Source organism: Formosa sejongensis, from assembly GCF_033447105.1.
Classification (GTDB): Bacteria; Bacteroidota; Bacteroidia; order Flavobacteriales; family Flavobacteriaceae; genus Formosa.
Window position 1 is genome coordinate 57672 of record NZ_JAWQUN010000014.1, and the last position, 50774, is coordinate 108445.

Genomic DNA, 50774 nt, shown 5'->3' on the forward strand with positions numbered 1-50774 from the left:
CGAAAGTTATGCATACCGATCCTAATCTAGAAAATAAATAATTGTAGATAGAAGCTTGGTAAAATAGTTTTATATGTGTGATATCAAATAGAAGTTCAAGTACCGAAGATGATAGAAAAGTTAAGCACAAGCCTCCAATTATAAATGAAGAAATTGTAATGATTCTAAAATGTTTTTTTGTCTGAAAAGCATTAAACACTAAACCTAATACAGCTCCATAAGCCACATAACCAAACCAAGGGAAAACAGTAAATACCGATCCGTTTTCTATAGTGAAATAATTAGCCAAAACATCAGGAATATATGGTAAGGTCAAGTTTCTATAAAGCGGTTCAGAAATAAATATAAGTGTCCCTATAGCAGTTAAAATAAAAGTAAGCAGGTTAGGTTTCGATTTAAACAAAATGTATAATCCGTTTAAAAGGAGTAATGAAATACCAATAATTTGAAGCACATCTATAACCAAGAAATAACTATTAAAGTGTCCGGATAACCAATGAAATATAGGGATTCTTAATATGTATCCAATTAGAATTAGCGAAATACCACGTTTCAAGCTTTTCTTAATTCGGAAGTTTTCAAGTCCTTTAGCTTCTGCTTTTTTTAATAAAAACATAACGACTAAACCTGTAATGGTGAAAAATATAGGAGCTGTATTTCCTCTTAAATCAGACCAAATATTATATATAAAATATGATGTTGATTTATAAACAGGATTTAGTAAACCATCAATAAAATGACCTTGAAGCATCATTAAAATGGCATATAATCTAACGGCGTCTAAAAAGTATAATCTGTTGTCTTTCAATAGAGGTGAAAATAAAATAAATGCAAAAATACAATAAATTTAATTCTGTAAAGCATTTTGATTTTAGAATGAATTTAATTTATCATTCCTCAAAATAATTATTGAAATTGATTAATAAAGATGATGTTTTCGATGTTTTTGGTGAAGTTTTGATTCTAAAAAGGAATATATTTATAAAAATATAGCTTTTAATTTATGACCCTTCTAAATGATTTAATTTCAGAATTCGCATCTTTTGTATGGGGATTACCTTTATTAATTCTGTTAACAGGCGGTGGTTTTTTTCTCTTAATTTACTCTAAGTTTTTACCGTTTCGTTTTATTGGTCATGCTTTTCAAGTTTTAAGAGGTAAATACGACAATCCAAACGATCCTGGAGAAATTACTCATTTTCAAGCCCTCACAACGGCATTGTCGGCAACAGTTGGTATGGGGAATATTGCCGGTGTTGCTGTGGCTATTTCTATAGGTGGACCTGGAGCAATATTTTGGATGTGGGTAAGCGCAATAATAGGTATGGCAACTAAATTTTTTACTTCGTCTTTGGCTATCATGTATCGTGGAAAAGATAGTGAAGGGAATTTACAAGGTGGTCCTATGTATTTTATTACTGAAGGATTAGGGAAAAAGTGGAAACCTCTAGCCGTTATGTTTAGTGTTTGTGGCTTGGTTGGCGCGTTGCCTATTTTTAATGTGAACCAGTTAACACAGGCAATAAACGATATTTTATTGGCTCCAAACAATATTGAAGTCGGATTTAGGTCTAGCTTAATAATCGGATTTATTTTGGTTGGTCTTACGAGTGTGGTTATTTTGGGAGGTTTAGATAGAATAAGTAAAACTGCCTCAAAATTAGTTCCTGCAATGGTCGGATTGTATTTTGTGCTGGTTTTAATTATTCTCGCAGTAAATATTCAGGAGGTTCCTAAATATTTCGGAATGATTTTTTCGAATGCATTTACTGCTCAGAATTTTAAAGGTGATAATTTCTTAGGTGGAGCTTTAGGCGGATTAATACTTCTGGGGATTAGAAGAGCTGCTTTTTCTAATGAAGCAGGGATTGGAACAGCACCTATGGCACATGGCGCAGCAAAAACGGCAGAACCTATACGTGAAGGTTTAGTTGCTATGTTAGGACCTGCGATAGATACATTATTGGTTTGTACATTAACAGCTTTAGCGATATTGGTTACAGGTGTATGGCAAACATCAGATGCCAATGGCGTGAGCTTAACTGCTTCAGCTTTTGCACAAGCAATTCCTGGAGTTGGTAAATATTTATTACTAATTTGTGTTTTTGTGTTTAGTATTTCTTCCCTATTCTCGTATTCTTATTATGGTACAAAGTGTATGTCTTTTCTTTTCGGAGCTGATAAAAAACACCTGTATAACTACATTTATATTGGCAGCATCATTTTAGGAGCCACAACATCTTTAAATATGATGATTAACTTAGTAGATGGTTTTTTTGCTTTAATGGCGATTCCAACGATGCTTGCCACAATAATTATGGCGCCTCGTGTTTTGGCACGCGTTAAAGTTTATGTGAAAACTATTAAAAAAGATAAGGTTTTAAATTAATCGAGGAATCATTTCGAGTGTTTTAAAACCGTTTTCAATAGTTAAATGGAATCATTTGTAGAGATATTTTAACAATCAGTCGATTATTTTGTGTTATCAATAGAAAAATATTAACTATTGCATTAAATTTTCATATTTTAGAAGAGTATTACAAACACATCAAATTAACTTTTAAAACCATAGAATTTAATGAGTAATTATCACATTAAGCATTTAGAAGAATATTACCAAGTATATAGAAAGTCGGTTAGAGAGCCCGAAAATTTTTGGGCAGAAGTTGCAGAAGAACATTTTATGTGGCGCAAGCGTTGGGATAATGTGTTGAGTTGGGATTTTAAAAAACCAGAAATAAAATGGTTTGAAGGTGCAAAATTAAACATTACAGAAAATTGTATCGATAGACATTTAAGAACGAAAGGCGATCAAACGGCCATTATTTTTGAACCTAACAATCCAGATGATGCTGCCGAGCATATTACATACCAGCAACTTCACGATCGTGTGTGCCAAATGGCAAACGTATTAAAAGATAAGGGCATTAAAAAAGGAGATCGTGTGTGTATTTATTTACCCATGATTCCGGAATTGGCGATTTCTTTATTGGCTTGTGCTAGAATTGGGGCGATTCACTCTGTGGTTTTCGCTGGATTTTCTTCAAATGCATTATCTTCTCGTATAAATGATAGTGAATGTAAAATGGTAATTACAGCCGATGGTTCTTATCGTGGTTCTAAAACAATAGATTTAAAAAGTATTGTAGATGGCGGATTAGAAATTTGTCCATCGGTAGAAAATGTTTTGGTTGTTAATAGAATTAATTCAGATATTAACATGAAGGAAGGCCGCGATATATGGTTACAACCTTTATTAGATGCCGCCTCTCCTATTTGCGAACCAGAAATTATGGATGCAGAAGATCCGTTATTTATATTATATACTTCTGGATCTACAGGAAAACCAAAAGGAATGGTCCATACTACGGGTGGTTATATGGTATATACGGCTTACACGTTTAAAAATGTATTTCAATATAAAGATGGAGATGTGTATTGGTGTACAGCAGATATTGGTTGGATAACCGGCCATAGTTATATAGTGTACGGACCGTTAGCGAATGGTGCAACAACTTTAATGTTCGAAGGGGTGCCACATTATCCGGATTTTGGACGTTTCTGGGAGATTATAGAAAAGCATAAAGTGAATCAGTTTTATACGGCACCAACAGCGATTCGTGCGTTAGCGAAACAAAATATTTCATTTGTAGATGACAGAGATTTATCATCTTTAAAAGTATTGGGTTCTGTAGGGGAACCTATAAATGAGGAAGCTTGGCACTGGTATAACGATAATATCGGAAAACATAAAAGTCCGATTGTAGATACGTGGTGGCAAACTGAAACTGGTGGAATTATGATTACGCCAATCCCGTTTGTAACGCCAACGAAACCTACATATGCTACATTACCGTTTCCAGGAATTCAACCCGCATTGATGGATGAGAATGGAGATGTAATTAAAGGAAACCAAGTCGATGGACGTTTGTGTATTAAATTTCCGTGGCCGGCAATCGCCCGTACCATTTGGGGAAATCATGAACGTTATAAAGAGACCTATTTCTCTGCATACGAAAATATGTATTTTACAGGAGATGGTGCTTTAAGAGACGAAGTTGGGTATTATAGAATTACTGGTCGAGTAGATGATGTAATTATTGTGTCTGGACATAATTTAGGAACAGCACCTATAGAAGATGCGATAAATGAGCATCCAGCAGTTGCAGAATCTGCGATTGTAGGATTCCCTCACGATGTTAAAGGAAATGCACTTTATGGGTATGTTACTTTAAAAGAAACTGGAGAGTCTAGAGATCAGAACAACTTGAGAAAAGAGATTAACCAGTTAATTACAGATCGTATTGGGCCAATTGCTAAATTAGATAAAATTCAGTTTACAGACGGATTACCAAAAACAAGATCAGGTAAAATCATGCGTCGTATATTAAGAAAAATAGCAAGTAAAGATGTGAGTAATTTAGGAGATACAAGTACATTGTTAAATCCAGAATGTGTTCAAGAAATTATAGATGAAAGCCTATAAGTTTTGAAAGTATAAAGTATAAAAAATCCCGATTTTAAATCGGGATTTTTTTGTAAAAATTTATTTTGAATTCTAAGTTTTAAAATGAACGTCACCCTAAACTTGTTTCTTGATAATTATTTTTTCTTAGGAATATATACGGGAAGTAATTCGGTTTTTACTTCTCCGAAGCCAATTCTAGTGCCATCGTTTTCACAATAACCTCGCATCACTACAGTATCGTAATCATTTATAAAATTACGTTCTGTACCATCTTTTAAAGTTAATGGTTTAGTTCCTTTCCATGTTAATTCTAACATCGAGCCTAAAGATTCCGGTGTTGGTCCAGAAATGGTTCCACTTCCCATTAAATCACCTGAATTTACAGGACATCCGTTAATAGTATGATGCGCTAATTGTTGAGATATATTCCAATACATATGTTTGAAGTTTGAACGACAAACAACTGTTTCTTTAGCCTTTTTAGGCTGTATTGCAACCTCTAAATTAATATCGAAACTCTTTTTGCCTTTAGTTTGTAAATAAGGCATTTGAGGTTTTATAGGTTTTGGTCCTTGAACTCTGTAAGGCTCCAAAGCATCCAAAGTTACAATCCATGGTGACATAGAAGATGCAAAGTTTTTAGATAAAAAAGGCCCTAAAGGCGCATATTCCCAACTTTGAATATCTCTCGCACTCCAGTCGTTAAAAAGAACTAAACCAAAAATATATTCTTCGGCTTCATTTACAGGAATCGGTTCCCCCAAATCGTTAGCATCTGTTGTTATAAATGCCATTTCCAATTCAAAATCAATAAGTTTTGAAGGGCCAAAAACAGGTTCCTTAGCATCTGGAGGTAATGTTTGTCCTTGTGGTCTGTGAATCGGAATACCAGAAGGGATTATAGACGAACTTCTACCGTGATACCCAATAGGTATATGTAACCAGTTTGGAAGTAAAGGTTCTTCAGTCCCTCTAAACATAGTCCCAAGATTGGTTGCATGTTCTATACTTGAGTAAAAATCGGTATAATCTCCAATTTCTATAGGGAGTTGCATTTCAATTTCATCTAAACGAAAAAGAACAACTTCCTTATGTTGTTTATTATTTTTTAAAGTTTCGTTATCCGCATCAAAAATTTCAGCGATTTTATTACGTACAGCACGCCAAGTTTTTCTACCGTCGGCAATAAAATCGTTTAAAGTATCTTGAAGGAATATATCGTCTGTAAGAGGAATGTCTTTAAAATAACCCAATTGATGCAATGCACCAAGGTCGATCGCCGTATCTCCAATTCGAGTTCCTATAGTAATAATGTCGTCTCGAGTAAGAAAAACACCGAAAGGAATATTCTGTATAGGGAAATCCGAATTTTTGTCAACATGTAACCATGTCTTACGATCGGGATTGTTTGCTGATATTTGCATAGCGTAATTGTTAATTAATTGTTTAATAAATTATATTCAAATATATGTTTTTTGATGTATTTAACTAATCTATTTGTTATTTTTGACTAATTTTTAACGATAATTATAATGATGCAACGCGACGAACAAATTTTTGAATTAATAGAAGCTGAAAAACAACGCCAACTACATGGTTTAGAATTAATTGCTTCAGAAAACTTTGTTAGCGACCAAGTAATGGAAGCTGCAGGTTCTGTTTTAACTAATAAATATGCTGAAGGCTATCCTGGTAAGCGCTACTATGGTGGTTGCGAGATTGTCGATGAAGTTGAACAAATCGCCATTGATCGTGCAAAAGCACTTTTTGGAGCTGCTTATGTAAATGTTCAGCCACACTCTGGTAGTCAGGCAAACACGGCTGTTTTTGCAGCATGTTTAAAACCTGGAGATAAAATTTTAGGTTTCGACTTATCTCACGGTGGGCACTTAACACACGGTTCTCCAGTAAACTTTTCAGGTAAATTATATAATCCTTCATTTTACGGTGTAGAAAAAGAAACAGGAGTTTTAAACTACGATAAAATTCAAGAGGTCGCTACAAAAGAGCAACCAAAATTAATTATTGCTGGAGCTTCAGCGTATTCACGTGATATTGATTTTAAACGTTTCCGTGTTATTGCAGATAGTGTTGGTGCAATTTTAATGGCCGATATTTCTCATCCTGCAGGTTTAATTGCAAAAGGTATATTAAACGATCCAATTCCTCATTGTCATGTGGTAACAACGACAACGCATAAAACGTTAAGAGGACCAAGAGGTGGAATGATTATGATGGGTGAAGATTTCGATAATCCTTTTGGTATTACACTTAAAAACGGAAACAAAAGAAAAATGTCTTCTTTATTCGATTCTGCTGTATTCCCAGGAAACCAAGGTGGACCATTAGAGCATATTATCGCTGCTAAAGCGATTGCTTTTGGTGAAGCCCTTACAGATAACTACCTTACTTATATGTTACAAGTTAAGAAAAATGCATCTGCTATGGCCGACGCTTTTGTAGCAAAAGGATATAATATTATTTCTGGAGGTACAGATAATCATATGATGCTTATCGATCTAAGAAATAAAAATGTTTCAGGAAAACAAGCTGAAGAAGCCTTAGTAAAAGCAGATATTACTGTGAATAAAAACATGGTGCCTTTCGATGATAAATCTCCATTTGTAACATCTGGTATCCGTATTGGAGCTGCTGCAATTACAACAAGAGGTTTAAAAGAAAGCGATATGCAAACTATTGTAGATTTAGTCGATGAGGTTATTGTGAACTTAGAAGACGACGCTATTTTAGAAGGTGTTGGAACTAAAGTGAATGCACTTATGGCCGATAGACCATTATTCGTATTCTAATCTGTACACTATAAATATTAAAAAAGGCTGCCAATTGGTAGCCTTTTTAGTTTTAAGTATTTTCAATATTAGAAAAGAGCATCGTAATCGTATTTAATACGATACTACCTTCTATTTATACTGACATAAATAAGACGTTTGCTCAGATACCTTAACTTGAAACGTTTTATTAGCTTCTATCTGGTAAGCTTCTCCTGCTTTAAAGGTTTCCCAAGTGCTAGATTCTGGTAATAATACTGTCATTGAACCTTCTATAACATTCATAGTTTCATGTTTGTTGGTAGCAAATTCGTAGGTTCCTGCTTCCATAACTCCTAAAGTAGATGCTCCGGTTGCCGATTGGTAGGCTAAAGATTTTACATTACCTTCAAAATAGGTGTTGCTTGATATCATAATATTTGGTTTTAATGAATGTTAAAAGTATAACAATGCTTTATAAAGGACAAGTAAGTGGAGATAAACCCTTAAAATTCTATAGGAATAGAAAATGAAAAATCGCCTAAAAATTTCTTTTTAGACGATTTCTCTCGGTTAATGGTACATTTGGGAATGAATTAATCGTTGAAATAGAATCCGTTTGGAGCTATACCAACGGTATAAGATATTAATGGAGTACCCGTTAATGTGTATTCGTAAGTTGTTCCTGCTGAAGCAAAATCACCAGCATCTGCGATGTAAATTGTATCATCCTCTACAGCAAAACCGTACATAGCACCATACTCAGAAGTAGATGTATATTCTAATATCTTAGAAGGTGTTGTACCTGTTATACCTAATTGATATACAGAAGTTGCATCTGTAAAATACAAGATATCGTCTTCAATATTTAATTGTTTTGGAGAAGATAAGTCTAAAGGGATGGTTTCTGTAATTTCTTTTGAAGATGTACTAATCTTAAAAACAGAAGCACCATCAGTATAACTGTTTGTTAAAACATAAAGCACATCATCTTCTTCAACTAAAGAATTAGGAGAATTTCCAGCTCCTAAATCAACAACGGTAGTTTCGCTTGTATTAGGATTTAAAATAGTTACAGCATTTCCATTACCATAATAACCGTTAGCGAAATAAAGCATACCATCTTCTTCAATAACACGTTCAGCATTTTTCATTGGAAAAGTAGATGTTGAATAATCTGATAAATTAATTACAGTTACAAAATCGTCAGTACCATCGTCCCAGCCATTTGAGTTTGTTACATATGCATTACCATTTGCAATAGCACCATATCTAGGCGCAGTAAGATTCGTTGAAATAGTTGCTACATATTCAAGAGTATAACGGTCTACAACAGTTATTTGATTGGAAGAACCTGCTATAATATATGCGTTATAATCATCGAAAAACATACTTTGTAAAGCATCTCCAATTTCAGGAGCAGTAGGATTTACAGTAGCATAAGCATCAGATTCGTTAAGTTCATTTTCTCCAATAAAAGAAATTCCGGAAGTTCCCACATTTCCAAATTGTCCTTCATTTAAAACAAAATATCCATCTTCATAATCTCCTTTTGGTACATCTGGAATATCATCGTCATTATCGGTGCTACATGAGCTAAAAAGTGCCGCACTTGCGAATACAAAAGCTAAAAGTTTGTGTGTCTGTTTCATAGTAAAATAGTTATATATTAATGTTTAAATAAATTGAATAATTTCGTCCTGGCATATATCTGCTGCTAACACTTTTGTAGTTTTCGTTCCAGAGATTATTAACTTTTCCGCCTAAAGTAAAGGTGTCACAAAAGGTGTAATCTATTCCGATATTAGAGATTTGATAGCCGTCTAATTCGTATTTCGGATTATTATCGGTAGTGGTGAATACGCTGCCTACATACATCCACTGGTAAAATGCCGATATGTTTTTAAAATTGTAACCTAAACTCGCCGTCACCTTATTATAAGGTACATATATTAGTTGTTTATTGGTGGCTTGATTTTCCGAAACTGTATAGGCGTAAGTACTATTTAAAGTTATACGATGTGCGTTAAATGTTCTTGCATATTGAAATAGTGCCTCTAAACCGTAAGTAATAACATGGTCGGTATTAACGGGTTGCCAATTCGATCCGTTCGGTAACCACCGAATCATATCTGTAATGTCGTTATAATATGCCGTAACAGTGAGGTTGGTGTTTTTTAACGTCAAATGATTACCAATTTCCGCCTGATACGATGTTTCTGGTTTTAAATCTGGGTTTCCACTGCCTTCCCAATACAGATCGTTGAAGGTTGGAATTCTGAAATTTTTTGAACCATTAATCGTAATAGAGTAGGGTTTAGTAATTTGGAATTCTAACCCCAAACTATATAAAAACGGACTGTTATACTCGCTCGTTATGTCTTGTCTTAGCCCTAATTCGTATAAAAACCAGATGTTAAATTGATGTTTAAATAATAAATTAAAACTACCAATCTCTCTTTTTTCGTCTGCTATGCTAGAGCCTTCACCTTTATTCTGTGTTGCTTCTGCTATAGTATTTATGGTTATATCTTTAGACGGAGCATAAGTAAAATCGTATTTTGCAATGATAGAATTTACATATCCAAACGTATACAAATCAGAATTCACATTTCCGAAATATTTATAATCTTCGGTTAGGTATGCTAATTTTAATTTTGAAGTGATTTTATTATAAAATCCATCCCATTCTATTAAATTTCGAGTGTTAAAATCTTGATATTTTGTAGGTGTTTCATTTGGAAGTATCAATGAAAAATGACGTTCGCCATCAAATGCATAGCTGTAGAATTTCAGAATATTTTTTTCATTTAATCTATAACTCAAGTTCGCATTTAGGCTTGTGTTATAATAGGCGCCGTTTAGGTTGTAATTATCAGAATCAACAAAATCGTAATCGTTATCAGAACTGTTTCTACTCACACCAATATTGGCGCTTAAATCCTTAGCAACAATATTTCCGGTGTAATTAATCTGTATGGTATTATAACTTCCGTAACTACTATTTATGGTATTTTGAAAGCCTTCAGTATAATCGAAATTATTGTTTAAATGAATACTTCCTCCAATAGCACCACTACCATAAATTACACTGCCACCACCACTTCTCACGCTAATCGAATTAAAATCTGAAGTATTTATAGTATTAAAATCTGCTTGACCGTTAAGCTGAGAATTAATGTTTATCCCATTCCAAATCACAGCAGTTTGTTGTGCTGTCGTGCCTCGAAATGAAGGTGAAGACACCATGCCTAAACCGTTTTCTTTAAAATAAATAGGCGTGTTATAGTTTAATAAAGATGTTAATGAAGGCTGATTTATAGTAATAATGCTATCCGATAATACAAAAACAGTTTGTGAATTGCTAAAGGTGCCTAACTGAGAATCGGCTGTAATTAAAACTTCATCTAATTTTTGAATAGAATCCATTTGCGCAACGAGAATCGTTGGAACACATATAAAAAAGAATAAGGATACTATTAGTTTTATTTTCATATATCTTAAGACCTTTTGCCCGAAAGTCAATTATTTATGCTGAATTTGGCAGGTCTCCTGACTCTCGTCTTGTTATTCACCTTCCCGATTTTAAAAATAATCAGTGGTATATTGAAGTTTTAATAACAAGCATTTTGCAAAGCAAAACTAAGATTACAGTTGCGGGAACAGTTTGAGATTTTAACTCAATTCCCATTTAATCCATCATTTTAAATGATATGAACCAAAATTCGCTGCAAAAATAAGGTTTTTATTATGATTGGAATATAAAACCTAGTTTTTTTGTAGAGTAAGTTGTATTTCTATTAAGAAATTCTATCAAAAATCTAACATTTTTATTTCGTCTGAAAATTATATGCTTACATTTGAACTGTTTTAAATGTTAAAATTTGTATTATATTTCAGAATTTTGACACCCATTATAAACTCATTTTAAATAGCTATTAAATGAAGTCTTTTCAGTTAAAATCTTTAGTATTAATACTTCTAGTAATCGCTTTTAGTTGTAAAAACGAATCTAAAGGTGTTAAAGAAATTCAGGAACAAAGTGTCGAATTGCCTTTAAAACATGCTAAAGGATTTTCGGTTATATCTTACAAAAATTATAAAGTTTTAGAAATTTATAGTCCGTGGCCAAAAGCCGATAAGACGTTTAAATTTGCTTTAGTCGATAAAGACAAAAAAGACAGTATTTCTCTAGATTCAGATGACTTTGATGCTATTATCCCAATTCCAGTTGAAAGCATTGTAGTAACATCTACAACGCATTTACCAGGCTTAGAATTATTAGGTGAGGAGCAAAAGTTGGTTGGTTTTCCTGGCACCCAATATGTGTCTTCAGAAAAAATAAGAACACGAATTGATAATGAAAAGATTCGTGAACTTGGAAAAAATGAAGGCATAAATACAGAAGTGTTACTAGAACTACATCCTGATGCTGTAATAGCTTTTGGTGTCGATGGCAATAACAGTTCTTTGGAAATGGTTAAAAAAGCAAATATTCCAGTGATTTATAATGGAGACTGGGTTGAAGAATCTCCGTTAGCAAAGGCAGAATGGATTAAATTATTTGGTGTGCTTTTTAATAAAGAAGATCAAGCAGAAACTGTTTATAATGGTATTGAAACTGAATATTTAAAAGCCAAAACTTTGGCTGAAAATGTAGAAATTAAACCTAGTGTTTTTAGTGGGGCAATGTATAAAGATGTTTGGTATATGCCAAATGGAACAAGTTCTGAAGCACAACTTTTAAAAGATGCAAACGCTAATTATCTTTGGAAAAACACCCAAGGTTCTGGAAGTTTAGCTTTAAATTTCGAAACGGTTTTTAATAAAGCTAAAGCGGCTAATATTTGGATTAACCCTTCAATTTATGTGAGTTTAAAAGATTTGGAAAAAGCCAATATTCATTACACAAAATTTAATGCCTTTACACAGCAAAACGTCTATACAATGGCAAACACTAAAGGGGAAACCGGAGGGGTTTTGTATTTCGAACTAGGGCAAGCAAGACCTGATTTAGTTCTTAAAGATTTGATTAAAATTTGTCATCCAGAATTACTTCAAGACTATGAATTATTCTTTTTTAAAAAGCTACATTAATTGCAAAATCAACAGTCATATAAGTCCGCTTTTATAATACTCATTGTAGTGTTGCTATGTTGTTTTTTTATCAACATTAGTTTGGGGTCGGTGTCTATTCCGCTTCATGGTGTTTTCGAAAGTATTTTCGGAAATCCGGACAATGAGTCTTGGAGTTATATCATTCAGAATTATAGATTACCAAAAGCGATTACTGCTATATTAGTCGGTTCTGGTTTGGGTATTTCTGGACTTTTAATGCAAACACTTTTTCGAAATCCGTTAGCAGGACCTTTTGTGTTGGGAATTAGCTCTGGCGCTAGTTTAGGAGTCGCATTGGTTATTTTAGGATCAGGGCTTTTTGGCGGAGCATTTGCAATATTACTTACTTCTAAATGGAGTGTGGTTATCGCCGCGAGTTTAGGAAGTTTTTTAGTGCTTCTAGCAGTTTTAATTGTATCGTCCAGAGTGCGAGATACTATGGCTATTTTAATTATCGGACTTATGTTTGCAAGTATAACAGGTGCTATTGTTGGTGTGTTATCTTACTTTAGCTCGGCCGAACAATTACAACGTTATGTGTTCTGGGGTTTTGGTAGTTTAGGAAATTTATCTTGGCAAGAATTAGCAATTTTTGGTGTGATATATAGTATTGGATTGTTGTTAAGTTTAGCCTCAATAAAAGCATTAAACACATTGTTATTAGGCGATAATTATGCAAAAAGTTTAGGATTGAATATAAAACAAAGCCGCTTATTTATTATAGTTGCAACAAGTTTATTGGCAGGAACAATAACCGCGTTTGCAGGTCCAATAGCATTTATTGGGTTGGCAATTCCACATTTAACTCGTTTGGTTTTTAATACCTCTAATCATAAAATATTATTACCTGCAGTGGTGTTATTTGGTGGTATTATTATGCTGATTTGCGATACCATTGCTCAAATCCCGAATAGTGATTATACCTTACCTATTAATGCGATTACCTCTTTAGTAGGTGCTCCAATAGTAATTTGGTTGTTGGTTAGAAAACGAAATTTGATGTTTTAAGATGAAGGAAATTAATAAACATATCATTTTAAGAACCGAAGATTTAACTATTGGTTACCGTTCTAAAAAGGACGAACATGTGATCTCGAAGCATATAAATATTTCTCTGGGAAAAGGTGAACTTATAGGTTTAGTTGGTGGAAACGGAATTGGTAAATCGACAATGTTACGAACGCTAACAAATACACAAGACGCATTAAGCGGAAAGGTTTTTATTAATAATAAAGATGTTACAACTTTTGATGCTTTAGAATTGGCTCAAGTATTAAGTATTGTATTTACCGAAAAATTAACTTCGAAAAACTTATCGGTGTTTGAATTGGTAGCATTAGGCAGGCAACCTTATACGAATTGGATCGGAACCTTATCTGATTCAGATTTAGAGAAAGTAAACCATGCGTTGAAATTAACCAATATCGAAACTTTAAAATATAAAAAGTGTTTTGAATTGAGCGACGGACAGCTTCAAAAAGTGATGATTTCTCGTGCGTTAGCTCAAGATACCGATTTAATTATTTTAGACGAGCCAACGACACATTTAGACATGTATCATAAGGCATATACGTTAAAACTGCTTCAAAAACTTGCTAAAGAAACAGGTAAAACCATTTTGTTTTCGTCTCACGAAATAGACTTGGCTATTCAACTTTGTGATAAAATGATAGTGATGACACCGGCGAATGTTGTTTCAGATTCGCCTTGTAACCTAATTCAGCAAGGTGTGTTTAGTACTTTATTTCCTGCAGATTTAATTCAGTTTGATTCAGAAACTGGAAGTTTTCGTGTGAATAAATAAAATAGGTTCTTTAAATTTTGTAAATTTAAGATGTTTATTTATAGCTCTTTACTACCTTTTTTAATTGAATTTTCATGTTATGGTTTAATTTTTATTAAACAAGATGGTTATGAAAACAACATTAAATCTTCTGATTTTTTCAATATTTACGTGTGCTATTTTTTATTTCTTTTATAGTTTTGGGGATGATAAATTTGATTATTCTAAAAAAATAGGTGCAAATGCCATTGGCTGTACGTCTACTAATTTCTTATTATCAGATGTTGATTCTACAAAACAGATTGCACCGTTGTTTGAAAATATCGGAAATCACAGTTATAAAGTTAGCACAACAAACGATTTAGCTCAACGTTTTTTTAATCAAGGCTTAAGTTTAACTTACGCTTTTAATCATGCCGAAGCCCATCGTTCTTTTATGGAGGCATCGCGATTAGATCCTGATTTAGCTATGGCGTATTGGGGGCAAGCCTATACTTTAGGCCCAAATATAAATGATCCAGAACCCACAGAAGATAGAAAAGAGAGCTATAATAAAGCGATGCTAAAAGCCAATAAACATATTGCTGGTACTACAAAAAAAGAGCGAGATTTAATACAAGCTTTAGGTTATAGATACTCCAACGATTTTAGTACACCTGTAGAAGAATTAAATTTAGAGTACATGATTGCGATGGCAAAGGTCGTAAAGAAATATCCTAAAGATCCTGATATCCTAACATTGTATGCGGCTTCGGTTATGAATACAGCGAGATGGAATTATTGGGATAAGAATGGCAATCCGATGCCAAATATAAAGGATGCTAAAGAAGCTTTAGAGTTTGCCATGAAGGAGAATCCAAATCATCCAGGAGCGCATCATTATTATATTCATATGGTAGAACTTCCAACTCCAGAATTAGCTGTCCCTAGTGCAGAGATATTAGGAGAACTAATGCCAGGTGCTGGACATATAGTGCACATGCCATCGCATATTTATATACGGGTAGGTAGATATAAAGATGCGGTAGAAGTAAATAAAAAAGCCATTTTAGCAGATGAAGATTATATTTCTCAGTGTTTTTCTCAAGGTATTTATCCATTAGGTTATTATCCGCATAACATTCATTTTTTATGGTCTGCAGCTAGTTTATTAGGAGATAGTAAAACCGCTATTGATGCAGCTAAGAAGACTGCAGAAAAAGTTCCAGTTGGAGAAATGGAAGCGCTTCATTTTCTTCAAAATTTTGCAGCTACACCATTATTAGCTTATGTTCGATTTGGAAAATGGAATGATATTTTAACGTACCCAAAACCAAATGACGATATAAAATATCTAAAGCTTATTTGGCATTATGCTAGAGGGATTGCTTTTATTAAAAAACACAACATACCTGAAGCTAAAGAAGAATTAGAAGCTATTAAAACCTATACTACAGATCCAGATATGGAAACTATTAAGGCTTCAGGATTCGATAACGGAACTGCAATTTCAAAATTAGCTTATGAAGTAGTTTCCGGAGAATTAGCAAATGAACAAGGTGATTTTAAGGAAGCAATTGCTCACTTGGAGCAAGCCGTAATATTAGAAGATAACCTTATTTATAATGAACCTTCTGCATGGTATATTCCACCAAGACAAAATTTAGGAGCAGTATTAATGAATGCTAATCAATTTGAAAAGGCAGAAGTAGTTTATAAAGAAGATTTGAACAAATTAAGACAAAATGGTTGGTCTTTAATGGGATTATCTAAGAGCCTTTCTGAACAAGGTAAAACAATTGAAGCCGAAAAGATAAAAACAGAGTTTGATAAGGCCTGGCAATATTCAGATATAACGATAGAGAATTCTGTTTTATAAATTTTTAGAATTTTTATCTTAAGTATACGTTCTATTTTTTACGTAATACCTTTATATTTGGGTAAACTACAGTAAATGAACGATACGATTATATTGTTAGTCTCTATAGGAGTTTCCTCTATTGTAGGAACTTTTATAGGCTTTACAATTTCAAAACTAAAAAGTAAAGGTGAATACAGTCGAGTAGAAGAACGTAATTCGCAATTGCTTCGGCAGTTTACAGAATTTAAAACTGATACCATTTCTCAAAATTTAAAACAAGACGAAGCATTTAAATTTCAGTTAGAATCTCTTCAAAAAAATACTTCAAATATTGAACGTGACAGAGAAGAAATCCGAAGAGAAAAAGATTTTTTAAACACAGAATTAACACGTAGAAATTCTGAATATGAAAACCTTCAGCAGCAAAACTTTCAGCGCGATAAAGATTTGGTGAAGCAACAAGAGCAGCTTCGTAAAGATTTTGAGTTGCTTGCAAGCAAGATTCTAGAAGAAAAATCTGAAAAATTCACCCTTCAGAATAAAGAAAATATCAAAAATATTTTACATCCGCTTCAGGAAAAGATTCAAGGTTTTGAGAAAAAAGTAGACGATTCTCAGAAAGAAAGTATTAGTATGCATTCTGCCTTAAAAGAACAATTATTAGGACTGAAAGATTTAAACCAACAAATGACTAAAGAGGCTACGAATCTTACTAGAGCTTTAAAAGGGGATAGTAAAATGCAAGGGAATTGGGGCGAGTTGGTACTAGAACGTGTGTTAGAAAAGTCAGGTTTAGAGAAGGATCGCGAGTATTTTGTGCAACAACATTTTACACGCCCAGATGGGACTCGGGTGTTACCAGATGTGGTGTTGCATTTGCCAGATAATAAGCGTATGATTATCGATTCGAAAGTATCATTAACCGATTATGAACGTTTTGTAAATGCAGAAGAAGACCTTCGTGCTTTGTTTCTAAAAGCACATGTAAATTCTATTCGTAGACACGTGGACCAGCTTTCTGCCAAAAATTATCAGGATCTGTACGATATGCAGTCTCTAGATTTTGTCTTGCTTTTTATTCCTATAGAGCCTGCATTCGCAGTAGCAATAAACGAAGATAATACACTTTATAATAAAGCATTCGAGAAGAATATTGTTATTGTTACACCTACGACTTTGCTTGCAACATTACGTACTATAGACAGTATGTGGAATAACGAAAAACAGCAACGTAATGCACTCGAAATTGCTAAACTTGCTGGGTCACTTTACGATAAATTTGAAGGACTTGTAAAAGATCTTACTGGTGTTGGTAAGAAAATAGACGATGCTAAAAAGGATTATTCAGCTGCAATGAACAAATTAGTCGATGGGCGAGGTAATTTAATTACGAGTGTAGAAAAACTTAAAAAAATGGGAGCCAAAGCCAAAAAGGCACTTCCAGAATCTATATTAGAACGCGCTTCCGAAGAAGAGGAATAAAAAAAGCAGCTTATCTAAGCTGCTTTTTTTTGTATTTATTATTCATGATTTAGAATGTTTCAAAATCATCTTTTGTTGTCGTTGGCTTTTCATAATCTTCAATTTGAACTTTATCATATGTAAATAGATTTGCTACTATTAAAACAAAGCCCAACATTAAAAGTGTAACCACTACAAAGTTGTCTAAAATATCTAACATGCCTGAAATAGAAAATCCGAAAGAGACCGCAATAGTTAATATAAATGAAGTTTTATCTGAAAGCATATAAATTTTAATTTTCTAAATCCTTTTCTAAATCCCAGTGTAATTACTAGGCGTAATGTCTTTTAATTCTGATTTGATATCGTCTGATACCTCTAAGGTATCGATAAAATTTGAAATAGACAATTGGTTAATTCTTTCATTTGTACGTGTTAAGCCTTTTAAAGCTTCATAAGGATTAGGATATCCTTCACGGCGTAAAATAGTCTGAATAGCCTCGGCAACTACAGCCCAGTTATTTTCTAAATCTTGAGCAAATTTCTCTTTGTTTAAAAGTAATTTGTTTAGTCCTTTTAAAGTCGATTCAAATCCGATTAATGTGTGTCCGAAAGGGACACCAACATTTCTTAAAACCGTACTATCTGTTAAGTCACGTTGTAATCTTGATACTGGTAATTTTGAAGAAAGATATTCAAATATAGCATTTGCCATACCTAAGTTTCCTTCACTATTTTCAAAATCGATTGGATTTACTTTATGTGGCATAGCAGAACTTCCAACTTCACCTTCCTTAATACGTTGTTTAAAATAATCCATTGAAACGTACGTCCAAATGTCACGATCTAAATCGATTAAAATGTTATTTATACGTTTTATGTTATCAAACAAAGCAGCCATATGGTCGTAATGTTCAATCTGTGTTGTTGGAAACGAATGGTGTAAACCTAAAATATCTTGTACAAAGCTGTTTCCAAATTGTTTCCAATTAATATGCTTGTACGCCACATTATGTGCGTTGTAATTCCCTGTAGCACCACCAAATTTTGCAGCGTGTGGTACAGTTTGTAAAAATTTAAATTGTTCATTTAATCTTACAACGAAAACTTCAATTTCTTTTCCTAAACGTGTTGGAGAAGCAGGCTGTCCATGGGTTCTTGCCAACATAGGTATGTCGCTCCACTCTACAGATAAATCCTGTAATTTATTTTTTAAAGCAAGTAACTTCGGTATATAAACCTCGTTTAATGCTTCTTTAATACTTAACGGTATTGCTGTATTATTAATGTCTTGAGATGTTAATCCGAAATGAATAAATTCTTTAAATTCTGAAATATTTAAAGCATCGAATTTTTCTTTTATGAAATACTCAACAGCTTTAACATCATGATTAGTTACACTTTCAATTTTTTTAATTGCTAAAGCATCTTCCGTAGAAAATGATTTATAAATCTCACGTAAGTCACCATAAAGCGCACTGTTAAAATCTTTAAGCTGTGGCAATGGGATTTCGCAAAGTGCAATAAAATATTCTATTTCTACTTGAACTCTATATTTTATTAAAGCTTCTTCCGAAAAATAAGGGGCTAACGAACTTGTTTTGCTTCTGTAACGACCATCAATTGGCGAAATAGCATTAAGTGTTGATATTGACATGTGTTGTGAATTTTTTTAAAGCGCAAATATACGCATTTCGTTGTCTTTTAAAGCCGATATTTTAAAAGGATTTCATTAAATCTATCGATTTTTCAGATTTCATTTTTTCTTGTTAATGTACTTTAAAATATGCCGAGCTCGTGCTTTAAATCCTGAACTTTGTATTTGGAAATCACGTCTTAAAATAACCTCCAATTCTGGATGTATCCATAGAAATTCTTTACCAAATAAATATAAAGCATTCATGGCATATGCTTTTGGTGCAATTTTTTCGTCGTTAATTAAATAGTCAAAACACACAGAGATAATACGTTCTTTGTATTCTAGCTTGAGTGCTTTTTTTAAAGTTGGATTTTCGATATTATCGTTAGCCTTTGCTAAATATTCACATATTTTTGCAACAGGTCGAACAGCAGAGTCTAAATGAACGGTATGTATTTTAGATGTAAACATGTCTAAATAGGGAAGTAGTGCGTTTAAATTTTTGCCACACATAAATTCTAAAACCCAAGCAGCTTTACATGATATTTTATCTTCAGTTTTAAAGAGTACTTCTATAACATTCGGAATAAATTCTGGATGACTTAAAACCAGATTAGCATAATACAAACGTTTTTCACGGGAGTGATTTACATAATTTAATTGCTCATAAAGTTGTTCTGTAGTCACTTAATTGTTATACTTTTAATTATTAAATTTAAATAAATGAAAACTCTTAAAAAAATATTGATACTGCTTTTTGTCGTGTTTATAATTGCTCAATTTTTTGGGCCTGAAAAAAACACTGGAGATTTAACATCTGTAGAACCTTTTCTTACTGAAACTAATCCGCCAGAACATGTTGCAGCTATTTTAAAAGAAAGCTGTTACGATTGCCATAGTAGTCATACGAGATATCCTTGGTATAATAATCTAACTCCGGTTAACTATTGGATGGCTGAACATGTAAATGATGGTAAAAAGCATTTTGATTTTAGCAAATGGGAGAGTTATTCTGTGAAGAAAAAAGACCATAAATTTGAAGAATTAATTGAAATGGTAGTCGATAAAGAAATGCCTTTAGAGTCTTATACTTGGGCGCACAGCGAAGCTAAACTTTCAGATTCTGATATTGAATCTATAAAAGAATGGGCAGAAAATGTTCGTATTAAATTGACTTTAATACCGAAGCCAGAATAATTTATGACCAACGTATTAATTATTGGTTTTGTATGGCCAGAGCCAAAATCATCGGCTGCAGGTAGTCGAATGATGCAGCTTATAGAAGCATTTCAACTACAAAATTATCAAATTACATTTTCAAGTCCGAGTAGTAAAAGTGAACAAAGTGCCGATTTAAAAGCATTAGGAATAGATGAAAAAAATATTGAGCTGAATCAGTCTAGTTTCGATGCATTTATAACGCATTTACAACCCAATATTGTGCTTTTCGATAGGTTTCTAATGGAAGAACAGTTTGGATGGCGGGTTACAGAACATTGCCCGAATGCTCTGAAAATTTTAGATACAGAAGATTTACATTGTTTAAGAAAAGGTCGTCAGCAAGCGTATAAAGATAAAGTTGAATTTACTGACGAATATTTGTTTAACGACATTGCAAAACGTGAAATTGCAAGTGTTTATAGATGTGATATGAGCCTTATGATCTCTGAAGTTGAGATAGAAATTTTAACTAAAAAATTTAATGTGCCTTCAAACGTATTGCTGTATTTGCCATTTATGTTAGAAGGTGCTTCAGAAGATAGTCAAAGTCAATTACCGAAATTTAACGACCGTCAACATTTTGTAACCATTGGTAATTTTTTACACGAACCCAATTATCAATCGGTTTTGTATTTAAAACAAACCCTTTGGCCGCTAATAAAAACGAAATTACCAAATGCAGAACTTCATATATATGGATCGTATGCATCGCAAAAAGTAAATCAATTGCATCAACCCAAAGATAAATTCTTTATAAAAGGTTTTGCTGAAGATGTAAATGAAGTGATGAGAAACGCAAAAGTATGTGTGGCACCCTTAGTTTTTGGCGCGGGATTAAAAGGGAAATTGGTAGATGCTATGACAAACGGTACACCTTGTGCGATGTCTTCAATCGCTGCCGAGGGTATGTTTGGAAATCTAGAATTAAATGGTTTTATAGAAGATGATGCTGAGCAATTTGCATTTAAAATTTCAGAATTATATACTACAGAAGCCCTTTGGAATGAAAAACAGCACTTCGGATTTAAAAGTTTAAATTCACGCTTTAATAAAACCTATTTTCAACAGCAGTTTTTGGAGCATATAGAAGAACTTCAAAATCATTTAAAATCACATCGTTTACATAATTTTATGGGGGCTATGTTGCAACATCACAGTATGCAAAGCACCAAATTTATGTCACGTTGGATAGAAGAAAAAAATAAAAACACCAGTAGTTTCTAGCTATGAATTGGACTTTAATTTTACAGCTTTCCTATATTATAATCGTAGCCATAGTGTGCCTGCGTATTATTTACGATACTAATCATATTACTAAAACGCTATCGTATTTATTGCTAGTTGTATTTGTGCCATTTATTGGAATTATATTCTATTTTTCGTTTGGAATGAATTATAGAACCCGAAAGATTTATAGTAAAAAGCTTTTTAGTAATATAAAATTCGAAAAACAATTAGAGATAAAATTAGAGCAATATGCCAAACGAATTATAAAGAATAAAGGAGAACTTTTATCATCTAATGAAAGGCTTGTTCATTTATTATTTAAAGAAATATCGAGTCCGTTAACAAATAGTAATGAAGTTGATTTATTGATTAATGGTGAAAATAAATTTCCTGAAGTTTACAAAGCTATCGAAGCAGCAAAACATCATATTCATATAGAATATTACATTTTTACAGACGATGTTGTTGGGAAAAAGATAGAAGAACTTTTAATTAAAAAATCTAAAGAAGGTGTTCAAATTAAGTTTATGTACGACGATTATGGTAGTAGCTCTATTCGTAAAAGTTTGGTGTATCGGTTAAGAGATGCGGGAATTGAAGCCTATCCGTTTTATAAGATTAAATTAATTTATTTAGCGAATCGGATGAATTATCGCAACCACCGTAAAATTATTGTAATCGATGGTCGTGTTGGTTTCGTTGGCGGAATAAATGTGAGCGATAAATATATAAATGAAATCACCACCGATCCATTTACATACTGGAGAGATACCCATTTAAAGATTCATGGGCCTGCGGTATGGTATTTACAATATCTATTTTTATGTGACTGGAATTTTTGTGCAAATTGTGAAATTGAACCTGAAGGTGATTTATTTCCCGACTTAGATACTTTTAAAACCAAAACTAATATAGCCGTTCAAATTGCTGCTAGCGGCCCCGATTCTGGTACGCCAACCATTTTGTATTCTTTATTGCAGGCGATTAGTTTAGCAGAGTACGAAGTGTTAATTACCACTCCTTATTTTGTTCCAAACGAAAGTATTATGGATGCCTTATGTATTGCGGCTATGAGCGGTGTTAAAGTTAAACTATTGGTGCCTTGGTCTTCAGATTCTCGATTAGTTAATGCAGCTGCCAGTTCGTATTACGAAGAATTACTTAAAGCTGGTGTACGAATATTTCGATATAAAAAAGGTTTTATACATGCTAAAACCATGGCCATAGACGATGAAATTGCAATTGTTGGTTCTGCAAATATGGATATGAGAAGTTTCGATTTAAACTTTGAAGTAAATGCAATTGTCTATGATCGAGGTGTTAATAAGAAACTTAAAGATGCGTATTATAACGACTTAAATGGCGCTGAAGAAATTGATTTAAAACGTTGGCAGGAACGTTCTTGGTATCATGAACTTTCAGAAAAATTAGCTAGATTATTATCTCCTTTACTTTAATTAAAATGACCTATTTACGTCTTAAATTTTGAATTCTACTATATAAGGTAGGATGTGAATAATGCATAAATACGTAAGCAGGATGCGGTGTTAAGTTGCTTAAACTTGTTTTAGATAGTTTCTTTAAAGATGTAATTAATGCTTTAGAATTGTAAGTGTTTTTAGCATAATCGTCTGCTTGATATTCGAATTTTCTAGAAAACACATTCATAATTAAACTTGTAAGTTCGCTAATTGGGCTATACAGTAATCCGAAAGCAATAAGCCCCACATGAAAACTAGGAATGTCTACTCCAATAGCTTGAGACAATAACGGATTAGATATAAATAAAGACAAAACAAATAGTGTCAATCCAGTAAGTAATATTGAAGTCACTAAGTTGAAAATAATATGTTTCTTTTTGTAATGCCCAACCTCATGAGCAAGAACTGCAACAATTTCATCTTCATTTAAATCGTTAATTAAAGTATCGTAAAGTGTCACCCGTTTTTCACTTCCAAAGCCAGAGAAATAGGCATTTGCTTTGGTACTACGTTTAGAGCCATCAATAACAAAAATATTATCTAATTTAAATCCTACATTTTTTGCATATTCCGAAATTTTATCTCGTAACGTTCCTGCTTCTAAAGGGGTTTGTTTATTAAACATTGGCACGATTAATTTTGCGTAAAACATGTTCATTAACAAGCTAAATATGGCAATTAAAGCCCAAGCGTATAACCAAAAATGTTCACCTGAGATTTCGTAAAACCAAATTATTAGCGCTAAAATTCCACCTCCAATTGCAGCCATCATGAGCCAACCTTTTAATTTGTCTATAAAAAATGTCGCCTTAGTTGTTTTGTTAAATCCGAATTGCTCTTCAATGATAAAGGTTTGGTAATAAGAAAAAGGAGTTGTTAATATGTCGCTTCCAATCATTATAATACCAAAGAATATAAGTGCAATTACAATAGAATTATCACTGAAGTTTCTTGCAAAATTATCTATATATTCAAATCCATCTAATCCCAAAAAGGCTAAAGTTAGTAGGATTGAAAAGGAAGATGTTAATAAATCAAATTTATAATTAGTTGTTTTATAACGCTGAGATTTTTTATACTCTTCATCATCGTATACATCTTGCAGTTCTGCAGGAAGTGCATCATTAAAATGTTTAGCATTTAGTGCATCAAGAACTTTATCGACTATAAAATCGATGATAATGATGGCAATAATGATATAAAATAGAGTCGTAGAAGTCATAAAAAAAGAAGTAATTATTCTGAAAAAATTAAGCGAATTGTCGCTGACGTTTGGCTTCGAAAACTAAAATTCCTGCGGCTACAGAAACATTCATAGAATCGATTTCACCTTGCATTGGAATAATAATGTTTTGAGTCGCATGGTCGCGCCATTCCTGACTTAAACCTGTGGCTTCGGTTCCGACGACTAAAGCAGTAGCCACTGTGAAATCTTGTGTATGGTATGGTTTTGAAGCTTGTAAAGCGGCACAGAAAATATTAATGTTCTTAAATTTTAAAAATGAAATTATGTCTTCGGTACTTCCAGAAGCGACTTGGTTTGTAAATACACAACCCACACTAGAACGAATAATATTTGGATTGTATAAATCGGTTTTAGGATTTGCAATAATAAAAGCATCTGCATTTGCAGCGTCGGCAGTACGTAATAAAGCACCAATGTTTCCAGGTTTTTCTGGAGCTTCAGCAATTAAAATTAAGGGATTGGGTTTGTCGAAAACCAAATCTGTTAGGCCTAAAGTTTTCATTTTGGCAACGGCTAAAACACCTTCGGTTGTGTCTCGATAGGCTAATTTTTGATACACATCTTTAGAGACTTCAATAACTTGAGTGTTGGGTGTTGTTAACAATTCAATGTCAATATTTTCAATTAAATCTCTACAATACAAAAGTGTTACAATCTCGTAATGTCCTTTTAATGCTAGAGACAATTCACGCTGACCTTCAATTAAAAATAAACCTGATTTTTTACGTTCACGAGATTTCTCTTTTAATTGAACCAATTGTTTGATGTAACTATTCTGAATGCTTGTAATCTCTTTCATAACCTAAAAAAAACAAAAGTAAATGTTTTAGATGTAATTAATAGCATTAGAACGCGTCAAAGGCTATAAACATTAAAACACTATGAAAAATACGTTACTACTTTTATCAATTTTGGCTTTCGCATCTTGTAAGCAATCTACCGAAAAGAAAATTACAGAACAGATTTCTACAGAGGAAGTCATAACTGAAAAAAATGAGTCTAAAAGCTATCCGGAGAACATCGCAAATGTATTTGAAGCTCACGGCGGTTTGGACACTTGGAATGCGATGCAAACTTTAGCGTTTACGATGCAAAAACCAGAAGGTGCAGAAGTAACAACTACCGATTTAAAAAGTAGAAAGGCACAGGTTGATATGGCAAATCACGTGTTAGGTTTTAATGGGAACGATGTGTGGTTAGAATCTAAGAATACTACAGAATACAAAGGGAAACCTAAGTTTTATTATAATTTAATGTTCTATTTCTATGCGATGCCTTTTGTATTATCTGATGATGGAATTACTTATAGAGAAGCAGAACCTTTACTTTTTGAAGGTGTGGAATATCCTGGAATTCAGATATCTTATGATGCAGGAGTAGGGGAATCATCAGATGATGAATACATTATTTATTATGATGCTAAAACGAATGAAATGACTTGGTTAGCGTATACAATGACGTTTTTTGCTAAAGAGAAAAGTAAGAAATTTAGCTATATAAAATATGGGAATTGGCAAGATGTAAACGGTGTGAAATTACCGAAATCAATACAATGGTATAATGTGGTAGATGGCAAACCTGTAGATGTGAAAAAAGAAGTTGAGTTTTCTGAGGTAAACATATCTAAGGACAAGCAAGACGCTTCATTTTATGAGGTTCCAGAAGGTGCTGAAACAATAGAATAATTTATTATAAAACACCAATAAGCAAAAAATGTTAACAGAGCGGTTGATTCCGCGGTGTTAACATTTTTTGTATTAAACTGGGTTTTTCTGAAAATAATTCACCAAAAGCGCCACCACATAACTGTAACTTTCCATGCCACCTTTCTGATTATTAGCTTCTAAATACGAGTTATAACTCATCTTAAAAAGAGGTTCTAATGGGTTTTGATAATCCTCCCAAAAGATTCGTGTTTCATCATAATTTTTTAAAATTCCAATGTTTACTGTTGCGACAATAGTTTCATACTGCTCTGGGTCACGACGGTAAACTTCATTTAAACAATGACGTAATCCGAATGCATATCCTGAGTATTTCATATAAATATCGTCGTTATTTATAGTTGCTAAACACCCTATAAAATTTGCTTCGTTTTCGGCAGCATAACCTAATTGATGTGCCATTTCGTGTGCAGATGTTGTTGGGAATTTATATGTCGGAATTAAATAATCTACTTGTGCTTCATTTGTTAGCGGATTTAAATACCCGCTAAAACCCATATAAGTAAGAGGTATACTAAATAGTGATTTTTTAATACTTCGTGGCTGATATTCTAAATGCGGATATTGTGCTTCCAGATTTTTATAACCCGATTCTGAACGCTTCATAATTTCCGATTTACTGTAAGGCATCTCTACTTTTAGCGTATCGTTTTTAGTGATTTCATACTGGAGGGAATTCGTTTTATCAATCAATAATTTGGTTATAGAAATAAGTTGTTCTGAAGTATAATCTGCTTCTAAATTTAAATTCTGATGGAGTGGTAATCTGTAATAATTCATACCCCAAAATAAATAGAACGCAAAATACAATAAAGTAACAGCCGATAAGATATCGATAAGCCAGTCTTGAGTGTCTGTTAAAAATCGTTTTCTGTTCACAATTGCCCATCGTATAATATAAACGATACCAAAGGCATATATAAAATCGCCAAAGGAAAAAGGAATCCATCCTAAGCCATATCTTAAACTTTTAGAAATTATGGGGTAAATTCCATTGCTGTAATAATGTTCTATAATCTCAGGATAATTCGATAAGAAATTCACAAGGAAATAGACAGGAATCAATGAAAAAGCTAGATATGTTTTTGGGTTTTTAAGCATGGTTCAAAAATAGGTAAATGTTTGTAAAAGGTTGTTGCTAATATGTACCTTTGTGCAACATTATAAAACGAAATTATGAATTCAGAAATAAGAGCACTAGAACCAAAAGCCCTTTGGAACAAATTTGCAGATTTAAATGCTGTCCCAAGAGCATCGAAAAAAGAAGAGCAAGTGATTGCCTTTATGAAAGATTTTGGAACGTCTTTAGGATTGGAAACTATTGAAGATGAAGTTGGAAATGTAATAATTAAAAAACCGGCAAGTGCTGGGATGGAAGATAGAGCACCAATCGTAATGCAGTCGCATTTAGATATGGTTCATCAAAAAAACAGTAATACAGTATTCGATTTTGCCACCCAAGGTATCGAGATGCTAGTAGATGGAGATTGGGTTCGCGCAAATGGTACAACTTTAGGAGCAGATAATGGTTTAGGAGTCGCTACAATTATGGCTATTCTTGAAAGTAATGAAATTGCACATCCAGCGATAGAAGCGTTATTTACTATTGATGAAGAAACTGGAATGACAGGTGCTCAAGGTTTAAAAGGTGGTGTTTTAGAAGGAAAAATACTTTTAAATTTAGATACTGAAGAAGATGATGAAATAGGCGTAGGTTGTGCAGGAGGAATTGATGTTACGGCAACTAGAACGTATGAAGAAGAAGAAACTCCTGAGTTTAAATTAGGATATAAAATAACAGTTAACGGCTTACAAGGTGGACATTCAGGAATGCAAATTCATGAAGGTTTAGGAAATGCAAATAAGATTTTAAACCGTATGTTATTTGATGGTTTTGAAAATTTCGGATTGCGTATCTCTGAAATTGATGGTGGAAGTTTACGTAACGCTATTCCACGTGAAAGTTTTGCTATTGTAGCTATAGATTCTATTCATCAAGATGCTTTTGAATTAGAAATGAGTCAGCTAACGGCTACTATTCAAGAGGAATTAAGAACCATGGAACCAGACTTAAACGTGTTAGTTGAAGCGATTGAATTGCCAAAAACTATTATGGATTTAGGTGTACAAGAAGGATTTACAAGAGCATTGTATGCTGCACATAATGGTGTGTTTCGTATGAGTGCAGATATACCTGAATTGGTAGAAACATCTAATAATGTTGCACGAGTAATTGTAAAAGACGGACATATAAAAGTGGGATGCTTAACGCGTTCTTCTGTAGAAAGTTCTAAAATTGATTTAGCAAATACATTACGTTCTGCTTTTGAATTAACAGGATGTGAGGTAGAATGCTCTGGCGATTATCCAGGATGGGAACCAAAAATGGATTCATCAATTTTAAAAGTCTTAGATGCGACTTACGAAAAGTTACACGGAGAAAAGGCCCATGTTGCGGCATGTCACGCAGGATTAGAATGTGGAATTATTGGTTCTAATTATCCAGAAATGGAAATGATTAGTTTTGGACCGACCATTAAAGGAGCACATTCTCCAGACGAGCGTGCTAGTATTTCTTCAGTTCAGAAATATTGGAAATTTGTTCTTGAAATTTTAAAAGAAATTCCTAAAAAATAGGAAAGTTTATATATGAAAAAAGCCGCTAATTATAGCGGCCTTTTTTATGGGTAAATGTGAAACATTTCTATACTTATTCTGCAACACCAACAATTTCTAAATCGAAAATTAAGTTCGTGTTTGGAGCAATCACTGGAGGTGCACCTCTTTCTCCGTAAGCTAAAGCTGAAGGAATGTAAACTCTAACTTTATCTCCTATATTCATGTTTAACATCGCTTCTCTAAATCCAGGGATTAAGCCAGCAGTCTCGTTATAAATCATAGGGAATGGTTGGTAGCCACCTTGTTGATCTCTTTGTGCGTTATACACTCCAAATTCTTTAGCAACTTCAACATAATTAGAATCAAATAAAGAACCGTCTTCTAAATATCCTGCATAATTAATAAGTACACTATCTGTAGAGCCTGGTGTAACACCGTCACCTTCACTAATAACAGACATTCCTAAACCTGTAGGTAATGTTTTCATGTTAGCTTTTAATGCTTTATCGTTTTCTAAAAATGCAGCTTTAGCGTCAGTTAATTTTTGCTCAGCTTCTTCTTCTTTACGTTCTATTTCAGCAAAACTGTCTAAGAAAACAGCATTAGCATCAAACTTTTTCGCTGCAGCACCTTTTCTAATAATTATTACAGATTCGATAACAACATCTTCAAGAGGCTTGTCGTTTCCATCTCTTTCTACATTAGAAATAGAATCTTGAACATCAAGACCTAAAACCAATTCACCAAAAACAGTATGTCTGTTATCTAAGTTAGGTGTTGCATCTTCAGTAATAAAAAACTGACTTCCGTTAGAACCAGGACCTGCATTAGCCATAGATAAAATTCCTGAGCCATCATGTTTTAACTCCTCGTTAAATTCATCTGCAAATTTATATCCTGGGCCACCTGTTCCTGTTCCGGTTGGGTCTCCACTTTGAATCATAAATCCATCAATAACGCGATGAAAAATGATGCCATCGTAGAAATGTTTACCTTTAAAAGTACTATCTACCATGGTATTTGTACCTTCTGCAAGCGAAATAAAATTGGCTACGGTAACTGGAGCTTTTTCAAACTCGAGGTTGGCAACCATAATTCCTTTATTAGTAATAATCTCAGCATACATTCCGTCTTCTAAATCAGGATATTTATCGTTGCAAGCTGTAAAACTTACCAAAAGAGTAAGCAAAAATAATTTTGTTGATTGTTTAAATAATTTCATTTTGTAATATTAATTTTCGGTTATTGAATGAATTTTTACTTCACAAATAAGAGGTGTATTTGTGTTTATTTTATTTTGATCGCCATAATAGCCATAGGCTTTTGCCGAAGGAAATAAGAAGGTTGCTGTTTCTCCAGCTTTCATTAATTTTAAACCTTCACGCAAGCCGGTAAACAGTTCCTGTTTGTCCATTATATACGTGTCGGGTTTTGTTTCGGCATAGGTGTAAACCATATCTCCATTTATGGTTTTAACGTTGTAATCAAAGTTTACAACATCTCCAAAATCAGGTTGTGGTAAAGAATCTGCTTCTTTTTTAGTATTAAATGTGTACCAAAATCCATTTTGAGAAACCAAGTAAACCTGGTCTGGATTAGCATCCATAATTTCTTGGAAACGCATTTTCTCGTTTTCGTATAATTTAATGTTTCGCGCTATAGACTCATCTACAAACGAACCACTTTTTACCGATATTGGTCGTCTGGCTTCCGGAGATTTACAGCTTATAATACTGAAAATAACCAAACAACATAAACCTATTTTTTTCATGAGGTTAATTCATTTTTATGGCTTGGTAATATACTAATAAATTTTTCAACGGTTTCAGTTAAATTTAAATCGCTTTTTCCACCGGCAGCATTGGTATGTCCTCCACCTTCAAAATATTGTCTAGAAAATTCATTCACAGAAAAGTCTCCTTTAGAGCGTAATGATATTTTTATAATGTTCTCTTTTTTATGTTCGATAAAAATCGCTGCAAAAATAATATTATTTAGTGATAAACCATAATTTACAAAGCCTTCAGTATCTCCTTTTTTGAAATCGAATTGATTTAATTCATCTTGAGAAAGCGTAATGTAAGCTGTTCGTAATTCAGGAATCACCTTTAAATTCTTTAAAGCACATCCTAAAAGTTGAAGTTTTGCGAAACTATTGGTATCGTAAATGGCATTATGTATTTCGGCATTATTAGCGCCACATTCAATTAATTTTCCAACAACACTATGTGTTTGACTGGTTGTTGAAGGAAATCTGAAGGAGCCTGTATCTGTCATAATTCCTGTGTATAAACAGGTAGCAATATCTGCTGTAACTAGGTTTTCATCACCTAACATCTTAATAAATATATACACCATTTCGCAGGTAGAGCTCATACTAACATCAGAAAACATGTATTTTGCATAGTCGTCTGGTTGTTGATGGTGATCTATCATTATTTTAATTGCTTGGCTTTCACCAATACGATCTCCCATGTTCCCGACACGGTGCAACGCATTAAAATCTAATGTAAAAATAAGGTCTGCATTCTGTAATAATGTATTACAACGTTCTGTTTCAGATTCGTATTTCAAAACGGTATCGTCGCCTGGTAACCACTTTAAAAAGTCTGGATAATCGTTAGGAGACATGACAATAGCGTCATGATTAAGTGCTTTTAAATAATGATATAGTGCTAGGGTAGAACCCATAGCATCGCCATCTGGATTTTTGTGAGGTACAATAATAATCTGTTTTGGCGTGCTTAAAAGCGCTTGAATTTGGGTGATTTCTGCTGTTGTCATAAGACGCGAAGATACAATTTTTTAATATGCGATTATATTGTATTTCTTAAGAAATGCATTACTTTTGGCGTAAATTTAAAAAAACAAATGGCAACAAATAGAACATTTACAATGCTTAAGCCAGATGCGGTTGAAAACGGACACATTGGGGCAATTTTAGAAAAGATCAACGCTTCAGGATTTAGAATCGTTGCATTAAAATTAACGCAAATGACAATTGCTGATGCTCAAGAGTTTTATGCAATTCACAACGAAAGACCTTTCTTTGGAGAATTAGTTGAATTCATGACTCGAGGACCAATCGTAGCAGCGATCTTAGAAAAAGAAAATGCAGTTGAAGATTTTAGAACACTTATTGGTGCTACTAATCCTGCAGAAGCTGCAGAAGGAACGATTCGTAAATTGTTTGCTGCTTCAATTGGAGAAAATGCAGTACACGGTAGTGATAGTGACGATAACGCAGCTATTGAGAGTGCTTTCCATTTCTCAGGAAGAGAGATGTTTTAACACTGTACATTTACAATATAATTAAAGCCTGTAAAATTTTTACAGGCTTTCTTATTTATAAATGGTTTAAAAATTTGAATCCATTTAAAGATTTATTTAATTTGTCCTTATGGAATTGCTGAATTTACCTAAACAGCCAAGTGTAATAGTTTCTTATCTTAGGGTAGGTAAACTACTTTACTATGCACTATTTCTTTTTCTTTTAGAATCTTGGATATATTGGGTACAGTTAAAAGCTTCTTTTTTACAACCTAATTTATGGATCCAAGGGTTTTGGTTATGGTGTTTTCTGTTTTCTTTTGTACATATATTTTTAGTATTAATGGATGGTTGGTCGCGTTTTCAAAATTATAAACGCGCTAAAGATCAGTTTTTCGAATATGGTTTCAGAAAACGTATTGCTGCTAATTATATCGTTTCAAAATGTCAGCGTGAAGCTGCTTTAGTTGCTGCTAGCGAATTGGGAATAGAAGATAAAGTCGTTAATTATTATAACCAACATGGCGTAAAATGGTTTCATTATCTACCGTATTTTATGGTTATAGACCCTTTGTTTTTCTTAAGAAAAACATTTTGGTCGCGTACTTTTTTGGAACGCAGTTATATCTCTAAATATAACTATAAGGAACTTCAACTCGAATTAACTTCATGATATTATCGGCAACAGATTTATGTAAATCGTACGGAAAATTACAGGTTTTAAAAGCGGTGAACATTAAATGTAAAGCGGGGGAAATTTGTGGTGTGCTGGGTGCAAATGGAGCAGGGAAAACAACGCTGTTTAAGATTATTTTAGGTTTAGTGAAACCACAGTCCGGTACAGTAACTTTGCAAGCTAAAGGAGTGAAGCCCATTGGAGGAATTATTGAAAAACCTGCGTTGTACGAGTATTTAAATGCTTACGAGAATATACATTTATTCTGTAAAATTCAGGGGTTAAAACTTTCGAAAACAGATATTCAAACCCGTTTATTACAAGTAGGATTACCGCTGGATAGAACAGATCCTGTTCAGAATTATTCTATGGGAATGAAACAACGTTTGGGTATTGCAATTGCCTTACTTAACAATCCCAAATGTTTGGTTTTAGACGAACCCTTTTCAGGATTAGATCCGTTAGGTATTTCAGCATTACGAAAATTAATTATTGATTTAGCCGAAAAAGAGCATCTTGCTATTTTAATTTCATCTCATATTATTGAAGAGCTTAGTAAAATTTGTAACAGCATGTATGTAATGAAAAATGGTAAAATTATAAAATCAGGTTTTGCTCAAGATATCATTCTAGAAAACACCAATAGTTATAGTTTTAGTGCATCTAATATTAAATTGTCTGAAGCTTTAAAAAAATACAATGTAATTTTTAAAGGTGAAATTGCTCATGTTGCAATTACCACAAATCAAGTTCCAAAACTTATTCAGGAATTATCTGAAGAGCAGATTTTTATAACCTCTTGCGTACCCGAATTAGATATGGATAAATTGTTTCAATACCCTTGATCATGCTAGCATTAATTTCTTCAGAATTTTATAAACTTTATAAGCAAAGTAAAACGTATTATGCCCTCGCAGCACTTTTTATTATTGAAGCTGTGGTATTGGTAAGTGCATATTTTCAAGGCACTAATATTATAGATATTCTATTAGATAACTTAAAGCAAACTTTTTATTTTGAAGGGACTTTACTTAACGGAAACCTTTTAGTGTACCTTATTTTAAATACGTTATGGTTTCATTTGCCTTTAATTTTAATGATTATTGTTTCAGGAACTTTAACTACAGAATATAAAGATAGAACGTTGCAGGCCGTGATGTTGCAGCCTATTAGTAAATGGAAATTTATAACAAGTAAGTATATAGTCGCGATTATTTTTACTTTAATAGTAGTATTTTTTGTAGCACTTTCTGCATTTGTATTGTCGTACGGCATTTTTGGAAAAGGAGATTTAATCGTGTATTTAAACGCTTTAAATTTCTTTGAACAAACAGACGCTTTTTACCGTTTAAAATGGGCCTTTCTATCTGGTGCATTTTCTATGGTTTTCTTTTCTGTTACCAGTTTAACCATTGCTGTGTTTTTTAAGGAAGCTACCAAAACGTGGATTGTTTCAGCATTTTTTTTAATACTTTCCAATATTTTATTGAAGGTAGATTTTGGAATCGATTGGTTTAACCGCTTATTTTTTGCCAAGTTAAACGATACTTGGCAGTACTTTTTTTATACTGAAATTCATTGGGACGCTATATTTCAAAACACATTGTTATTAACGATTTATATCGGATTGATTATGGGGATTGGTATTTATGTTTTCAATAAAAAAGATATTGGATGATACGATTTTTACTTTTATTTCTTGGTGTTTCTACCGTTTTTGCACAAGATATTGATACGGACTTATTAGCTGTTAAATCACGAATGGATGCTATAGAAGCTTTTTCAGTAGATATCCAATTGGATGTTGATGTTAGTTTTATAAATATGCCAACTAAACATGCTAAAATGATTTATAGTAAAGGTGAACAACCAAAATTTTCATCATCAGATTTCGTTATGATTCCTAGGCGTGGTTTAGATTTCTCGCTTCAACAATTATTCGAATATCCATTTATTACGGTAGATCGTGGTGAAGAAACGAGAGATGGATTTACATATAAAGCTATAAATATAATACCTACTGATACACGTGCCGATTTTTCTATCGCTACATTATTAATAGATACAACACGTGTTAGAATTGCCGAATCTGAAATAAATACAAAAAAAAATGGTACCTATATCTTGGTATTTCAATTTGAAAAAGAAGACTCTTTATTACCTGAATTAGTAGATGTGAATTTTGAAATAGAACGCATAAAAATCCCCTTGAATTATATGGGAAAAGACACGTCTATCGATAGAAAACAAATTAAAGAAGAAGGTGTGAAAACGGGGAAAATCACCTTAATAATGACGAATTATAATATCGAATCTTTATAGCTTTTCGAGTTCTAATTGGTAGTCGTATTGTAAATCTTCGTGTAAAGTTGAAATACTCTTTTTAATACTTTCTATTGTTCTGTTATATAAATTCATAAGTGTAACGTTGTTTTTTATGGACGGCTTAAAAGCTTTTAACTCCGAACAGAAAAAAAGTAATAACTCGACTTCAGTTTCTTTTTTTCCAGAATAACGAGCATATGTTTTAAGTTGTCTTAAAATTTTACGCACACTCTTTTTTATATAATGAAAACTAATGGTGTTAATAGTTTCAAACTGTTCTGTAATCTCAATTTTAATGTGATTTATATAATCCGATTCATTATAAGATTCGAATAATAAATAGGTGAGGAGCTCTTTATTTTCTTTCTTAAATTTAGATAGTCGTAAGCATAAATCTATAAGTTCAGCTGGTGTCTGATCTTGTAATTCTACTTTTATTTGTCTTACTGTTGCTGCTTTCATTTATACGTTATAATGCTCTCGTATTATAGTACGAACTTTTATTAATCTGTAAACACCTATTGCTAATAGTACTGGAGCAATAATTAATAACACAATGCCAAACCATTCCATTTGCACAAACATATGTAATTTAATAATGGTTAATCCTGTTCCTAAAAACACCATAAATGTTCTGAAATAAGCTAGAAATGTACGTTCGTTAGCCAATTTTGTGCGTTCTATTGCTAACCAGTCTCTAGTTATTAAAGCAGGAGGTGTGTCTATATCTTTTTCTTTTACCATAGTTGATGTACTTCAGGTTTTATAAGGGTTTCGTAAACGGTATTCATTTTATCAATGTCTTGTGTTGTCAGTTTTGGTAAATCGAAAACAGACAAGTTAGAACGTACATGTTCTGTTTTACTTGCTCCAGGAATAACACAGCTAATGTCCTTAAAACTCAAAATCCATTGTAAAGCTAAAGGTGCTAAATTGGTTGTATTTGGAAAAATTTCTTTTAAAGCCTCAACAGCTTTTAAGCCTTGTTCATATCGAATTCCAGAGAACGTTTCTCCTTTATCAAAGGCTTCACCATTTCTATTGAAATTTCTATGATCGTCTGGAGAAAAAGAAGTTTCTTTTGTGAATTTACCCGTTAAGAGACCGCTTGCCAATGGTACTCTTGCTATAATTCCAACATTGCGTTTTGCAGCTTCTTTAAATAATAATTCGGATGGACGTTGACGAAATAGATTGAAAACAATTTGAACAGAAGCGACATTGTTAAACTCCAATGCTTTTAATCCTTCTTCAATTTTTTCTACACTTACTCCAAGATTCAATATTTTACCTTGATCTTTCAGTCTGTCGAATACTTCGAAAATTTCTGGACGATAGAATACTTCCGTAGGTGGACAATGTAACTGAACTAAGTCTAGGCATTCTAAACCTGTACGTTTTAAGCTGTCTTCTACAAATTGTTGAATGACTTTTGGCGTATACCCTTCATTGGTGTGTGGATTTATTTGTCTACCACATTTTGTAGCCACATAAATACGTTCTGATCTAGAACGCACTACACGACCAACAGCTGTTTCACTTAAGCCATTATCGTAAACATCTGCAGTATCTATAAAGTTTACACCTGCATCTATAGCGGTATTTAATAAATGGTCTGCAGAAGAGTCATTAAAAGGTGATCCCCATTTCCCTCCAACTTGCCATGTTCCTAAAGAGATTTCTGAAATTTTAAAATTTGTTTTACCTAGTGTGCGATAGTTCATGTTTTGAAATTAGATAATAAGTAGTTAAAGATAGTAAATTGAAAAATGAGTTTATAAAAAAAGCCCAACCTTTCGATTGAGCTTTTAAATATATTAAGTGAAGCAGAAATTAGTTCTGTTTCATAGCTGCATCAGCTTCTACCATGTTTTTCATTTCCTTTTCTACCATTTCGTAGAATTGGTCAATTTTAGGAAGTACTACAATACGAGTACGTCTGTTTGTTGCTCTGTTCTCTGCAGTATCATTGTCTACTAAAGGAACATAATGACTTCTACCAGCTGCAATTAATTGATTAGGATTAACATCTAATTCTTGTAATACACGAACAACAGAAGTTGCACGTTTTACACTTAAATCCCAGTTGTCTTCAAGAACACCACCTTTTTTATAAGGTACGTTATCTGTATGTCCTTCAACCATACATTCGAAATTTGGCTTGCTATTTACCACTTTAGCTACTTTAGCTAAAACGCTTTTAGCTTTGTCTGTTACGATGTAACTTCCGCTTTTAAATAATAATTTATCAGCAATAGAAATAAATACTACACCCTTTTCAACATTAATTTCAATGTCTGGATCGTTAATACCTACTTCACGTTTTAAACTAGTAACGACTGCTAAAGTAACACTATCTTTTCTCGTTAATGCATCTTGTAATCTTGTAATTTTAAGGTCTTTTTCTTTTAAGCTTTCTAAAGATCTCTCTAAGTTTTCAGCACCTTTTTGAGTAAGTGTTGTTAAGTTTCCTTTAGTGTCAATTAAATCTGTAATTTGATCTTTTAAAGCTTCTGCTCGTGCTGAAGCAGCTGCTTTTTCTGTTAAACAACTATTCAGTTTAACTGTTGCTGTATTTAATAGGTCTTGAGTTTCTTGTTGCTTAGATTCTAAAGCTGCATAATCTTTTTTAGATACACATGATGATAAAAGGAGTAAAGCAGCGGCACTGCTTAAAATTAGTTTCTTCATAATAATTCTTAAATTATATTTAAACATATCAAAAATATGAAAAAAATAATGTTAAAATAGGCTTTAACAAAACTTTTACTAACTATTTTATAAATCGCTAAATTTTTGTTTCTTTTTAATAAAATAATCATAAACAATAGATCTCGTTTTAAAGTAATTAGGCTTCTGTACTAGCGTTTTCCGTTGTTTTAATATTCTTGATACTTGACTATAAAAACTAAAATGTGCACGAATTATTGCGAAGAAGTGATTAAATTTTAAGCTGAATAAAAAATGTAGTCCTGCTAAACCATCTAAAAGCATTCTAGTGAAGATAATAGCGAACACATTACCGCTAGCATTCTTTACTAAAGTGAATAAACTATTCCTGAAATTCAGATACGTTTTCTTCGGATTTGAAGCATTTAAAGTCGCACCTCCAACATGAAATACTTCAGATGTTGGAATACATTTTATATTATACTCTAAATTTTTAGCACGCCAACATAAATCAATCTCTTCCATATGTGCGAAAAAAGCATTGTCGAACCCATTTAAGGTTTTAAAAACATTTGCTTTTATAAATAAACACGCTCCTGTTGCCCAATCAATTTCTAAATTAGAATCGTACTGTCCAAGATCTTTTTCTAAAGTATCAAAAATACGTCCGCGACAGAACGGATAACCATACCTGTCTATAAATCCTCCAGATGCACCTGCATATTCAAAAGAACTCTTGTTTTTATAATCTAATATTTTTGGTTGAATTATAGCTGTATTAGAATCTTCATTAAATGCCGATTTAATAGGAGTAAGCCAATTAGGCGTAACTTCGATGTCGTTATTAAGCAAACAGTATACATCTGCAGCGATGTGTTTTAATCCGTCGTTATATCCTTTTGCAAAGCCTCCGTTTTCCGTGTTTAAAATAATGTTTACTGTTGGAAATTGGTTTTTAAGCATGACTATTGAATCGTCTGTCGATGCATTATCAATCACATAAATATCAGTGTCTTCAGAATTTAAAATAACAGAAGGCAGAAACTGTTCAAGTAATTTTTTTCCGTTCCAATTTAATATAGCAATAGCAATTTTCATATACAGTTAAGCGTCGTAATTAGGGATGTCTTGTAGGAAATTATATTTTTCGGCTTTAAAATCCATCTGACAATAATAATGATTTAATCCGTTTGTCACCATCAAATAACTAGCGTTTAACGTTAAATTGTATCGCGCTATTTGGTCGAATGTCGTTTGTGTGATATTAATTTTTGGAGCTTTACATTCTACAATAACATGAATACTTCCGTCTGAATTAAAAATTACAATATCGTAGCGTTTACGTAAGTTGTTTACAATTAATTCTTTTTCTACATTGATTAACGATTTCGGGTAGCCTTTAACTTGTATTAAATAGTGCACACAATGTTGACGTACCCATTCTTCGGGTTGAAGAATCACAAATTTTTTACGAATATCATCGAAAATAGAAATTTTATTTTCGCTATTTTTGAATCGAAATAAAAACTTCGGAAAGTTTAGTTCTTGCATTGTTAGTTCTTGAATTTTCAAAGGTAGATTTCAAAATTCAAAAACCAAATTCCAAGAGGGTAATTTTGGAATAATCCTAGATAGTTTACAGTTTGGACGAGATAAAACAATTAGTTGCCGATATAAAGCAGAAAAAATTAAAACCTATTTATCTATTAATGGGAGAAGAGACCTATTATATAGATAAGATCTCTGATTATATAGAAGCACATGTTTTAAGTGAAGAAGAAAAAGGGTTTAACCAAATGGTATTATATGGTCGCGATGTTACTGTAGAAGATATTGTTGGGCATGCTAAACGTTACCCTATGATGGCCGAATACCAAGTAATCATTGTAAAAGAAGCTCAAGATTTATCGCGTACCATTGATAAATTAGCAGATTATGCTAAAAACCCACAACCATCTACAATTTTAGTTCTGAATTATAAATATAAATCGGTAGATAAACGTAAATCTGTTTATAAAACAATTAAAAAAGCAGGTGTAGTTTTTGAAAGTAAAAAACTTTACGAAAATCAGGTTGCCGATTGGATTCGACGCATTTTAGCTCCGAAATCGTATAGCATTACACCCAAAGCTGCTCAGATGTTAGTGGAGTTTTTAGGAAACGATTTGAGTAAAATTAATAATGAGTTAGTTAAGCTTCAGATTATTTTACCAAAAGATAGTCAAATTACACCCGAACATATTGAAGAAAATATCGGAATAAGCAAAGATTATAACAATTTTGAACTACGTAAAGCAGTAGGAGCAAGAGATGTTTTAAAGGCACAACGTATTGTTAAATATTTTGCCGAAAACCCTAGAGATAATCCTATGGTGGTTACCGTGTCTTTATTGTTTAGTTTCTTTTCTCAAATATTACTTATTCATGGTATGCAAGATAAGAATCCTAGAAGTGTAGCTTCTGCTCTTAAAATAAATCCATTTTTTGTAGATGAATATCTAGTTGCTGTAAGAAACTATCCCATGAAAAAAGTAAGTGCTAATATTTCTACACTTCGTGAATTTGATGTAAAAAGTAAAGGTGTAGGCTCTAATGCTGTACCTCAAGGCGATTTACTAAAAGAACTTTTGGTGCATTTAATGTTTTAGAAAAGAGAAAAGTGTTGGTTGGTATAAACCAAATACATTTTTTATTTACATAATCGTCAAGCTGAATTTTATCAGATTCCCACAAGAATTAGTATTCAATTAAATAAGGATTTACGTTTTTAAATCGATGAGATCTATAAACGAGTTCATGTTGACTTAAATAGTAAAAACTGTAGTCTTTTTATTAGTGTATGCTTTGCACGGTTTTTCCGATATAACTAAACTCGCTCTCTTCTAAAAAAGGTAATAACAAACAACCCAAGCGCAATAAACATACTAATCCTAGCAATATAATCGCCGGCTTGTACATAAAACGTGATATTTGTATTTACTGGTATTTCAGCTTTTAAACTTCCTTGCTCATTATATGCTAACGTTTGTAAAAGTTCTCCTTTCGGACTTATAAATGCCGAAATTCCAGTGTTAGCACTTCTCGCAATAGCACGGCGAGTTTCTATCGCTCGTAATCTCGCATAACTTAAATGTTGCTTATGGCCTTGGGTATCTCCCCACCATGCATCATTTGTCATAATCGCTAAAACATTGGCGCCTTCTCTTACATATCCAGTTACAAATTCACCATAAACAGATTCGTAACAAATTACCGGAGCAACTTTATATTCTGTGTTTTTTATATTGAAAGCAGAACGTTCGTTTTGTGTTGTTTTCATAGCTACTGTCCCGCCAAGGTCCAACATAGCATCTCCAATTAGTGGTTTTAAAACACTTTGATAGGGGAAGTTTTCTACTCCAACAACCAATTTCGACTTATGATAAATTAAAGGTTCTTTATCAGAATTAATCATTGCTGCAGAGTTATAAAAATCTACCCAAAGATGATCGTTATATTGATTTGAAGTTGGTAATATATCCTCGATATTGGTGTGCTTTTCGAAGAATTGCAATCCGAGTAAATAGTTTAAATTCGGATATTTATAAAGAAAAGCTTTCGCTTGGAAAAATTCAGAACTTCTGTTAAAACTTGGTAAATCTACACCATAATCTTCGGCTAAAACCGTCTCAGGAGTAACTAAAAGATTCGTTTCTTGCGTCACACTTTCTTCAGCTAAATTCTTTAATAATTCACCAACCTTTTTATTTGTAGCATTGTATTTCTCACTGTAAGGATCTATGTTTGGCTGAAGAACAACCGCTTCAATAGTATTGGATTCTGGTGTATAAGTGTAATAACGCACGATAGAAAATGCAATTGGAATACAAACTAAAGCTGTAGTTTGTATGGCAACACGTTTCAAAATTCCTTGATCCGATGTTTTGAAAAAGTTTATAAGAGCTTTAAAAAGAATTACATTCACTAACCAAATCCAAAGTGTGCCACCAAAAGTTCCAGTAAATTCATACCATTGAATCCATTTTGGATGATCTGAAAAGGCATTACCTAAATTCAACCAAGGCCATGAGAATTCCCATCCCAGGTGTATTTTTTCAAAACAAATCCAAAGTGTAATTAAAAAAATAAGCGATTTGTTTAAAGTTGTCCGTTTTGCAACAGCTTGATAGATTAAAATAAGGAAAGCCATTAAAAGACTATTTACTAAAACAGCAAAGCAAGCTCCAAACATATCGGCATATTGTAGCCAATTGGTGGTAATAAAATTCCAAATAAAGAAGGATAAATACGATAAAGCAAATAATCGCCACCCTTTGTATTTTAAAGTTTTGTGCTCCTTAATATCGTGTGCGACATAAAGTAAGGGAATAAAAGCGACAAATAATAAGACAGGGAAACCGTAAGTAGGCCAGCCAAAGGCTAATAATAATCCCGTTGCGAGGGCTAATAAAAGGTGTTTCACAGTGTTAAAATCGAATTTAAAAAGGACTGTTTCATCCTATTGATTAGTGTCTAAAGATACTAAAATCCAATTTTAAAGAAAACACATTTGAATATAAAGCGACACTTTGGTCTCCAATATCTGTAAATGCATAATCTATTTGAATGCCTTGGTATCTAAAACCTACGCCAAAGCTAGGCTGAAAGCTGACTTGTTCTGTATAATCTATTTGTAATTCATTTTGGAAATTACCTACTCCACCTCGTAAATATACCATGTCTAAATATCCAAATTGAAATCCTAGAGATGGATTTATACTCATAAAACTTGTCGAAATAATATCGTTATTCTCTTCGAAACGCATTTGTAAATCAATAGCTGTTACTAATTTATAATCGCGACTAAAGTTGAAGGTTTTAGAAACTCCTAATTGTAATTTAGGAATTGTAATTTCTGTAGTTTCTGGTAACTCTTGATTTTCTTCACCAATGGCATCCTGAATGGTTTGAAATTTATCTTCATCTATCTGCCATGCATTAAAAGTGGTTGTAATATCTCTGGCCATTAAACCGAAGTTCCAGGAATCGTGTTCGTATTGAATTCCTGCATCTAAACCAAAACCCCAAGAATTTGCAAAATCTCCTATAATTCTTCTAATTACTTTAGCATTCACACCATAACTGAAACCTTCCATAAATGTTGGTTGTCTGGCATAGGAAAATGTTACACCATAATCTGCGGTAGAGAATAACTGAATTCTGTCGTAGTTAATATTTCCTTCGTCGTCTATTAACTGTGTTGTATCTAAAATGTCATCAACACCAAATCTAATCAAAGATATACCCATGGCACTTCTGTCGTCTATAGGCATCCCGAAAGCAACATAATCGTAATTGGCAATATTTGCAAAATAACTGGAGTGCATTAATGAAAGCTGATTGTCTTCTAAATGCACCAACCCTGCTGGATTCCAATAGCCAGAATTTACATCGGCAGTTTGTGCCGTAACCGCCTGACTCATACCCAATGCAGCAGCATCGACCCCGATATTCATGAATTCGTTAGAGTATTTTCTTGCAACTTGGCTAAAAACCGAAGCGGTAAGTAATACGAATAGGGAAGTTAAAAATATCCTCAATGCTAATTTTTTACAAATATGCAGATAATTTAATTGGGTTAAAAACTTTATTTATGGCATTATATTGAGTCGAAATCCCCATTTAAAGTTGCTGTGCTTATTTGGTGTCATAGTAGTTAACTTAAAAAATGGTGGCTTATTGTGTAATTTTTGTAAATGGTCTTGTTTAAGACCGCATTTCTTTAGTATTTTTACATAAACAAATTACTGTATGTCTATTAAGAATTATGTGCCAAATGCACTGACTTTATTAAATTTATTTTGTGGTTGTATCGCCGTTATATTTGCGACTCACAATCATTTTATAGCCGCAGCTGCCTTTGTGTTTGGAGGTATATTTTTTGACTTTTTCGACGGGTTTGCTGCACGAAAACTTAAAGTGTCTTCAGATTTAGGTTTGCAATTAGACTCTTTAGCCGATATGGTTACAAGTGGATTGGTTCCAGGTATTGTAATGTATAAGTTATTGAGCTTAAGTATTCAAAAACCTGAATTGTCTACAAGTGAAGGGGCTTGGAATGCTTTTTTTAGTGGTGACGCTATTATGCCAGCTTTCTTACCAATTATAGGGTTTTTAATTACGTTATCTTCTGCATACCGTTTGGCTAAATTTAATTTAGATGAAGAGCAACAAGATTATTTTAAAGGGCTGCCAACACCAGCAAATACCTTATTAATTATATCACTACCATTAATTATGGAATTACAACATAACGATATGATGAACGCTATAATTATGAATCAAGGATTTTTAATAGCTCTAACCATAACAAGTACTATTTTATTAAATGCACCAATCGTGTTGTTCGCTCTGAAATTTAAAACATGGGCTTTTAAACCGAATGCCATTCGCTATGTATTTCTTATAATAAGTGTTTTATTGCTTATCTTCTTACAGTTTGCCGCGATTCCATTAATTATTCTAATTTATGTAGTAATGTCTATGCTAGATGTTGTGATGAAGGGATCTTATTAGTTTTGGTAGCTGTTGTTGCTAGATATTATTAAAGAAGTTCAGAGTTGAGTTTGTGTTAGGGATCAGATTTTTATAATCTAATAATTCAATCGGAAGTATTTACTTCTAAATTAGGCAAGGTAGCTGTAGCATCTGATAGGTTAGAAGCATAATTGATGTTTTTTCTAGGAATAATATAAAAAGATGATTTTTAAAAGGCAATACTCACAAGATTAATTAGAATTACGAGTGATAATAAGCTTTTCTGAAGTAACGAAATTTCAATTTTTAAACTGATTTATACACAGCAGAATTATATAACTTATAATATTTATGTGCTACTTACCAATTTAGTAGAAGAGAGAATCTTAGTAATAATCAACCTATTATTTAGATGTTCACTTATACATTGAAAGAGCCTCCAATTAAAAGATAATTTAATCAGACCTTCATAAGTTATTGAAACAAAATAGGTTTAATAATATGATACGGTTCTGATTGAAAAGTAAAATGCATTATAATCTAAAAATCCAATTTCTTTTTACGTAACTCGAAGTTCTGTCCTAAGTAAACTTTACGAACCATTTCGTCTTCAGCAAGTTCTTCTGGTTTTCCTGCTTTCAAAATGCCACCTTCAAACATTAAATAGGTGCGATCTGTAATGGCTAAAGTTTCTTGAACGTTATGGTCTGTAATTAATATACCAATGTTCTTTTTTGTAAGTTGAGCGACAATACGCTGAATATCTTCAACTGCAACAGGATCTACACCAGCAAAAGGCTCATCTAATAAAATAAAATTAGGATCGGTTGCTAAAGCACGTGCAATTTCTGTACGTCTACGTTCCCCTCCAGATAATAAATCACCACGGTTTGTGCGAATATGCCCCAAACTGAATTCTTCAATAAGCGATTCCATTTTCATGAGTTGCTCCTTTTTTGTCAACTTAGTCAATTGTAAAACGCTTAAAATATTATCTTCTATACTCAGTTTTCTAAACACAGAAGCTTCTTGAGCCAGATACCCAATTCCGTTTTGTGCCCGTTTATACATCGGGTATTTCGTAATTTCTTTATTATCTAAATAGATGGTTCCGCCATTAGGTTTTACCAAGCCAACAATCATGTAAAAAGATGTGGTTTTTCCAGCTCCATTTGGACCTAGTAAGCCCACGATTTCACCTTGGTTAACCTCTAAAGATACATCTTTTACGACTTTTCGTCCGTTATAGGACTTCATTAAATGTTCAGCTTTTAATTTCACGTTTTGACGTTTTTTTTAATCTGATTTAGAAATACAGAAGTGCTAAAATACTAAAATAGTAGCACTTTCTGTTAGTGATTATTCTACTTTAAATTATGCTTCCGAAGCTTCTAATTCATCCCAAAATTCATATGCACGACGCAAATGAGGAATAACTATAGTTCCGCCAACTAGTGTTGCAATACTTAATGCTTCGACAATTTCAGCTCTAGATAATCCGGATTTGTAAGCCGTTTCTAGATGATATTTTACACAATCGTCGCAACGTAACACGGTTGAGGCCACAAGTCCTAAAAGTTCTTTAGTCTTAACGTCTAACGCTCCTGCTTGATATGCATTCGTGTCTAAATTAAAAATTCGTTTTATAACCTTATTATCATCACTCAAAATGCGTTCATTCATTTTGGCTCTATACTCATTAAACTCTGTGATATTATTTGACATTTTTTAAAGCTTTAGATTTTTTACGTTCTTTTCTAGTTACAAACTGGGCAATAAAAATACTCACCTCATATAAAATTAATACAGGGATTGCAACAATTATTTGACTTGCAATATCCGGAGGTGTAATTACAGCCGAAACAACAAGTACTATTACAAGTGCATATTTTCTGTATTTTTTAAGGAATTCGGGAGTTATAATTCCCACTTTCGCTAAGAAATATATAATGATAGGAAGTTCGAAAATGATACCACAGGCAATTACCGAAGAGCGAATTAAACTAATGTAACTACTTAAATCGAAATCGTTATGTACTTTTTCACTGACTTGATAGGTTCCTAAGAAATTAATAGATAACGGACAAATTACGTAGTATCCGAAAAGGACTCCTAAAAAGAAAAGTATAGATGAAATAAAGATAAAACCTCTAGAATTATTTCGTTCACTAGGATGCATTCCTGGACTAATAAAGCGCCATAATTCATAAAGAATATATGGAAATGCAATAATGAAACCAGCGGTTATGGCAGTCCATATATGTGCCGAAAATTGTCCAGCCATTGTTCTACTTTGTATTTCGAAAGCTGCTTCGTTAAAGCAGAAACTATCATCCAACCCTAAATAGTTAGAGACTCTACATAGAATATCGTAAGTAAAGAAACTCGGTTTTGTTGGTCCAAAAATAAGCGTATCAAAAATAAACCCTTTGGCTATAAAAGCAATTACAGCAGCAATCATAACAGCTAAAGTTGCTCTAATTAAATGCCATCTTAATTCTTCAAGATGGTCTAGAAACGACATCTCGTTTACATTCTTACTTTGTGCCATTATATAATACCTTCTTTTATTAAATCGTGAATATGAACTACACCGGCGTAAGAATTATCGTCTTTACACACGAGAAGCTGAGAAATATCGTTAGTTTCCATAAGTTCTAAAGCCTCAATAGCCATGGCATTTTCGTTTATTGTTTTAGGTGAAACTCCCATAATATCTTTAGCGGTTAAACTCATAAAATTATCGGTCTTAGTAAGCATACGTCTTAAATCTCCATCAGTAATAATACCTACAACTTTATGGTCTTCAATAACTGCTGTCACACCAAGCATGTTTTTAGAGATATCCATAATAACCTCTTTAATATTAGTGTCTGGATGTACTTCTGGTTTATTGTTTGCACTAGAAATATCGAAAACACGCAAATATAGCTTTTTACCCAATGCGCCACCAGGATGATATTTAGCAAAATCACCACTAGAAAATCCGCGTATTTCTAAAAGGCAAACAGCTAAAGCATCTCCCATAACTAATTGTGCCGTTGTACTTGTTGTAGGTGCTAAATTTAACGGACATGCTTCTTTTTCGACATAAGTGTTTAAAAAATAATCACAATGCTGTCCTAAAAAAGAATCTTTATTCCCAGTTATTGCAATTATTTTGTTTTTAGCGCTCTTAATCAATGGGATAAGCACTTTTATTTCAGGAGTGTTTCCACTTTTAGAAATACATATTACAGTGTCGTCTTTTAAAATAAGACCTAAATCCCCATGTATTGCCTCTGCAGCATGCATAAAAATAGCAGGTGTTCCAGTCGAATTTAATGTAGCAACTATCTTATTGGCTATAATGGCGCTTTTCCCGATTCCAGTGATAATAACCCGGCCTTTTGATTTGTAAATAAGCTCTACTACATTGACAAAGTCGTCATTTATATAGGATTTTAAATTCAAGATAGCTTGACCTTCTAACTCAAACACTTGATTTGCAGAGTTTATGATGGCATGATGTTTATTCAAAATTTAATATTTTTTTAGGTTGATGCTTTAAAGATTTTATTACCTTTAAACTTATACGAACTTTTTATAAATAATTTCGATAAGTCTTGGTTGCAAAACTAACGAAAAAATTAATGAAGGCTCTCTAAATACAACGAATTAACTAATAGCTTATGTTTTTTTCGGTGTATTAAAAGTGTAAATAAAAATATAAACAGTACATGTCAAAAGTTGAAATTAACTTGCATTCTGCACTTAAAGAACATTTTGGATTTAACGCATTTAAAGGTTTACAAGAATCGGTTGTAGAAAGCATCCTAGGAGGTAAAAATACATTCGTTATAATGCCTACCGGAGGCGGAAAGTCTTTGTGCTACCAACTCCCCGCATTAATGCAAGAAGGAACAGCGATTATTGTTTCGCCATTAATCGCCCTAATGAAAAACCAAGTAGATGCCATTCGTGGAATCTCCAACGTAGAAGGTATTGCTCACGTTTTAAATTCTTCGCTTAATAAGACTGAAATTAAACGTGTGAAACAGGATATTACAGACGGGGTTACAAAATTACTCTATGTAGCGCCTGAATCTTTAACAAAGGAAGAAAATGTTGAGTTTTTACGATCTGTAAAAATCTCCTTTATGGCTATCGATGAGGCTCATTGTATTAGTGAATGGGGACACGATTTTAGGCCAGAATACCGTAATTTAAGACAAATTATTCAACGTATAGACGATACTATTCCTATAATAGGTTTAACCGCAACCGCGACACCTAAGGTACAGGAAGATATTCTTAAAAATCTTGGTATTAATGACGCAGTTACTTTTAAAGCGTCCTTTAATAGACCCAATTTATATTACGAAGTACGCCCAAAAACAAAACAAGTAGATAGCGATATTATTCGATTTGTAAAGCAAAACGATGGAAAGTCCGGGATTATTTATTGTCTTAGCAGAAAACGCGTAGAAGAATTAGCTCAGGTACTTCAGGTTAATGGCGTTAAGGCTTTACCATATCATGCTGGTTTAGATGCAAAAACACGTGTGAAACATCAGGATATGTTCCTTATGGAAGATGTCGATGTTATTGTAGCAACCATTGCTTTTGGAATGGGAATAGATAAACCCGATGTACGATTTGTAATTCATCACGATATCCCTAAAAGTATAGAAAGTTATTATCAAGAAACAGGTCGTGCTGGTCGAGATGGAGGAGAAGGCCACTGTTTGGCTTATTACTCCTATAAAGATATAGAAAAACTTGAGAAATTCATGTCAGGAAAACCTGTGGCCGAACAAGAAATTGGTCATGCGTTGTTGCAAGAAGTTGTAGCTTTTGCAGAAACTTCGATTTCTAGACGTAAGTTTATTCTACATTATTTTGGAGAAGAATTCGATTCTGAAACTGGAGATGGTGGAGATATGGATGATAATGTTCGTTTTCCAAAAAAACAATCAGAAGCAAAAGATGATGCCGTTATACTTTTAAAGATAGTAAGTAAAACCAAAGAGAAGTATAAGTCTAAAGATTTAGTTAGTGTTGTTATAGGAAAAACTAATGCGATGATTAAATCTCATAAAACAGACGAGCAACCTTTTTTCGGTCAAGGTAGTCATCAAGAAGATAAATATTGGATGGCATTATTACGTCAAGTTTTAGTTGCAGGATATTTAAAGAAAGACATTGAAACTTATGGTGTTCTAAAAATAACAGATGCAGGTAAAAATTTCATAAAGTCACCAAGCTCGTTTATGATGACAGAAGACCATGTGTTTAATAGTGCACAGGAAGAAAGTGCTATGGCTTCTATAAAAAGTGGAGGAGGAGCTACAGATGAAGCTCTAATGCGCTTATTGAAAGATTTACGTAAAGCGAATGCTAAGAAATTAGGTGTACCACCGTTTGTAATTTTTCAAGATCCATCATTAGAGGATATGGCTTTAAAATATCCAATGACGGTTGCCGAATTGTCTAATGTTCATGGTGTAGGAGAAGGTAAGGCTAAAAAATATGGATCCGATTTTGTGAGTTTAATTTCTAAATACGTGGAGGATAATGATATAGTACGTCCAGACGATTTGGTTGTTAAATCTACTGGAATGAATTCCGCATTAAAACTTTATATAATCCAAAACGTTGATAGAAAATTACCGTTGGATGATATAGCTTCAGCAAAAGGTATGGAGATGGGGGATTTTATTAAAGAAATGGAAGCCATTGTGTTCTCTGGAACAAAATTAAATTTAGATTATTGGATTGACGAAATTCTAGACGAAGAACAGCAGGAGGAAATACATGATTATTTCATGGAATCTGAAACAGATAAGATTGACTTGGCTATTGAAGAATTTGATGGTGATTACGACGATGAAGAATTACGTTTATATCGAATCAAATTTATTAGTGAAGTCGCGAATTAATTTTGATGATAGTATTGTGACCTAGAATAATTGGGTTTTAAAATTTATATATAATAAGGTAGTGGTTTTAGTTCACTACCTTTTTTGTTTTCAAACTGTTTATGTCCATTTACGAAGTCTTTTATTATTGGGTAAGGATGCTAAACAGAGATTTTATGGTGTAATGAATAGGTAATGCTGAAACAATTCTTTATAAATAAGAGCTCTATGATGTAGGAGGGATGATCCAGTGTCTTTAAATAATAGGTTTGCAGTTGTGAAATTGGAGATACCTTATATATAGAGTGAGCAAAAGGCTCTATATAATAGGAGTAATTAATTAGACCTTTCTAGACTATATATGAATGAAAAGTAGAGATCTCCAGAATAAGTAGATGCTATTTAAAATAAACCCACACATAACCATCTAATAACAATGCCTTTACATATTATTTCAAAATAATCTTATAAAACATTAGATTACTAATAAAGAAAGGGTGTATATTTGCACCCGCTTAGCGAGTCAACTACGGTAGTTAGCAAGGCAAGATGTTCATTAACAAGTTATTATTATCGGGTTTAGATTAGTTTTTAAAAAAGAGAAATAAAAGCACGTTATTAAACAAAAAGGTTGTAAGTTTGCAACCGCTAAAAACGGCAACGTTTTTAGGGTAAAAAGTTCTTTGAGTGTTGATTTGGTTTGGATGGGAAAGCTTGCAAAAGCGGTCTTAAAAAAAATCAAATAAACATTGCGAGATTAAAAAAAGGGTTTTATATTTGCACCCGCTTAACGAGGCAACGAGTTAAGATAAAAAAAGAAAA

Annotated in this window: 47 protein-coding genes and 1 riboswitch (1 of these 48 only partly in view); of the genes, 21 read left to right on the forward strand and 26 right to left on the reverse strand. The window is 33.0% G+C overall.

All coding sequences use genetic code 11. The annotated features are described in order from the left end of the window. Positions 1-808, reverse strand: the 5' portion of a protein-coding gene (locus R6X41_RS13360; protein ID WP_318500841.1) for a heparan-alpha-glucosaminide N-acetyltransferase domain-containing protein. Its footprint begins 314 nt before the window's first position; only the first 808 of its 1122 coding nucleotides appear in the window; the start codon lies at positions 806-808; its stop codon lies beyond the left edge, outside the window. Between the two features lie 195 nt (positions 809-1003). Here R6X41_RS13360 and R6X41_RS13365 point away from each other — a divergent pair, with 195 nt between their 5' ends. Beyond that, on the forward strand, positions 1004-2389 hold the full coding sequence (locus tag R6X41_RS13365) for an alanine/glycine:cation symporter family protein (protein WP_318500842.1): 1386 nt from the start codon (positions 1004-1006) through the stop codon (positions 2387-2389). Positions 2390-2578: 189 nt separating this feature from the next. Beyond that, a complete protein-coding gene (gene acs / locus R6X41_RS13370; protein WP_318500843.1) occupies positions 2579-4486 on the forward strand; it encodes an acetate--CoA ligase in 1908 nt (635 codons plus the stop codon). A 116-nt stretch (positions 4487-4602) separates the two neighbouring features. Here acs and fahA read toward each other — a convergent pair whose 3' ends face one another. Further along, the gene (fahA, locus tag R6X41_RS13375; RefSeq protein WP_318500844.1) at positions 4603-5892 is read right to left on the reverse strand and encodes a fumarylacetoacetase; all 1290 of its coding nucleotides are present in this window, start codon (positions 5890-5892) and stop codon (positions 4603-4605) included. Between the two features lie 111 nt (positions 5893-6003). On the opposite strand from fahA, the gene glyA reads away from it, so the two are divergent. Beyond that, positions 6004-7278 (forward strand): serine hydroxymethyltransferase, encoded by a 1275-nt coding sequence (gene glyA, locus R6X41_RS13380; protein ID WP_318500887.1) that lies wholly within the window; start codon positions 6004-6006, stop codon positions 7276-7278. Positions 7279-7389: 111 nt separating this feature from the next. On the opposite strand, the gene ppnP is transcribed toward glyA, so the two are convergent. From ppnP to R6X41_RS13395, 3 genes are all read right to left on the reverse strand, one after another. Continuing rightward, positions 7390-7671, reverse strand: a complete 282-nt coding sequence (ppnP, locus tag R6X41_RS13385; protein ID WP_318500845.1) for a pyrimidine/purine nucleoside phosphorylase — start codon at positions 7669-7671, stop codon at positions 7390-7392. A 161-nt stretch (positions 7672-7832) separates the two neighbouring features. Further along, positions 7833-8888 carry an NHL repeat-containing protein gene (locus R6X41_RS13390; RefSeq protein ID WP_318500846.1) on the reverse strand — a complete coding sequence of 352 codons (1056 nt, stop codon included), beginning with the start codon at positions 8886-8888 and terminating at the stop codon, positions 7833-7835. 10 nt (positions 8889-8898) lie between these two features. After that, positions 8899-10731, reverse strand: coding sequence for a TonB-dependent receptor plug domain-containing protein (locus R6X41_RS13395; RefSeq protein WP_318500847.1), 1833 nt, complete (start codon positions 10729-10731; stop codon positions 8899-8901). Positions 10732-10761: 30 nt separating this feature from the next. After that, a riboswitch (cobalamin riboswitch) is annotated at positions 10762-10974 on the reverse strand. A 204-nt stretch (positions 10975-11178) separates the two neighbouring features. Between R6X41_RS13395 and R6X41_RS13400 the strand changes: the two genes are divergently transcribed. From R6X41_RS13400 to R6X41_RS13420, 5 genes are all read left to right on the forward strand, one after another. Continuing rightward, positions 11179-12333 (forward strand): ABC transporter substrate-binding protein, encoded by a 1155-nt coding sequence (locus R6X41_RS13400; protein WP_318500848.1) that lies wholly within the window; start codon positions 11179-11181, stop codon positions 12331-12333. Further along, entirely contained in the window at positions 12334-13362 is a 1029-nt protein-coding gene (locus R6X41_RS13405; protein WP_318500849.1) for a FecCD family ABC transporter permease, read from the forward strand. Position 13363: 1 nt separating this feature from the next. Then, positions 13364-14158, forward strand: a complete 795-nt coding sequence (locus R6X41_RS13410) for an ABC transporter ATP-binding protein (RefSeq protein ID WP_318500850.1) — start codon at positions 13364-13366, stop codon at positions 14156-14158. A gap of 109 nt (positions 14159-14267) precedes the next feature. Then, entirely contained in the window at positions 14268-15995 is a 1728-nt protein-coding gene (locus R6X41_RS13415; protein WP_318500851.1) for a tetratricopeptide repeat protein, read from the forward strand. 75 nt (positions 15996-16070) lie between these two features. Beyond that, entirely contained in the window at positions 16071-17459 is a 1389-nt protein-coding gene (locus R6X41_RS13420; protein WP_318500852.1) for a DNA recombination protein RmuC, read from the forward strand. A gap of 49 nt (positions 17460-17508) precedes the next feature. Here R6X41_RS13420 and R6X41_RS13425 read toward each other — a convergent pair whose 3' ends face one another. The 3 genes from R6X41_RS13425 to R6X41_RS13435 all read right to left on the reverse strand — a co-directional run bounded on the left by R6X41_RS13425 (position 17509) and on the right by R6X41_RS13435 (position 19764). Further along, a complete protein-coding gene (locus R6X41_RS13425; protein WP_318500853.1) occupies positions 17509-17724 on the reverse strand; it encodes a hypothetical protein in 216 nt (71 codons plus the stop codon). A gap of 27 nt (positions 17725-17751) precedes the next feature. After that, positions 17752-19095 carry an adenylosuccinate lyase gene (purB, locus tag R6X41_RS13430; RefSeq protein ID WP_318500854.1) on the reverse strand — a complete coding sequence of 448 codons (1344 nt, stop codon included), beginning with the start codon at positions 19093-19095 and terminating at the stop codon, positions 17752-17754. Between the two features lie 99 nt (positions 19096-19194). Further along, on the reverse strand, positions 19195-19764 hold the full coding sequence (locus R6X41_RS13435; RefSeq protein WP_318500855.1) for an adenylosuccinate lyase: 570 nt from the start codon (positions 19762-19764) through the stop codon (positions 19195-19197). A 36-nt stretch (positions 19765-19800) separates the two neighbouring features. Between R6X41_RS13435 and R6X41_RS13440 the strand changes: the two genes are divergently transcribed. The 3 genes from R6X41_RS13440 to cls are packed head-to-tail and all read left to right on the forward strand — an operon-like array spanning position 19801 to position 22982. Further along, on the forward strand, positions 19801-20274 hold the full coding sequence (locus R6X41_RS13440) for a heme-binding domain-containing protein (RefSeq protein ID WP_318500856.1): 474 nt from the start codon (positions 19801-19803) through the stop codon (positions 20272-20274). 3 nt (positions 20275-20277) lie between these two features. After that, positions 20278-21522 carry a glycosyltransferase gene (locus R6X41_RS13445; RefSeq protein ID WP_318500857.1) on the forward strand — a complete coding sequence of 415 codons (1245 nt, stop codon included), beginning with the start codon at positions 20278-20280 and terminating at the stop codon, positions 21520-21522. A 2-nt stretch (positions 21523-21524) separates the two neighbouring features. Continuing rightward, positions 21525-22982, forward strand: a complete 1458-nt coding sequence (gene cls / locus R6X41_RS13450) for a cardiolipin synthase (protein WP_318500858.1) — start codon at positions 21525-21527, stop codon at positions 22980-22982. Between the two features lie 10 nt (positions 22983-22992). Here cls and R6X41_RS13455 read toward each other — a convergent pair whose 3' ends face one another. Together R6X41_RS13455 and R6X41_RS13460 are read right to left on the reverse strand one after the other, a co-directional pair. Further along, positions 22993-24228 carry a M48 family metallopeptidase gene (locus R6X41_RS13455; RefSeq protein ID WP_318500859.1) on the reverse strand — a complete coding sequence of 412 codons (1236 nt, stop codon included), beginning with the start codon at positions 24226-24228 and terminating at the stop codon, positions 22993-22995. A gap of 28 nt (positions 24229-24256) precedes the next feature. Further along, complete coding sequence (locus R6X41_RS13460; RefSeq protein WP_318500860.1) at positions 24257-25051, reverse strand: TrmH family RNA methyltransferase; 795 nt, start codon at positions 25049-25051, stop codon at positions 24257-24259. An 82-nt stretch (positions 25052-25133) separates the two neighbouring features. Between R6X41_RS13460 and R6X41_RS13465 the strand changes: the two genes are divergently transcribed. Continuing rightward, positions 25134-25937 (forward strand): DUF6503 family protein, encoded by an 804-nt coding sequence (locus R6X41_RS13465; RefSeq protein ID WP_318500861.1) that lies wholly within the window; start codon positions 25134-25136, stop codon positions 25935-25937. A gap of 72 nt (positions 25938-26009) precedes the next feature. On the opposite strand, the gene R6X41_RS13470 is transcribed toward R6X41_RS13465, so the two are convergent. Beyond that, positions 26010-27077 (reverse strand): DUF3810 domain-containing protein, encoded by a 1068-nt coding sequence (locus R6X41_RS13470; RefSeq protein ID WP_318500862.1) that lies wholly within the window; start codon positions 27075-27077, stop codon positions 26010-26012. A gap of 75 nt (positions 27078-27152) precedes the next feature. Between R6X41_RS13470 and R6X41_RS13475 the strand changes: the two genes are divergently transcribed. Then, positions 27153-28613, forward strand: coding sequence for an aminoacyl-histidine dipeptidase (locus tag R6X41_RS13475; RefSeq protein WP_318500863.1), 1461 nt, complete (start codon positions 27153-27155; stop codon positions 28611-28613). A gap of 73 nt (positions 28614-28686) precedes the next feature. Here R6X41_RS13475 and R6X41_RS13480 read toward each other — a convergent pair whose 3' ends face one another. The 3 genes from R6X41_RS13480 to R6X41_RS13490 are packed head-to-tail and all read right to left on the reverse strand — an operon-like array spanning position 28687 to position 31379. Further along, positions 28687-29817 carry a peptidylprolyl isomerase gene (locus R6X41_RS13480; protein ID WP_318500864.1) on the reverse strand — a complete coding sequence of 377 codons (1131 nt, stop codon included), beginning with the start codon at positions 29815-29817 and terminating at the stop codon, positions 28687-28689. Between the two features lie 9 nt (positions 29818-29826). After that, on the reverse strand, positions 29827-30366 hold the full coding sequence (gldI, locus tag R6X41_RS13485; RefSeq protein ID WP_318500865.1) for a gliding motility-associated peptidyl-prolyl isomerase GldI: 540 nt from the start codon (positions 30364-30366) through the stop codon (positions 29827-29829). Further along, positions 30363-31379, reverse strand: coding sequence for a DHH family phosphoesterase (locus R6X41_RS13490; RefSeq protein WP_318500866.1), 1017 nt, complete (start codon positions 31377-31379; stop codon positions 30363-30365). The genes gldI and R6X41_RS13490 overlap by 4 nt, the downstream gene beginning before the upstream one ends. 87 nt (positions 31380-31466) lie before the next feature. On the opposite strand from R6X41_RS13490, the gene R6X41_RS13495 reads away from it, so the two are divergent. From R6X41_RS13495 to R6X41_RS13515, 5 genes are all read left to right on the forward strand, one after another. Next, the gene (locus R6X41_RS13495; RefSeq protein ID WP_318500867.1) at positions 31467-31886 is read left to right on the forward strand and encodes a nucleoside-diphosphate kinase; all 420 of its coding nucleotides are present in this window, start codon (positions 31467-31469) and stop codon (positions 31884-31886) included. A 109-nt stretch (positions 31887-31995) separates the two neighbouring features. After that, positions 31996-32538, forward strand: a complete 543-nt coding sequence (locus R6X41_RS13500) for a hypothetical protein (RefSeq protein WP_318500868.1) — start codon at positions 31996-31998, stop codon at positions 32536-32538. Continuing rightward, positions 32535-33386, forward strand: a complete 852-nt coding sequence (locus tag R6X41_RS13505) for an ABC transporter ATP-binding protein (protein WP_318500869.1) — start codon at positions 32535-32537, stop codon at positions 33384-33386. The genes R6X41_RS13500 and R6X41_RS13505 overlap by 4 nt, the downstream gene beginning before the upstream one ends. Positions 33387-33388: 2 nt before the next feature. Then, on the forward strand, positions 33389-34219 hold the full coding sequence (locus R6X41_RS13510; RefSeq protein ID WP_318500870.1) for a DUF2705 family protein: 831 nt from the start codon (positions 33389-33391) through the stop codon (positions 34217-34219). Next, positions 34216-34863 carry a hypothetical protein gene (locus R6X41_RS13515; protein WP_318500871.1) on the forward strand — a complete coding sequence of 216 codons (648 nt, stop codon included), beginning with the start codon at positions 34216-34218 and terminating at the stop codon, positions 34861-34863. Before R6X41_RS13510 ends, R6X41_RS13515 begins: the two co-directional genes overlap by 4 nt. Here the strand turns inward: R6X41_RS13515 and R6X41_RS13520 are convergent. The 6 genes from R6X41_RS13520 to R6X41_RS13545 form a co-directional block, all read right to left on the reverse strand. Beyond that, the gene (locus R6X41_RS13520; RefSeq protein WP_318500872.1) at positions 34858-35328 is read right to left on the reverse strand and encodes a hypothetical protein; all 471 of its coding nucleotides are present in this window, start codon (positions 35326-35328) and stop codon (positions 34858-34860) included. The genes R6X41_RS13515 and R6X41_RS13520 overlap by 6 nt on opposite strands. Next, a complete protein-coding gene (locus R6X41_RS13525) occupies positions 35329-35610 on the reverse strand; it encodes a DUF202 domain-containing protein (protein ID WP_318500873.1) in 282 nt (93 codons plus the stop codon). Beyond that, complete coding sequence (locus R6X41_RS13530) at positions 35604-36590, reverse strand: aldo/keto reductase (RefSeq protein ID WP_318500874.1); 987 nt, start codon at positions 36588-36590, stop codon at positions 35604-35606. The genes R6X41_RS13525 and R6X41_RS13530 overlap by 7 nt, the downstream gene beginning before the upstream one ends. Before the next feature lie 109 nt (positions 36591-36699). Continuing rightward, the gene (locus R6X41_RS13535; RefSeq protein ID WP_318500875.1) at positions 36700-37557 is read right to left on the reverse strand and encodes an OmpA/MotB family protein; all 858 of its coding nucleotides are present in this window, start codon (positions 37555-37557) and stop codon (positions 36700-36702) included. A gap of 87 nt (positions 37558-37644) precedes the next feature. After that, positions 37645-38634 carry a glycosyltransferase family 2 protein gene (locus tag R6X41_RS13540; protein ID WP_318500876.1) on the reverse strand — a complete coding sequence of 330 codons (990 nt, stop codon included), beginning with the start codon at positions 38632-38634 and terminating at the stop codon, positions 37645-37647. Between the two features lie 6 nt (positions 38635-38640). Next, positions 38641-39087, reverse strand: coding sequence for a type I restriction enzyme HsdR N-terminal domain-containing protein (locus R6X41_RS13545; protein WP_318500877.1), 447 nt, complete (start codon positions 39085-39087; stop codon positions 38641-38643). A 92-nt stretch (positions 39088-39179) separates the two neighbouring features. Here R6X41_RS13545 and holA point away from each other — a divergent pair, with 92 nt between their 5' ends. Then, positions 39180-40184, forward strand: coding sequence for a DNA polymerase III subunit delta (gene holA, locus R6X41_RS13550; protein ID WP_318500878.1), 1005 nt, complete (start codon positions 39180-39182; stop codon positions 40182-40184). A 218-nt stretch (positions 40185-40402) separates the two neighbouring features. On the opposite strand, the gene lnt is transcribed toward holA, so the two are convergent. Both lnt and R6X41_RS13560 read right to left on the reverse strand, forming a co-directional pair. After that, on the reverse strand, positions 40403-41998 hold the full coding sequence (lnt, locus tag R6X41_RS13555; RefSeq protein WP_318500879.1) for an apolipoprotein N-acyltransferase: 1596 nt from the start codon (positions 41996-41998) through the stop codon (positions 40403-40405). Positions 41999-42041: 43 nt separating this feature from the next. Continuing rightward, positions 42042-43115 (reverse strand): putative type IX sorting system protein PorV2, encoded by a 1074-nt coding sequence (locus R6X41_RS13560; protein WP_318500880.1) that lies wholly within the window; start codon positions 43113-43115, stop codon positions 42042-42044. A gap of 211 nt (positions 43116-43326) precedes the next feature. On the opposite strand from R6X41_RS13560, the gene R6X41_RS13565 reads away from it, so the two are divergent. Further along, positions 43327-44091, forward strand: coding sequence for a CDP-alcohol phosphatidyltransferase family protein (locus R6X41_RS13565; protein ID WP_412176267.1), 765 nt, complete (start codon positions 43327-43329; stop codon positions 44089-44091). A gap of 501 nt (positions 44092-44592) precedes the next feature. Here R6X41_RS13565 and lptB read toward each other — a convergent pair. The 4 genes from lptB to R6X41_RS13585 all read right to left on the reverse strand — a co-directional run bounded on the left by lptB (position 44593) and on the right by R6X41_RS13585 (position 47571). Next, positions 44593-45333, reverse strand: coding sequence for an LPS export ABC transporter ATP-binding protein (lptB, locus tag R6X41_RS13570; protein WP_318500881.1), 741 nt, complete (start codon positions 45331-45333; stop codon positions 44593-44595). Between the two features lie 93 nt (positions 45334-45426). Further along, the gene (locus tag R6X41_RS13575; RefSeq protein WP_318500882.1) at positions 45427-45777 is read right to left on the reverse strand and encodes a carboxymuconolactone decarboxylase family protein; all 351 of its coding nucleotides are present in this window, start codon (positions 45775-45777) and stop codon (positions 45427-45429) included. Further along, positions 45767-46603, reverse strand: coding sequence for a twin-arginine translocase subunit TatC (gene tatC, locus R6X41_RS13580; protein WP_318500883.1), 837 nt, complete (start codon positions 46601-46603; stop codon positions 45767-45769). Before tatC ends, R6X41_RS13575 begins: the two co-directional genes overlap by 11 nt. Next, positions 46603-47571: a KpsF/GutQ family sugar-phosphate isomerase gene (locus tag R6X41_RS13585; RefSeq protein ID WP_318500884.1), complete on the reverse strand. Its 969-nt coding sequence runs from the start codon at positions 47569-47571 to the stop codon at positions 46603-46605. The genes tatC and R6X41_RS13585 overlap by 1 nt, the downstream gene beginning before the upstream one ends. A 200-nt stretch (positions 47572-47771) precedes the next feature. Here R6X41_RS13585 and R6X41_RS13590 point away from each other — a divergent pair, with 200 nt between their 5' ends. Beyond that, on the forward strand, positions 47772-49973 hold the full coding sequence (locus R6X41_RS13590) for a RecQ family ATP-dependent DNA helicase (RefSeq protein WP_318500885.1): 2202 nt from the start codon (positions 47772-47774) through the stop codon (positions 49971-49973). Positions 49974-50774 lie beyond the last annotated feature (801 nt).

Excerpts from the sequence above, each read along its gene's own strand:
- R6X41_RS13565 (WP_412176267.1), top strand. The coding sequence starts at position 43,327 with ATGTCTATTAAGAATTATGTGCCAAATGCACTGACTTTATTAAATTTA.
- R6X41_RS13540 (WP_318500876.1), bottom strand. The coding sequence starts at position 38,634 with ATGAAAATTGCTATTGCTATATTAAATTGGAACGGAAAAAAATTACTT.
- R6X41_RS13505 (WP_318500869.1), top strand. The coding sequence starts at position 32,535 with ATGATATTATCGGCAACAGATTTATGTAAATCGTACGGAAAATTACAG.
- R6X41_RS13400 (WP_318500848.1), top strand. The coding sequence starts at position 11,179 with ATGAAGTCTTTTCAGTTAAAATCTTTAGTATTAATACTTCTAGTAATC.
- R6X41_RS13520 (WP_318500872.1), bottom strand. The coding sequence starts at position 35,328 with ATGAAAGCAGCAACAGTAAGACAAATAAAAGTAGAATTACAAGATCAG.
- tatC (WP_318500883.1), bottom strand. The coding sequence starts at position 46,603 with ATGGCACAAAGTAAGAATGTAAACGAGATGTCGTTTCTAGACCATCTT.
- R6X41_RS13545 (WP_318500877.1), bottom strand. The coding sequence starts at position 39,087 with ATGCAAGAACTAAACTTTCCGAAGTTTTTATTTCGATTCAAAAATAGC.
- R6X41_RS13415 (WP_318500851.1), top strand. The coding sequence starts at position 14,268 with ATGAAAACAACATTAAATCTTCTGATTTTTTCAATATTTACGTGTGCT.
- R6X41_RS13575 (WP_318500882.1), bottom strand. The coding sequence starts at position 45,777 with ATGTCAAATAATATCACAGAGTTTAATGAGTATAGAGCCAAAATGAAT.
- R6X41_RS13440 (WP_318500856.1), top strand. The coding sequence starts at position 19,801 with ATGAAAACTCTTAAAAAAATATTGATACTGCTTTTTGTCGTGTTTATA.
- R6X41_RS13510 (WP_318500870.1), top strand. The coding sequence starts at position 33,389 with ATGCTAGCATTAATTTCTTCAGAATTTTATAAACTTTATAAGCAAAGT.
- acs (WP_318500843.1), top strand. The coding sequence starts at position 2,579 with ATGAGTAATTATCACATTAAGCATTTAGAAGAATATTACCAAGTATAT.
- R6X41_RS13455 (WP_318500859.1), bottom strand. The coding sequence starts at position 24,228 with ATGACTTCTACGACTCTATTTTATATCATTATTGCCATCATTATCATC.
- R6X41_RS13470 (WP_318500862.1), bottom strand. The coding sequence starts at position 27,077 with ATGCTTAAAAACCCAAAAACATATCTAGCTTTTTCATTGATTCCTGTC.
- R6X41_RS13590 (WP_318500885.1), top strand. The coding sequence starts at position 47,772 with ATGTCAAAAGTTGAAATTAACTTGCATTCTGCACTTAAAGAACATTTT.
- R6X41_RS13525 (WP_318500873.1), bottom strand. The coding sequence starts at position 35,610 with ATGGTAAAAGAAAAAGATATAGACACACCTCCTGCTTTAATAACTAGA.
- R6X41_RS13465 (WP_318500861.1), top strand. The coding sequence starts at position 25,134 with ATGAAAAATACGTTACTACTTTTATCAATTTTGGCTTTCGCATCTTGT.
- R6X41_RS13390 (WP_318500846.1), bottom strand. The coding sequence starts at position 8,888 with ATGAAACAGACACACAAACTTTTAGCTTTTGTATTCGCAAGTGCGGCA.
- R6X41_RS13420 (WP_318500852.1), top strand. The coding sequence starts at position 16,071 with ATGAACGATACGATTATATTGTTAGTCTCTATAGGAGTTTCCTCTATT.
- R6X41_RS13480 (WP_318500864.1), bottom strand. The coding sequence starts at position 29,817 with ATGAAATTATTTAAACAATCAACAAAATTATTTTTGCTTACTCTTTTG.
- R6X41_RS13490 (WP_318500866.1), bottom strand. The coding sequence starts at position 31,379 with ATGACAACAGCAGAAATCACCCAAATTCAAGCGCTTTTAAGCACGCCA.
- gldI (WP_318500865.1), bottom strand. The coding sequence starts at position 30,366 with ATGAAAAAAATAGGTTTATGTTGTTTGGTTATTTTCAGTATTATAAGC.
- R6X41_RS13445 (WP_318500857.1), top strand. The coding sequence starts at position 20,278 with ATGACCAACGTATTAATTATTGGTTTTGTATGGCCAGAGCCAAAATCA.
- R6X41_RS13535 (WP_318500875.1), bottom strand. The coding sequence starts at position 37,557 with ATGAAGAAACTAATTTTAAGCAGTGCCGCTGCTTTACTCCTTTTATCA.
- R6X41_RS13395 (WP_318500847.1), bottom strand. The coding sequence starts at position 10,731 with ATGAAAATAAAACTAATAGTATCCTTATTCTTTTTTATATGTGTTCCA.
- purB (WP_318500854.1), bottom strand. The coding sequence starts at position 19,095 with ATGTCAATATCAACACTTAATGCTATTTCGCCAATTGATGGTCGTTAC.
- ppnP (WP_318500845.1), bottom strand. The coding sequence starts at position 7,671 with ATGATATCAAGCAACACCTATTTTGAAGGTAATGTAAAATCTTTAGCC.
- cls (WP_318500858.1), top strand. The coding sequence starts at position 21,525 with ATGAATTGGACTTTAATTTTACAGCTTTCCTATATTATAATCGTAGCC.
- glyA (WP_318500887.1), top strand. The coding sequence starts at position 6,004 with ATGCAACGCGACGAACAAATTTTTGAATTAATAGAAGCTGAAAAACAA.
- R6X41_RS13530 (WP_318500874.1), bottom strand. The coding sequence starts at position 36,590 with ATGAACTATCGCACACTAGGTAAAACAAATTTTAAAATTTCAGAAATC.
- R6X41_RS13460 (WP_318500860.1), bottom strand. The coding sequence starts at position 25,051 with ATGAAAGAGATTACAAGCATTCAGAATAGTTACATCAAACAATTGGTT.
- R6X41_RS13365 (WP_318500842.1), top strand. The coding sequence starts at position 1,004 with ATGACCCTTCTAAATGATTTAATTTCAGAATTCGCATCTTTTGTATGG.
- R6X41_RS13515 (WP_318500871.1), top strand. The coding sequence starts at position 34,216 with ATGATACGATTTTTACTTTTATTTCTTGGTGTTTCTACCGTTTTTGCA.
- R6X41_RS13495 (WP_318500867.1), top strand. The coding sequence starts at position 31,467 with ATGGCAACAAATAGAACATTTACAATGCTTAAGCCAGATGCGGTTGAA.
- R6X41_RS13410 (WP_318500850.1), top strand. The coding sequence starts at position 13,364 with ATGAAGGAAATTAATAAACATATCATTTTAAGAACCGAAGATTTAACT.
- fahA (WP_318500844.1), bottom strand. The coding sequence starts at position 5,892 with ATGCAAATATCAGCAAACAATCCCGATCGTAAGACATGGTTACATGTT.
- R6X41_RS13475 (WP_318500863.1), top strand. The coding sequence starts at position 27,153 with ATGAATTCAGAAATAAGAGCACTAGAACCAAAAGCCCTTTGGAACAAA.
- R6X41_RS13500 (WP_318500868.1), top strand. The coding sequence starts at position 31,996 with ATGGAATTGCTGAATTTACCTAAACAGCCAAGTGTAATAGTTTCTTAT.
- R6X41_RS13425 (WP_318500853.1), bottom strand. The coding sequence starts at position 17,724 with ATGCTTTCAGATAAAACTTCATTTATATTAACTATTGCGGTCTCTTTC.